This window comes from Acidovorax sp. GW821-FHT09A11 (assembly GCF_059418365.1).
The window spans coordinates 1-54,783 of the sequence record NZ_JBWKPS010000003.1; the positions used below are offsets into that span (position 1 = coordinate 1).

Annotated in this window: 55 protein-coding genes (1 of these 55 only partly in view); 29 read left to right on the top strand and 26 right to left on the bottom strand. The window is 68.8% G+C overall.

Annotated features, from left to right (window positions below; all coding sequences use genetic code 11):
• A partial coding sequence (locus tag AC07PV_RS07640; protein WP_218366913.1) for an ExeA family protein occupies window positions 1-944 on the bottom strand: 944 nt, incomplete at its 3' end.
• A 237-nt stretch (window positions 945-1,181) separates the two neighbouring features.
• Here AC07PV_RS07640 and AC07PV_RS07645 point away from each other — a divergent pair.
• From AC07PV_RS07645 to AC07PV_RS07685, 9 genes are all read left to right on the top strand, one after another.
• The gene (locus AC07PV_RS07645) at window positions 1,182-3,128 is read left to right on the top strand and encodes an AMP-dependent synthetase/ligase (protein WP_494629865.1); all 1,947 of its coding nucleotides are present in this window, start codon (window positions 1,182-1,184) and stop codon (window positions 3,126-3,128) included.
• Between the two features lie 37 nt (window positions 3,129-3,165).
• Window positions 3,166-3,951 (top strand): ABC transporter ATP-binding protein, encoded by a 786-nt coding sequence (locus AC07PV_RS07650; RefSeq protein ID WP_055400027.1) that lies wholly within the window; start codon window positions 3,166-3,168, stop codon window positions 3,949-3,951.
• Between the two features lie 18 nt (window positions 3,952-3,969).
• The gene (locus AC07PV_RS07655) at window positions 3,970-4,899 is read left to right on the top strand and encodes a branched-chain amino acid ABC transporter permease (RefSeq protein ID WP_218297233.1); all 930 of its coding nucleotides are present in this window, start codon (window positions 3,970-3,972) and stop codon (window positions 4,897-4,899) included.
• Between the two features lie 28 nt (window positions 4,900-4,927).
• Window positions 4,928-6,004 carry a branched-chain amino acid ABC transporter permease gene (locus AC07PV_RS07660; protein ID WP_218297234.1) on the top strand — a complete coding sequence of 359 codons (1,077 nt, stop codon included), beginning with the start codon at window positions 4,928-4,930 and terminating at the stop codon, window positions 6,002-6,004.
• Between the two features lie 187 nt (window positions 6,005-6,191).
• Window positions 6,192-7,520 (top strand): ABC transporter substrate-binding protein, encoded by a 1,329-nt coding sequence (locus AC07PV_RS07665; RefSeq protein ID WP_218297235.1) that lies wholly within the window; start codon window positions 6,192-6,194, stop codon window positions 7,518-7,520.
• Between the two features lie 226 nt (window positions 7,521-7,746).
• The gene (locus tag AC07PV_RS07670; RefSeq protein ID WP_218297236.1) at window positions 7,747-8,559 is read left to right on the top strand and encodes an ABC transporter ATP-binding protein; all 813 of its coding nucleotides are present in this window, start codon (window positions 7,747-7,749) and stop codon (window positions 8,557-8,559) included.
• A 207-nt stretch (window positions 8,560-8,766) separates the two neighbouring features.
• Complete coding sequence (locus AC07PV_RS07675) at window positions 8,767-10,014, top strand: phenylacetate--CoA ligase family protein (protein ID WP_218297237.1); 1,248 nt, start codon at window positions 8,767-8,769, stop codon at window positions 10,012-10,014.
• Between the two features lie 389 nt (window positions 10,015-10,403).
• Entirely contained in the window at window positions 10,404-11,393 is a 990-nt protein-coding gene (locus AC07PV_RS07680; protein ID WP_218297238.1) for a tripartite tricarboxylate transporter substrate-binding protein, read from the top strand.
• A gap of 375 nt (window positions 11,394-11,768) precedes the next feature.
• Window positions 11,769-12,761, top strand: a complete 993-nt coding sequence (locus AC07PV_RS07685) for a Bug family tripartite tricarboxylate transporter substrate binding protein (RefSeq protein WP_218297390.1) — start codon at window positions 11,769-11,771, stop codon at window positions 12,759-12,761.
• Window positions 12,762-12,809: 48 nt separating this feature from the next.
• Here AC07PV_RS07685 and AC07PV_RS07690 read toward each other — a convergent pair whose 3' ends face one another.
• The 3 genes from AC07PV_RS07690 to AC07PV_RS07700 form a co-directional block, all read right to left on the bottom strand.
• Entirely contained in the window at window positions 12,810-13,199 is a 390-nt protein-coding gene (locus AC07PV_RS07690; protein ID WP_494629866.1) for a nuclear transport factor 2 family protein, read from the bottom strand.
• A gap of 133 nt (window positions 13,200-13,332) precedes the next feature.
• Entirely contained in the window at window positions 13,333-13,650 is a 318-nt protein-coding gene (locus tag AC07PV_RS07695) for a DUF1840 domain-containing protein (RefSeq protein WP_218297239.1), read from the bottom strand.
• Window positions 13,651-13,736: 86 nt separating this feature from the next.
• Entirely contained in the window at window positions 13,737-15,005 is a 1,269-nt protein-coding gene (locus AC07PV_RS07700) for a class I SAM-dependent methyltransferase (RefSeq protein ID WP_218297240.1), read from the bottom strand.
• A gap of 106 nt (window positions 15,006-15,111) precedes the next feature.
• Between AC07PV_RS07700 and AC07PV_RS07705 the strand changes: the two genes are divergently transcribed.
• From AC07PV_RS07705 to AC07PV_RS07730, 6 genes are read left to right on the top strand one after another with little or no spacing between them, the layout of a single operon-like run.
• Entirely contained in the window at window positions 15,112-17,472 is a 2,361-nt protein-coding gene (locus tag AC07PV_RS07705) for a bifunctional salicylyl-CoA 5-hydroxylase/oxidoreductase (protein WP_494629868.1), read from the top strand.
• A gap of 2 nt (window positions 17,473-17,474) precedes the next feature.
• Window positions 17,475-17,966, top strand: a complete 492-nt coding sequence (locus AC07PV_RS07710; RefSeq protein ID WP_218297242.1) for a MarR family winged helix-turn-helix transcriptional regulator — start codon at window positions 17,475-17,477, stop codon at window positions 17,964-17,966.
• Window positions 17,963-18,817, top strand: coding sequence for an enoyl-CoA hydratase family protein (locus AC07PV_RS07715; protein ID WP_494629869.1), 855 nt, complete (start codon window positions 17,963-17,965; stop codon window positions 18,815-18,817). The genes AC07PV_RS07710 and AC07PV_RS07715 overlap by 4 nt, the downstream gene beginning before the upstream one ends.
• A 4-nt stretch (window positions 18,818-18,821) precedes the next feature.
• The gene (locus AC07PV_RS07720) at window positions 18,822-20,039 is read left to right on the top strand and encodes an acyl-CoA dehydrogenase family protein (RefSeq protein ID WP_494629871.1); all 1,218 of its coding nucleotides are present in this window, start codon (window positions 18,822-18,824) and stop codon (window positions 20,037-20,039) included.
• A 4-nt stretch (window positions 20,040-20,043) separates the two neighbouring features.
• Window positions 20,044-21,708, top strand: coding sequence for an AMP-binding protein (locus tag AC07PV_RS07725; protein WP_218341422.1), 1,665 nt, complete (start codon window positions 20,044-20,046; stop codon window positions 21,706-21,708).
• The gene (locus tag AC07PV_RS07730; protein ID WP_492246287.1) at window positions 21,705-22,109 is read left to right on the top strand and encodes a RidA family protein; all 405 of its coding nucleotides are present in this window, start codon (window positions 21,705-21,707) and stop codon (window positions 22,107-22,109) included. Before AC07PV_RS07725 ends, AC07PV_RS07730 begins: the two co-directional genes overlap by 4 nt.
• An 852-nt stretch (window positions 22,110-22,961) precedes the next feature.
• On the opposite strand, the gene AC07PV_RS07735 is transcribed toward AC07PV_RS07730, so the two are convergent.
• Window positions 22,962-23,909 (bottom strand): EamA family transporter, encoded by a 948-nt coding sequence (locus AC07PV_RS07735; protein ID WP_218341420.1) that lies wholly within the window; start codon window positions 23,907-23,909, stop codon window positions 22,962-22,964.
• Window positions 23,910-24,006: 97 nt separating this feature from the next.
• Between AC07PV_RS07735 and AC07PV_RS07740 the strand changes: the two genes are divergently transcribed.
• A complete protein-coding gene (locus AC07PV_RS07740; RefSeq protein ID WP_218341419.1) occupies window positions 24,007-24,471 on the top strand; it encodes an Lrp/AsnC family transcriptional regulator in 465 nt (154 codons plus the stop codon).
• Window positions 24,472-24,501: 30 nt separating this feature from the next.
• Here the strand turns inward: AC07PV_RS07740 and AC07PV_RS07745 are convergent, their stop codons facing one another.
• The 12 genes from AC07PV_RS07745 to phnG all read right to left on the bottom strand — a co-directional run bounded on the left by AC07PV_RS07745 (window position 24,502) and on the right by phnG (window position 34,271).
• On the bottom strand, window positions 24,502-25,098 hold the full coding sequence (locus AC07PV_RS07745; RefSeq protein ID WP_492805798.1) for a phosphonate degradation HD-domain oxygenase: 597 nt from the start codon (window positions 25,096-25,098) through the stop codon (window positions 24,502-24,504).
• A 14-nt stretch (window positions 25,099-25,112) separates the two neighbouring features.
• Window positions 25,113-25,919 carry a phosphonate ABC transporter, permease protein PhnE gene (phnE, locus tag AC07PV_RS07750; protein ID WP_218341417.1) on the bottom strand — a complete coding sequence of 269 codons (807 nt, stop codon included), beginning with the start codon at window positions 25,917-25,919 and terminating at the stop codon, window positions 25,113-25,115.
• A 37-nt stretch (window positions 25,920-25,956) separates the two neighbouring features.
• A complete protein-coding gene (phnD, locus tag AC07PV_RS07755; protein WP_492245647.1) occupies window positions 25,957-26,907 on the bottom strand; it encodes a phosphonate ABC transporter substrate-binding protein in 951 nt (316 codons plus the stop codon).
• A 79-nt stretch (window positions 26,908-26,986) separates the two neighbouring features.
• Window positions 26,987-27,850 (bottom strand): phosphonate ABC transporter ATP-binding protein, encoded by an 864-nt coding sequence (phnC, locus tag AC07PV_RS07760; RefSeq protein ID WP_494629872.1) that lies wholly within the window; start codon window positions 27,848-27,850, stop codon window positions 26,987-26,989.
• A 92-nt stretch (window positions 27,851-27,942) separates the two neighbouring features.
• Entirely contained in the window at window positions 27,943-29,100 is a 1,158-nt protein-coding gene (locus tag AC07PV_RS07765) for an alpha-D-ribose 1-methylphosphonate 5-triphosphate diphosphatase (RefSeq protein WP_492254512.1), read from the bottom strand.
• The gene (phnL, locus tag AC07PV_RS07770) at window positions 29,097-29,828 is read right to left on the bottom strand and encodes a phosphonate C-P lyase system protein PhnL (protein ID WP_370628527.1); all 732 of its coding nucleotides are present in this window, start codon (window positions 29,826-29,828) and stop codon (window positions 29,097-29,099) included. The genes AC07PV_RS07765 and phnL overlap by 4 nt, the downstream gene beginning before the upstream one ends.
• Entirely contained in the window at window positions 29,825-30,616 is a 792-nt protein-coding gene (phnK, locus tag AC07PV_RS07775; protein ID WP_492254510.1) for a phosphonate C-P lyase system protein PhnK, read from the bottom strand. Before phnK ends, phnL begins: the two co-directional genes overlap by 4 nt.
• A gap of 5 nt (window positions 30,617-30,621) precedes the next feature.
• Window positions 30,622-31,080 (bottom strand): GNAT family N-acetyltransferase, encoded by a 459-nt coding sequence (locus AC07PV_RS07780; RefSeq protein WP_492254509.1) that lies wholly within the window; start codon window positions 31,078-31,080, stop codon window positions 30,622-30,624.
• Window positions 31,077-31,994 (bottom strand): alpha-D-ribose 1-methylphosphonate 5-phosphate C-P-lyase PhnJ, encoded by a 918-nt coding sequence (locus AC07PV_RS07785; RefSeq protein ID WP_494629875.1) that lies wholly within the window; start codon window positions 31,992-31,994, stop codon window positions 31,077-31,079. The genes AC07PV_RS07780 and AC07PV_RS07785 overlap by 4 nt, the downstream gene beginning before the upstream one ends.
• Window positions 31,991-33,106, bottom strand: coding sequence for a carbon-phosphorus lyase complex subunit (locus tag AC07PV_RS07790; RefSeq protein WP_494629876.1), 1,116 nt, complete (start codon window positions 33,104-33,106; stop codon window positions 31,991-31,993). The genes AC07PV_RS07785 and AC07PV_RS07790 overlap by 4 nt, the downstream gene beginning before the upstream one ends.
• Before the next feature lie 5 nt (window positions 33,107-33,111).
• Window positions 33,112-33,753: a phosphonate C-P lyase system protein PhnH gene (gene phnH, locus AC07PV_RS07795; RefSeq protein ID WP_494629877.1), complete on the bottom strand. Its 642-nt coding sequence runs from the start codon at window positions 33,751-33,753 to the stop codon at window positions 33,112-33,114.
• Window positions 33,750-34,271, bottom strand: a complete 522-nt coding sequence (gene phnG, locus AC07PV_RS07800; protein WP_494629879.1) for a phosphonate C-P lyase system protein PhnG — start codon at window positions 34,269-34,271, stop codon at window positions 33,750-33,752. The genes phnH and phnG overlap by 4 nt, the downstream gene beginning before the upstream one ends.
• A gap of 75 nt (window positions 34,272-34,346) precedes the next feature.
• Between phnG and phnF the strand changes: the two genes are divergently transcribed.
• The 5 genes from phnF to AC07PV_RS07825 are packed head-to-tail and all read left to right on the top strand — an operon-like array spanning window position 34,347 to window position 38,095.
• A complete protein-coding gene (gene phnF, locus AC07PV_RS07805) occupies window positions 34,347-35,114 on the top strand; it encodes a phosphonate metabolism transcriptional regulator PhnF (RefSeq protein WP_494629881.1) in 768 nt (255 codons plus the stop codon).
• Window positions 35,104-35,838 (top strand): DUF1045 domain-containing protein, encoded by a 735-nt coding sequence (locus AC07PV_RS07810; protein WP_494629882.1) that lies wholly within the window; start codon window positions 35,104-35,106, stop codon window positions 35,836-35,838. Before phnF ends, AC07PV_RS07810 begins: the two co-directional genes overlap by 11 nt.
• Complete coding sequence (gene phnN / locus AC07PV_RS07815) at window positions 35,835-36,461, top strand: phosphonate metabolism protein/1,5-bisphosphokinase (PRPP-forming) PhnN (protein WP_369641257.1); 627 nt, start codon at window positions 35,835-35,837, stop codon at window positions 36,459-36,461. Before AC07PV_RS07810 ends, phnN begins: the two co-directional genes overlap by 4 nt.
• Entirely contained in the window at window positions 36,458-36,880 is a 423-nt protein-coding gene (arsC, locus tag AC07PV_RS07820) for an arsenate reductase (glutaredoxin) (RefSeq protein ID WP_218297262.1), read from the top strand. Before phnN ends, arsC begins: the two co-directional genes overlap by 4 nt.
• A 21-nt stretch (window positions 36,881-36,901) precedes the next feature.
• A complete protein-coding gene (locus tag AC07PV_RS07825) occupies window positions 36,902-38,095 on the top strand; it encodes an MFS transporter (RefSeq protein ID WP_218341406.1) in 1,194 nt (397 codons plus the stop codon).
• Here AC07PV_RS07825 and AC07PV_RS07830 read toward each other — a convergent pair whose 3' ends face one another.
• Window positions 38,096-38,761 (bottom strand): DNA-3-methyladenine glycosylase I, encoded by a 666-nt coding sequence (locus tag AC07PV_RS07830; protein WP_370627866.1) that lies wholly within the window; start codon window positions 38,759-38,761, stop codon window positions 38,096-38,098.
• Between the two features lie 76 nt (window positions 38,762-38,837).
• Between AC07PV_RS07830 and AC07PV_RS07835 the strand changes: the two genes are divergently transcribed.
• From AC07PV_RS07835 to AC07PV_RS07845, 3 genes are read left to right on the top strand one after another with little or no spacing between them, the layout of a single operon-like run.
• Complete coding sequence (locus AC07PV_RS07835; protein WP_494629883.1) at window positions 38,838-39,992, top strand: aminopeptidase; 1,155 nt, start codon at window positions 38,838-38,840, stop codon at window positions 39,990-39,992.
• An 11-nt stretch (window positions 39,993-40,003) separates the two neighbouring features.
• Complete coding sequence (locus AC07PV_RS07840; protein ID WP_218341403.1) at window positions 40,004-40,411, top strand: polyhydroxyalkanoic acid system family protein; 408 nt, start codon at window positions 40,004-40,006, stop codon at window positions 40,409-40,411.
• Window positions 40,412-40,428: 17 nt separating this feature from the next.
• Window positions 40,429-41,127 (top strand): nitroreductase, encoded by a 699-nt coding sequence (locus tag AC07PV_RS07845; protein WP_218341402.1) that lies wholly within the window; start codon window positions 40,429-40,431, stop codon window positions 41,125-41,127.
• Window positions 41,128-41,143: 16 nt separating this feature from the next.
• Here AC07PV_RS07845 and ocd read toward each other — a convergent pair whose 3' ends face one another.
• Entirely contained in the window at window positions 41,144-42,205 is a 1,062-nt protein-coding gene (ocd, locus tag AC07PV_RS07850) for an ornithine cyclodeaminase (protein ID WP_218297268.1), read from the bottom strand.
• A gap of 159 nt (window positions 42,206-42,364) precedes the next feature.
• Window positions 42,365-43,093 (bottom strand): IclR family transcriptional regulator, encoded by a 729-nt coding sequence (locus AC07PV_RS07855; protein WP_369641251.1) that lies wholly within the window; start codon window positions 43,091-43,093, stop codon window positions 42,365-42,367.
• 159 nt (window positions 43,094-43,252) lie between these two features.
• Here AC07PV_RS07855 and AC07PV_RS07860 point away from each other — a divergent pair, with 159 nt between their 5' ends.
• Together AC07PV_RS07860 and AC07PV_RS07865 are read left to right on the top strand one after the other, a co-directional pair.
• On the top strand, window positions 43,253-44,185 hold the full coding sequence (locus tag AC07PV_RS07860) for a hydroxymethylglutaryl-CoA lyase (RefSeq protein ID WP_494629885.1): 933 nt from the start codon (window positions 43,253-43,255) through the stop codon (window positions 44,183-44,185).
• A complete protein-coding gene (locus AC07PV_RS07865; protein WP_494629887.1) occupies window positions 44,178-45,407 on the top strand; it encodes a CaiB/BaiF CoA transferase family protein in 1,230 nt (409 codons plus the stop codon). Before AC07PV_RS07860 ends, AC07PV_RS07865 begins: the two co-directional genes overlap by 8 nt.
• A gap of 179 nt (window positions 45,408-45,586) precedes the next feature.
• On the opposite strand, the gene AC07PV_RS07870 is transcribed toward AC07PV_RS07865, so the two are convergent.
• Window positions 45,587-45,841 (bottom strand): acyl-CoA-binding protein, encoded by a 255-nt coding sequence (locus AC07PV_RS07870; RefSeq protein WP_494629889.1) that lies wholly within the window; start codon window positions 45,839-45,841, stop codon window positions 45,587-45,589.
• Between the two features lie 163 nt (window positions 45,842-46,004).
• Here AC07PV_RS07870 and AC07PV_RS07875 point away from each other — a divergent pair, with 163 nt between their 5' ends.
• Together AC07PV_RS07875 and AC07PV_RS07880 are read left to right on the top strand one after the other, a co-directional pair.
• Window positions 46,005-47,639: a wax ester/triacylglycerol synthase family O-acyltransferase gene (locus AC07PV_RS07875; RefSeq protein ID WP_494629890.1), complete on the top strand. Its 1,635-nt coding sequence runs from the start codon at window positions 46,005-46,007 to the stop codon at window positions 47,637-47,639.
• A complete protein-coding gene (locus AC07PV_RS07880; protein ID WP_492254498.1) occupies window positions 47,636-48,256 on the top strand; it encodes a DUF922 domain-containing Zn-dependent protease in 621 nt (206 codons plus the stop codon). The genes AC07PV_RS07875 and AC07PV_RS07880 overlap by 4 nt, the downstream gene beginning before the upstream one ends.
• A gap of 27 nt (window positions 48,257-48,283) precedes the next feature.
• Here the strand turns inward: AC07PV_RS07880 and AC07PV_RS07885 are convergent, their stop codons facing one another.
• Window positions 48,284-49,141 (bottom strand): LysR family transcriptional regulator, encoded by an 858-nt coding sequence (locus AC07PV_RS07885; protein WP_494629891.1) that lies wholly within the window; start codon window positions 49,139-49,141, stop codon window positions 48,284-48,286.
• A gap of 95 nt (window positions 49,142-49,236) precedes the next feature.
• Here AC07PV_RS07885 and AC07PV_RS07890 point away from each other — a divergent pair, with 95 nt between their 5' ends.
• Window positions 49,237-49,617: a tautomerase family protein gene (locus AC07PV_RS07890; RefSeq protein ID WP_218341397.1), complete on the top strand. Its 381-nt coding sequence runs from the start codon at window positions 49,237-49,239 to the stop codon at window positions 49,615-49,617.
• A gap of 113 nt (window positions 49,618-49,730) precedes the next feature.
• Here AC07PV_RS07890 and AC07PV_RS07895 read toward each other — a convergent pair whose 3' ends face one another.
• The 4 genes from AC07PV_RS07895 to AC07PV_RS07910 form a co-directional block, all read right to left on the bottom strand.
• The gene (locus AC07PV_RS07895; protein WP_494629893.1) at window positions 49,731-51,365 is read right to left on the bottom strand and encodes a tannase/feruloyl esterase family alpha/beta hydrolase; all 1,635 of its coding nucleotides are present in this window, start codon (window positions 51,363-51,365) and stop codon (window positions 49,731-49,733) included.
• A gap of 167 nt (window positions 51,366-51,532) precedes the next feature.
• Entirely contained in the window at window positions 51,533-52,546 is a 1,014-nt protein-coding gene (locus AC07PV_RS07900; RefSeq protein WP_494629895.1) for a LuxR C-terminal-related transcriptional regulator, read from the bottom strand.
• A 257-nt stretch (window positions 52,547-52,803) separates the two neighbouring features.
• Entirely contained in the window at window positions 52,804-53,901 is a 1,098-nt protein-coding gene (locus AC07PV_RS07905; RefSeq protein ID WP_218341395.1) for a M14 family metallopeptidase, read from the bottom strand.
• A gap of 94 nt (window positions 53,902-53,995) precedes the next feature.
• Window positions 53,996-54,783, bottom strand: partial view of a M20 aminoacylase family protein gene (locus AC07PV_RS07910; protein WP_494629897.1) — the 3' portion only. Its footprint extends 421 nt past the window's final position; only the last 788 of its 1,209 coding nucleotides appear in the window; its start codon lies off the right edge, out of view; its stop codon occupies window positions 53,996-53,998.

Below are 54,783 nucleotides of genomic sequence, written 5' to 3' on the forward strand. Positions count from 1 at the left end.
GGCCACAGGCCCAGCGCCCAGCCCGCGGCCGCCACGGCCACGGCACCCGCCACGGCGCCCAGGCCCGTGGACGCCCAGCGCGGCAGCGGTGGCCGCGCGCTGCGCGCCGCGGCGGCCGATGCCGGTGCGTCGAACACTTCGCGCGCGGCGCGGTTGACGATGGCCCTGGTGACCTGGCGCGCCCCCGCCGCATAGGCGCCGAGCAGCGCCCGGTCGCACAGCAGGTTGATGCGCCGGGGCACGCCGTGGGAGAGCGCATGCACGCGCTGGATGGCGCGCCGCTCGAACGGGATCGGCCCGTTGAGCCCGGCCACGGCGAGGCGGTGCGCGATGTACTGCTGCGTCTCCTGCGGGGTCAGGGCGTCCAGGTGAAAGCGCGCGATCACGCGCTGGGCCAGCTGCTCCATCGAAGGCCGCGCCACCATGGCGCGCAGCTCGGGCTGGCCGATGAGAATGATCTGCAGCAGCTTGCGCTCGCTGGTCTCCAGGTTGGTGAGCAGGCGCAACTGCTCCAGCACGTCGGCCGCGAGGTTCTGTGCCTCGTCGATGATGAGCACGTTGTTGCGCCCCGAGGCGTGCGCGGCCAGCAGCGACGCGTTGAGCGGGTCGATGCAGTCCTTGACCGTCTCCACCCCCGGCACGGCCGGCTTGTGCGGCACGCCGAACTCGTCGCAGATGGAACGCAGCAGCTCGCCCACGGTGAGCTTGGGATTGAAGATGTAGGCCACGTTGCAGTTCGCCGGAATCTGCTCCAGGAAACAGCGGCACACCGTGGTCTTGCCCGTGCCCACCTCGCCGGTGAGCAGCACGAAGCCGCCGCCCGCATCCAGCCCATACAGGAGGTGCGCCAGCGCCTCGCGGTGCCGCTCGCTCATGAACAGGTAGCGCGGGTCCGGTGCTATGGAAAACGGGGGATGCTGAAGACCGAAAAACGGGGCGTACATGCCGTGAGGATACCGCCCCGCCATGAAACGCCCCCCGGCCGTACCCGGGCACAGCGCGGGGCCTGCCCGGACAGGGAGGCAGGGTTTCACCCACCGAGTAGTTTCCCGTAAATTGTCGTCGGCAAGACAAGATGGCGTCAAAGTGGGTCCTAGCATTGGACCCAACGCGCTGCCACAAGGCACCCAGCCGCGCCCCGGCAGCCCCCGGGCCGACACCTCTTACTTTTAGGAACCGGAATGAAGACCACGTTCCCGCAATTGCTGCTCAAGCATGCCGCCGAGCGCCCCGACGCGCCGGCGCTGCGCGAAAAAGAATACGGCATCTGGCAGACCCACAGCTGGGCCGACCTGGTGCGCCTGGTGGAACAGGTGGCGGCCGGCCTGCACCTGGCGGGCCTGCAGCGCCACGAGCACATGGTGGTGATCGGCGCCAACCGCCCCCGCCTGTATGCCACCATGCTCGCGGCGCAATCGCTGGGCGCCATTCCGGTGCCCCTGTACCAGGACGCCGTGGGCGCCGAATGCATCTTCCCCCTGAACAACGCCGAGGTGCGCTTTTGCCTGGTGGAAGACCAGGAACAGGTCGACAAGCTGCTCGAGATCCGCGCGCAGTGCCCGCAGATCTCGAACATCTTCTTTGACGATCCGCGCGGCCTGCGCAACTACGAGGAAGAAGGCCTCGCGTCGCTGGACTCGCTGATCGAGGCGGGCAAGGCGCATGCCGCCAGGAACCCCCAGTGGTTCCGCGCCGAGGTGGCCAAGGCCCAGCCCGACGATGTGGCGGCGATGTTCTTCACCTCGGGCACCACGGGCAACCCCAAGGGCGTGGTGCACACCCACAGCACGCTGCTGGACCGCGCATCCGCGGGCGCCGAGTTCGACAAGCTCACCAGCAGCGAAGAGGTGCTGGCCTACCTGCCCCCGGCCTGGATCGGCCAGAACATCTTCAGCTACGCGCAGTGGCTGGCCTGCGGCTACGTGGTGAACTGCCCCGAGTCGGCCAGCACCGTGACCATCGACCTGAAGGAAGTGGGCCCCACCTACTACTTCGCGCCACCACGCATCTTCGAAGGCCTGCTCACCAGCGTGATGATCCGCATGGAAGACGCGGGCACCCTCAAGCGCAAGATGTTCCAGGCCTGCATGGCCGTGGCCCAGCGCGTGGGCCCCGCGCTCATGGACGGCCTGCCGGTGGGCACGCTCGACCGCATCAAGTACGCCCTGGGCAACCTGCTGGTGTACGGCCCGCTGCGCAACAACCTGGGTTTCAGCCGCGTGCGCGTGGCCTACACGGCGGGCGAGGCCATCGGGCCCGACCTGTTCACCTTCTACCGCTCCATCGGCATCAACTTGAAGCAGCTGTACGGCTCCACCGAGACCGCCGTGTTCGTGTGCCTGCAGCCCGACAACCAGGCGCGCGCCGACACCGTGGGCGTGCCCATCCGCGGCGTGCAGATCAAGGTCGCCGACAACGGCGAGATCCTGGTCAAGTCCGCCGGCCTGCTCAAGGAGTACTACAAGAACCCCAAGGCCACGGCCGAGGTGCTCACGGCCGACGGCTGGTACCACACGAGCGACGCGGGCTTCCTCGACGCGCAAGGCCACTTGAAGATCATCGACCGCGTCAAGGACGTGGGCCGCATCAAGGGCGGCGCCAACGACGGCGCCATGTTCGCGCCCAAGTACGTGGAGAACAAGCTCAAGTTCTTCCCGCACATCAAGGAAGTCGTCGCCCTGGGCGACGGCCGCGAGAAGGTGTGCGTGATGGTCAACATCGACTTCGACGCCGTGGGCAACTGGGCCGAGCGCCGCAACCTGCCCTACGCGGGCTACACCGACCTGGCGCAAAAGCCCGACGTGTATGAGCTGATCCGCGAGTGCATCGAGAAGGTCAACGCCGACCTCGCCACCGATTCCATGCTGGCGGGCAGCCAGGTCAGCCGCTTCCTGGTGCTGCACAAGGAACTCGATGCCGACGACGGCGAGCTCACGCGCACCAACAAGGTCCGCCGCGGCTTCATCGCCGAGAAATACGGCGTGCTCGTGGACGCTCTCTACGCGGGCCGCACCGAGCAGTACATCGAGACCCAGGTCAAGTTCGAGGACGGCCGCACCGGCAGCGTGAGCGCCACCCTGAAGCTGTCGGACACCAAGACCTTCGCGCCGGTGAAAAAGGCCGCATGACCCCGCACCCCACCCATTGAGTCCAGGCATTCAATCCATGACCAAAAAGAAGATCGGTGACGTCATCCTCGACGTCAAGAACATCAGCCTGCGGTTTGGCGGTGTGAAGGCGCTGACGGACATCTCGTTCAACGTCAAGGAGCACGAGATCCGCGCCATCATCGGCCCCAACGGCGCGGGCAAGAGCTCCATGCTCAACTGCATCAACGGCGTGTACACGCCGCAGGACGGCTCCATCACCTTCCGCGGCAAGACCTTCTCGCACATGAACTCGCGCCAGGTGGCCGAGATGGGCGTGGCGCGCACGTTCCAGAACCTGGCGCTGTTCAAGGGCATGAGCGTGATCGACAACATCATGACCGGGCGCAACCTCAAGATCAAAAGCAACCTGCTGATGCAGGCGCTGCGCATCGGCCCGGCCGAGCGCGAGGAGATCCGCCACCGCGAATACGTCGAGCACATCATCGACTTCCTGGAAATCCAGGCCTTCCGCAAGACCCCCGTGGGCCAGCTGCCCTACGGCCTGCAAAAGCGCGTGGACCTGGGCCGGGCCCTGGCCATGGAGCCCCAGGTGCTGCTGCTCGACGAGCCCATGGCCGGCATGAACGTGGAAGAGAAGCAGGACATGTGCCGCTTCATCCTCGACGTGAACGACGAGTTCGGCACCACCATCGTGCTCATCGAGCACGACATGGGCGTGGTGATGGACATCAGCGACCGGGTGGTGGTGCTCGACTACGGCAAGAAGATCGGCGACGGCAGCCCCGACGAAGTGCGCAACAACGAAGACGTGATCAGTGCCTATCTGGGCACGAGCCACTAAGGGCGGGAGAAAAAAACAATGGCATTCTTTCTCGAAACACTGATCGGCGGCCTCATGGCCGGCATGCTGTATTCGCTGGTGGCGCTGGGCTTCGTGCTGATCTACAAGGCATCGGGCGTCTTCAACTTCGCGCAGGGCGCGATGGTGCTGTTCGCCGCGCTGGCCATGGCCCGCTTTGCCGAGTGGATTCCCAAGTGGACGGGCATCAGCAGCCCCATCGTGGCCAACCTCGCGGCCTTCGTGATCGCGGGCGCCATCATGTTCGTGGTGGCCTGGCTGATCGAGAAGCTGGTGCTGCGCCACCTGGTGAACCAGGAAGGCGCCACGCTGCTCATGGCCACGCTGGGCATCACCTACTTCATGGAAGGCCTGGGCCAGACGCTGTTTGGCAGCGACATCTACAAGATCGACGTGGGCATGCCCAAGGACCCGATCTTCATGCTGGACAGCCTCTTCCAGGGCGGCATCCTGGTGAACAAGGAAGACGTGATCGCCGCCGCCATCGCCGCCGCACTGGTGGCGCTGCTGTCGGTGTTCTTCCAGAAGACGTCCACCGGCCGCGCCCTGCGCGCCGTGGCGGACGACCACCAGGCCGCGCAATCCATCGGCATTCCGCTCAACCGCATCTGGGTGATCGTATGGTGCGTGGCCGGCGTCGTGGCCCTGGTGGCCGGGATGATCTGGGGCAGCAAGCTCGGGGTGCAGTTCTCGCTGACCACGGTGGCGCTGCGCGCGCTGCCGGTGGTGATCCTGGGGGGCCTCACGTCCGTGCCCGGCGCCATCATCGGTGGGCTGATCATCGGCGTGGGCGAGAAGCTGTCCGAGGTGTACCTGGGCCCGTTCGTGGGCGGGGGCATCGAGATCTGGTTCGCGTATGTGCTGGCGCTGGTGTTCCTTCTGTTCAGACCGCAAGGTTTGTTCGGGGAGAAGATCATCGACCGCGTGTAACCCATAACAACAAGAACAGGAGACTTCCATGCTCTACCGCGAAAACGGCCAGTTCAAGACCAGCTACCGCGCCGACCAGCAGATCTTCCCCATCGCGCAGGACCGCATCGCCATCGCGCTGCTGCTGGCCGTCGCCTTCCTGGTCGTGCCCATGCTGGCCAGCGACTACATCTTCCGCGCCATCCTGATTCCCTTCGTCATCATGGCGCTGGCGGCCCTGGGGGTGAACATCCTCGTGGGCTACTGCGGCCAGATCTCGCTGGGCTCGGGCGCGTTCATGGCGGTGGGGGCCTATGGCGCCTACAACTTCTTCGTGCGCTTTCCGGGCATGCCGCTGATTCCGGCGCTGATCCTGGGCGGCCTGTGCGCCACGTTCTTCGGCATCCTGTTCGGGCTGCCCAGCCTGCGCGTCAAGGGCCTGTACCTGGCGGTGGCCACCCTGGCCGCGCAGTTCTTCTCCGACTGGATGTTCCTGCGCATCAAGTGGTTCACCAACAACTCGGACTCGGGCTCGGTCTCGGTGAACAACCTGCAGGTCTTCGGCCTGCCCATCGAGAGCGCCACCAGCAAGTACCTGTTCTGCCTGGCCCTGCTGGTCGTCGTGGCCCTGCTGGCCAAGAACCTGGTGCGCGGCGCCATCGGCCGCGAATGGATGGCCATCCGCGACATGGACGTGGCGGCGGCCGTGATCGGCATCCGCCCCATGTACGCCAAGCTCAGCGCCTTCGCCGTGAGTTCCTTCATCGTGGGCATGGCCGGCGCGCTGTGGGCCTTCGTGCACCTGGGCGCGTGGGAGCCCGCGGCCTTCTCGGTGGAAATCTCGTTCCGCCTCCTGTTCATGGTGATCATCGGCGGCCTGGGCTCCATCTCCGGGGGGTTCTTTGGCGCCGCCTTCATCGTGGTGCTGCCCATCGTGCTCAACCAGTTCCTGCCAGCCTTCATGGGCCTGTTCGGCATCGAGGTGTCCACCGCCGGTGTCTCGCACGCCGAGCTGATGATCTTCGGCGCGCTGATCGTTTGGTTCCTGATCGTGGAGCCGCATGGCCTGGCCAAGCTGTGGTCCACCGCCAAGCAGAAGCTGCGCCTGTGGCCCTTCCCGCATTGATTGATATGCACCCCCCGAGTCGCTTCGCGCCTTCCCCCTCTCCTTCGGGAGGGGGACGCCACCGGTGGCCTGGCAAAGCCAGTTCCACGGTGGCGCTGGCCTCGTGCATGCCAGTGCAAAGCTCGCAGCCCTTGAATCCGTCGGTTTCTTCCCCGTGCTTCAACACATTCATCCAAAGGAGACATCCATGAAGCTTTCGAAACTCGTGATCGCCGCTGCCGTGGTCGCCGCCGGTGCGTCGACCATCACCACCAGTGCCTTCGCACAAGCCAAGGAGCAGTTCTTCCCGCTGCTGTCGTACCGCACCGGCCCCTACGCGCCCAACGGCGTGCCATGGGCCAACGGCAAGCAGGACTACATCAAGATGATCAACGCCCGCGACGGCGGCATCAACGGCGTGAAGCTCACCTTTGAAGAATGCGAAACCGGCTACGCCACCGACCGTGGCGTGGAGTGCTACGAGCGCCTGAAGGGGCGCCCCGGCGTGTCGCTGTTCGACCCGCAGGCCACCGGCATCACCTTCGCGCTGACCGAGAAGGCCCCCGTGGACAAGATCCCGCTGATGACGCTGGGCTACGGCCTGTCGGTGGCGCAGGACGGCCAGGCGTTCAAATGGAACTTCCCCTTCATGGGCAGCTACTGGACCGGCGCCGACATCCTGATCCAGCACATCGGCAAGGCCGCGGGCGGCATGGACAAGCTCAAGGGCAAGAAGATCGCCCTGGTGTACCACGACAGCCCGTTCGGCAAGGAGCCGATCCCGCTGCTGCAGGAACGCTCCAAGATGCATGGCTTCGAGCTGCAGATGCTGCCCGTGACCGCGCCCGGCGTGGAGCAGAAAGCCACCTGGCTGCAGGTGCGCCAGAGCCGCCCCGACTACGTGCTGCTGTGGGGCTGGGGCGTGATGAACTCCACCGCCCTCAAGGAGGCCCAGGCCACCGGCTATCCGCGCGACAAGATGTATGGCGTGTGGTGGGCTGGCGCCGAGCCGGACGTGCGTGACGTGGGCGAAGGCGCCAAGGGCTACAACGCGCTGGCCTTGAACACCTCGGGCCAGCAGCCCAAGGTGATCCAGGACATCCTGAAGAACGTGCACGACAAGGGCCAGGGCACGGGACCCAAGGACGAAGTGGGCTCGGTGCTGTACACCCGCGGCGTGATCATCCAGATGCTGGCCGTGGAATCGGTGCGCCGCGCGCAGGAGCGTTTCGGCAAGGGCAAGGTCATGACCGGCGAGCAGGTGCGCTGGGGCATGGAGAACCTGGCCCTGGACCAGAAGAAGCTCGACGCCATGGGCTTTGGCGGCGTGATGCGCCCCCTGTCCACGAGCTGCGCCGACCACATGGGCTCCACCTGGGCCCGCGTGCACACCTGGGATGGCGCCAAGTGGAACTTCTCGTCCGACTGGTACCAGGCCGATGAGCAGATCCTCAAGCCCATGATCAAGGCGGGCGCCGACAAGTACCTGGCCGACAAGAAGATGACGCGCCGGGATGCGGCGGACTGCCAGTCTTGATTCGGACCATCACCCTGAGGCGCTGACGCGCCTTCCCCCTTCTCTCTTGGCGCTTCGCGCTGCGGGAAGGGGGACGCCACCAGCGCGGCGGGGCGGCCCTTGCGCGGTGGCCCTGGCCTGGGCAGCGACCGTTTCAAGGGCCAGTGAACAGCGGTTGCCTCTTTGGCAGCCGCCAATCCAAAGGGTTGTGCAGCAGCTTTTTGGATTGGCACAGGAAGGCAAGACCATGGACTCCAACAGCAACATCGTTCTCAACGTCAACGGCATCGAGGTCATCTACAACCACGTGATCCTCGTGCTCAAGGGCGTCTCGCTGCAGGTGCGCGAAGGCAGCATCGTGGCCATCCTGGGGGGCAACGGGGCGGGCAAGACAACCACGCTGCGCGCCATCTCCAATTTGCTCAAGGGCGAACGCGGCGAGGTCACCAAGGGCAGCATCGAGCTGCGTGGCGAGCGCATCGAGAACCTCTCGCCCGCCGACCTGGTGCAGCGCGGCGTGGTGCAGGTGATGGAGGGGCGCCACTGCTTCGCCCACCTGACGATCGAAGAGAACCTGATGACGGGCAGCTACACCCGTACCAGCAAGGCCGAGATCGCGGCCAACCTGGAGAAGGTCTACAACTACTTTCCGCGCCTGAAGACGCGCCGCACCTCGCAGGCGGCGTACACGTCGGGCGGCGAGCAGCAGATGTGCGCCATCGGCCGCGCGCTCATGGCCAACCCCAGCATGGTGCTGCTCGACGAGCCCTCCATGGGCCTGGCACCGCAGATCGTGGAAGAGGTGTTCAACATCGTCAAGGACCTGAACACCAAGGAAAAGGTCACCTTCCTGCTGGCCGAGCAGAACACCAACATGGCGCTCAAGTACTCGGACTACGGCTACATCATGGAAAGCGGCCGCGTGGTGATGGACGGCGCCGCCAGCGACCTGGCCAGCAACGAGGACGTCAAGGAGTTCTACCTGGGCGTGGGCGGCGGCGAGCGCAAGAGCTTCAAGGATGTGAAGAGCTACAAGCGGCGCAAGCGCTGGCTGGCTTGACGTGCCCCCTGAGGCGCTGCGCGCCTTCCCCTCAAGGGGGACGCACCCGGCGGCCTGGCGAAGCCAGTTCCGCGGGTGCGTTGGCGGGAGCCGCGCACTTTCTGAGACCACGGACGAATCCACTCCCAAATTCATAGCTGATTGCGATTGATGGACAAGCGCTAGAGGCCAATTTCACTTCAAACCACTTCACAAGGAACACCAGGCATGAGCACGTTCTATGACGCCCTGGAAACCCGCAGCCCCGCAGAGCGCGAAGCGGCCCTGATGGCCGCGCTGCCGCGGCAGATCGCCCATGCCCAGCAGGCATCGCCCGCGTTTGCCGGCATCCTGGCGGGCGTGGATGCCGCCGCCGTCACCAGCCGCGCTGCGCTGGCGCAGCTGCCCGTCACGCGCAAGTACGAGCTGCTGGAGCGCCAGCAGGCGGGCCGCGCCGCCAACGTGTTCGGCGGGTTCAGCGCGCTGGGCTTTGGCCCCGGCATGACCCGCGTATTCGCCAGCCCCGGCACCATCTACGAGCCCGAGGGCACGCGCCGCGACTACTGGCGCATGGCGCGGGCCATCCATGCCGTGGGTTTTCGCAGCGGCGAGCTGATCCACAACAGCTTCAGCTACCACTTCGTGCCCGCGGGCTCGATGATGGAAACCGGCGCCCATGCGCTGGGCTGCACCGTGTTTCCGGGCGGCACGGGGCAGACCGAGCAGCAGGTGCAGGCCATGGCCGAATTGCGGCCAGCGGGCTACATCGGCACCCCCAGCTTCCTCAAGATCATTGTCGAGAAGGCCGCGGAGATGGGCATCGCGCTGCCCAGCGTGACCAAGGCGCTGGTCTCGGGCGAGGCGTTCCCCCCCTCGCTGCGCGACTGGTTCGCCGAGCGCGGCATCAGCGGCTACCAGTGCTACGCCACGGCCGACCTGGGGCTGATCGCCTACGAGACCAGCGCGCGCGAGGGCCTGGTGCTCGATGAAGGCGTGATCGTGGAGATCGTGCGCCCCGGCACCGGCGACCCCGTGCCCGAGGGCGAGGTGGGCGAGCTGGTCGTCACCACGCTCAACCCCGACTACCCGCTGATCCGCTTTGGCACCGGCGACCTGTCGGCCGTGCTGCCCGGCGACTGCCCCACGGGCCGGACCAACACCCGCATCAAGGGCTGGATGGGCCGCGCCGACCAGACCACCAAGGTGCGCGGCATGTTCGTGCACCCCGGCCAGGTGGCCACCATCGCGCGGCGCTTTCCGCAGGTGCTGCGCGCGCGGCTGGTGGTCAGCGGCGAGATGGCCAACGACCAGATGGTGCTGCAGGTGGAGACCAGCGAAACCGCCGAGGGCCTGGCGCGCCAGCTGGGCGACGCCATCCGCGAGGTGACCAAGCTGCGCGGCGATGTGCAGATGGTGGCCCCGGGCACCCTGCCCAACGACGGCAAGGTGATCGAGGACGCGCGAAGTTACAAGTAGCCCCCTGCGTCGCCTTCGGCGCCTTCCCCCGAGGGGACGGCCCCCTCGCTGCGGGGCGGCCCTTGCTCGGCGCCTCCCGCCTGGCCTGCGCCGGTATCGAGCGCAGAGGACTGAAGCGGTGCGGTGCAAGCGTGCAGGCAGACAGACAGGCACCCGGTCACTGGACCACCGGCAGTTTGCGGCAACGCAAGAAATGCCCACTTGGCACGGCGGGGCACCGCAGTGTTTACCCTAATCAATACTCCTTTTTTTATAGCATTTAGCGCTTTATTGACGGGCGCTGCAGGCCTTTTTCACTTAAAGCCCCTGCCCCGGGCGGGCTACGTAATATCCGCAATGTTCCCGTAAACCCCCCTCGCTATCATGGCCCGTCATTCACAGGAGAGACCATGAAAAAGATGCTGAAACTCGCACTGATCGCTGCCGCCGCAGCCACCGCTTTCGGCGCCAGCGCCCAGGAGTTCCCCGCCAAGGACAAGACGATCACGATCGTGGTCCCCTACGCCGCGGGCGGCCCCACCGACCGCGTGGCGCGCGACCTGGCCGAAGCCATCCGCAAGCCCCTGGGCGGCATCAGCGTGGTGGTGGACAACTCCGCCGGCGCGGGCAGCACCATCGGCTCCGCCAAGGTGGCGCGGGCCGCACCCGATGGCTACACCCTGCTGCTGAACCACGTGAGCATGGCCACCATGCCCACCATGTACCGCAAGCTGGCCTTCAACGTGGCCAATGACTTCGAGTACCTGGGCATCATCAACGACGTGCCCATGACGCTCATCGCGCGTCCCTCGATGCCCGCGAACAACTACAAGGAACTGGCTGGCTGGCTGCAGCAGAACAAGGGCAAGATCAACCTGGGCAATGCAGGCCAGGGCTCGGCCTCGCACCTGTGCGGCCTGATCTTCCAGAGCGCCGTGCAGGTCGACATGACGGCTGTGCCCTACAAGGGCACCGCGCCCGCCATCACCGACCTGATCGGCGGCCAGATCGACCTGCTGTGCGACCAGACGACCAACACCACCTCGCAGATCGAGGCCAAGAAGGTCAAGGCCTACGCCGTGACCACCTCCAAGCGCCTGACGACGCCCGCCCTCAAGGACCTGCCCACGCTGGCCGAATCCGGCGTGAAGGACTTCAACGTGACCATCTGGCACGGCCTGTACGCGCCCAAGGGCACGCCCGCACCGGTGCTGACCAAGATCAACGAAGCCCTCAAGGTGGCCCTGAAGGACCCTGAGTTCATCAAGAAGCAGGAAGGCCTGGGCGCCGTGGTGGCCACCGACAAGCGCGTCGAACCCGCCGAGCACAAGAAGTTCGTGCTGTCCGAAACCGAGAAATTCGGCGCCGCCATCAAGGCCGCGGGCTCCTACGCGGACTGATCGGCACCTGCGCCCCCAGCCCGCGACCCTGCGGGCTGCGGTGCTCAGGATTGCTTGAAGGATTGAAGGAAGCAGGCAAGCCACCACGCCCCCCGGGGCCTGGTGGCTTTTTTCCTGCCCGCGCCGCCACGGGCCGCCGCACGCCGCCGCGCTCCGGGTAATCCATGTGAACCCCGGCATGCCGGCCCGCGTAAAAAGGGGACCACCGTGGCATTCTCTTGCCGGCAGATCCTCCCTCACAACGAAAGCCCGCCCATGGCGCAACATCGACAAGCCCACCACCACCTTGCGCGCAGCACCTCCCAGCCCCGCGCCCCGGCGCGCAGCCGCCGCGAGGCCCTGGCGTTCGCATTCACCCTGAGCGCGCTGGGCGCCATGGCCATCGCGGCGGCCGCCACCCTGCTCGCGCCGGGCTCCGCCCACGCCCAGGCCACGCCCGCCGCGGGGGGCTGGCCCACCAAGCCCGTGCGCATCGTCGTGCCCTTCGCGCCCGGCGGCACCACCGACATCCTGGCCCGCGCAATGGCCCCCGAACTCTCGCGCGCGTTCGGCCAGCAGTTCATCGTGGACAACCGCGCGGGCGCGGGCGGCAACGTGGGCGCCGAGATCGTGGCGAAATCCCCCGGCGACGGCTACACCCTGCTCATGGGCACCGTGGGCACGCACGGCATCAACCGCGCGCTGTACGCCAAGCTGCCGTACGACCCCATCAAGGACTTCGTGCCCATCACCCTGGTGGCCGCCGTGCCCAACGTGATGGTGATGAATGCCGACAAGGCCAAGGCCCAGGGCATCCACAACGTGCAGGACTTCATCCGCGTGGCCAAGGCCAGCCCCGGTAAGATGAACATGGCCTCCAGCGGCAACGGCACGTCCATCCACCTGGCGGGCGAGCTGTTCAAGAGCATGACGGGCACCTTCATGCTGCACCTGCCCTACCGCGGCTCGGGCCCGGCCCTCATGGACATGGTGGCGGGCAATGCGGACGTGATGTTCGACAACCTGCCCTCGTCCATGGCGCAGATCAAGGCGGGCAAGCTCACGGCGCTGGCCGTGACAAGCTCGGAGCGCTCCAGCGCGCTGCCCGACGTGCCCACGGTGGAGCAGGCGGGCGGCCCCGCGCTCAAGGGCTACGAGGCCAGTTCCTGGTTCGGCCTGCTGGCTCCCGCGGGCACGCCCCCCGACATCGTCCACCGCATCCAGCAGGAAGTCGCCAGGTCGCTGGCCACGCCCGCGATGAAGGAACGGCTCGTGGCGCAGGGCGCGATCCCGGGCGGCAATACGCCGGCGGACTTCGCCAGGCACATCGACAGCGAGCACAAGAAGTGGGCGCAGGTGGTGAAGACCTCGGGAGCGAAGGTCGACTGACCCACCACGCCGGCGGCAGGCCCCCGGCGCAGCCGCCTGCCGGTCAAGTCACGGTGGCGCCGAGGGGGGCGCGGCCAGCAAGCGCTTCTCGCCCTGGGCGAACGAGGCCCGCTGGATCCGCCCCTGGGCCACCTCGTAGACGCAGAGCATCTCCAGGGTGCCCAGCCCCTCCGGGAAATTGCGCGTGATCAGTTCGAGGTCCACCACCACGCCGCCCATCACCGTGCGCGACACCAGCCGCGCATGCAGGTCGGGCTCGGCAAAACGCGCCAGAAAGCGCGGCCGCATTTCAGCATGCCCGTGCGCGAGCCGTTCTCCATGGAGCACATGCTGCTGCGCATCGGCGGCGTAAGTGGCCAGCAGGGCCTCGATGTCCCTGGCGTTGTAGGCATCGAGTTGCGCCTGCACGACGGCCAGCGGCGAAGGGTCGTGGATCATGATGGATGGTGAAACAAGGAAAGCGCAGGAGGGCATGGCACCCGGCCCGCACAGGGGCCCGGCAGGGCGGACAGCGGGAGCCCGCTCTGGCGCGCCGCCACTCCCGCGCGGCCACGCCGCCATTCATGCGGTGCTACACGCCCCAGACCACGTCCACGTCCGCCGCCGCGCTGCGCTTGAGCATCTCGATGAACGGCGCCACCCGCTGGCGCAGGCGCACCGTGTCGGCGCGCTCCTCGGCCACGGCATCGTCGCTGGCGTCCTCGGGCGGGGGCAGCGTTTCCTCCGCCGCCACGGCGGCCTCGAGCGCCGCGATGGCACCCGGGATCTGCGCCGCCGTCACGATGCCGCTCGCACCGGGTGTCTTGCCCATGATGGTCACGATCTGCCGCCCTTGCGGCTCCAGCATGATCAGATCGGCGGCAGCGCGGGACTTGAATTTGTAGAGCATGGTGAAACGTATTCCTCGGTAGGGCTTGAAGCGGCCGGCAAACCCGGCACGGCGATGGTGGACAGGCGTTTGCGGGCCGCTCCGGTTCAGCGGTTGTACATGTAGTCGCGCGTGAACGGATAGTCCGATTGTGCGCCGGCCAGGGCCCCGGCCGCCATCTGGCCGTCGGGCTTCGTGGCCAGCATCTGGTGCAGCGCCATCCAGCCGCGCTCGAACCCCAGCGCGCTGCCCGCCAGGTAGAGGCGGTAGGCACGCAGCACCTTGTCGCCCTGCTCGGCGCCGGACTGCGCGGCCAGCACCTCGCGCGCCGCGGGCAGGCGGGCCTCCAGCCCGTCGGACCACGCCCACAGGGTGCGCGCGTAGTGGGGGCGCAGGTTCTCGGTGTCCACCATTTCCAGGCCCGCCCGGGCCATGTCGTGCAGCACGGCGCTCACGTGGATCAGCTCCCCCCCGGGGAAGATGTACTGCTCGATGAAGTCGCCCATGCCCGCGCCGAGCTGCGCGTTGTCCACCGCGCCCGCCGTGATGCCGTGGTTCATCAGCAGGCCCCCCGGGCGCAGCAGCCGGGCCACGGTGGCGAAGTAGCGTTCCATCTGCGCGCGGCCCACATGCTCGAACATGCCCACGGACGCCACCTTGTCGAAGGGCCGGTCCGCCTGCAGCTCGCGGTAGTCGCACAGCTGCATCCGCACACGGCCCTGCAGCCCCCGCGCCTCGATGAGCTGCTGCACATGCGCGTGCTGGTTGCGCGACAGCGTGATGCCCGTGGCATCCACGCCGTAGTGCTCCGCGGCCCACAGCAGCAGGCCGCCCCAGCCGGCGCCGATGTCCAGGAACCGCTCGCCGGGCGCCAGGCGCAGCTTGCGGCAGATGTGGTCCAGCTTGGCCTCCTGGGCCTGGGCCAGCGACATGCCCGCATCCCGGAAATAGGCGCACGAATAGACGCGCCGCGGGTCGAGCCAGAGCGCGTAGAAGTCGTCCGAGAGGTCATAGTGGAACTGCACCTGGCGGGCATCGCGGGCCACCGTGTGCGCCGCCATGGACCGTGCCCGCGCCAGCACCCGGCGCCACCAGCCGCTGTGCTGCTCGCGGGCCGGGTCGCGGGTGAGCAGGCCCGCCGCGGCGGCCATCAGGTCGCGCATGCCGCCCTCCAGCGCCACGCGGCCCTCGACGATGGCCGCGCCCACGTTGCCGATCTCGCCCATCGCCAGGGCCACCAGCGCCATGCGGTCGCGAAACCGCAGCGTGACGGCGGGCTCGGACGCGCCCAGCTGCTGCCCGGCGGGCAGCTGGACGGCCATGGGCACTGGCAACGCAGCCAGCCGCCCCTCCAGGGTGTGCAGCAAGTGCTTCATGCCGCCTATTTTTGAATGGGTGCTGCACTGCGTCAACACCTCCCCCGCAAGCCCCGCCGGGAAGGCCCCATTGACAGTATTTTGTTTAGGTCTAAACTATTTTCACATGAACATCCTCTGCATTGGCGGCGGGCCCGCAGGCCTCTATTTCGCACTGCTCATGAAGCAGCAAAACCCTGCCCACCGGGTCACGGTGGTGGAACGCAACCGGCCATTCGACACCTTTGGCTGGGGCGTGGTGCTGTCGGACCAGACGCTCGAGAACCTGCGCGCGGCCGACGGGCCGACGGCCGCGCTGATCGGCGATGCGTTCAACCACTGGGACGACATCGAGGTGTTTTTCAAGGGCCGCAGCGTGCGCTCTTCGGGCCACGGTTTTTGCGGCATCGGGCGCAAGCGCCTGCTCAACATCCTGCAGGACCGGTGCCTGGCCGTGGGCGTGGAGCTGGTGTTCGAGACCGACGTGGCCGACGACCAGGCCTTGGCCGCGCAGCACGACGCCGACCTGGTCATCGCCAGCGACGGTCTCAACAGCCGCATCCGCACCCGCTACGCCGCCACCTACCAGCCCGACATCGACCTGCGTGAGTGCCGATTTGTCTGGCTTGGCACTCACAAAAAACTCGATGCTTTTACGTTTGCTTTCGAGCAGACCGAGCACGGCTGGTTCCAGGCGCACGCCTACCAGTTCGACGCCGACACCTCCACCTTCATCATCGAGACACCCGAGGCCGTGTGGAAGGCGCACGGTCTCGACCAGATGGAGCAGCCCGAGGCGATTGCATTCTGCGAAAAGCTGTTTGCCAAATACCTGGACGGCAACGCGCTCATCAGCAATGCCACGCACCTGCGCGGCTCGGCCAACTGGATCCGCTTTCCGCGCGTGATCTGCAACACCTGGGTGCACCGCGAGACCATCGGCGGCAAGCGCGTGCCCATCGTGCTGATGGGCGACGCGGCGCACACCGCGCATTTCTCCATCGGCAGCGGCACCAAGCTCGCGCTGGAAGACGCGATTGACCTGGCGAACGAATTTTCGACGGGCCTGCCTATCGATGAGGTGCTCACCCACTACGAGGCGCGCCGCAGCGTCGAGGTGCTCAAGATCCAGAACGCCGCGCGCAACTCCACCGAGTGGTTCGAGAACGTGGGCCGCTACACCGGCATGGAGGTGGAGCAGTTCGCGTATTCGCTGCTCACGCGCAGCCAGCGCATCAGCCACGAGAACCTGCGGCTGCGCGATGCAGCATGGCTGGAGGGCTACGAGGCGTGGTTGGCAGGCGGCAAAGCTGCTATTCCCCCCATGCTCACACCGTTCACGCTCAACGGCCTCACGCTCAAGAACCGCATCGTCGTCTCGCCCATGGCCACCTACAGCGCGGTCGATGGCGTGCCGCAGGACTTCCACCTGGTGCACCTGGGCGCGCGCGCACTCGGCGGCGCGGCGCTGGTGATGGTGGAGATGACCAGCCCCACGCCCGAGGGCCGCATCACCCCCGCCTGCACCGGGCTGTGGAACGACGCGCAGCAGGCCGCGTTCACGCGCATCGTGCACTTCGTGCACGGCAGCAGCACCGCCAAGATCGGCCTGCAGCTGGGCCACAGTGGCCCCAAGGGCTCCACGCGCGTGGGCTGGGAGGGCACGGACGAGCCGCTGCCCCACGGCAACTGGCCGCTGCTGGCGGCCAGCGCGCTGGCCTACGGCGAGCAGAACCAGGCGCCCGCTGCCATGACCCGCGCCGACATGGACCGGATGACCGCCGCCTTCGTGGACAGCGCCCGCCGCGCCGTGGCCTGCGGCTTCGACTGGCTGGAGCTGCACTGCGCGCACGGCTACCTGCTGGCGAGCTTCATCAGCCCCATCACCAACCAGCGCACGGATGAGTACGGCGGTAGCCTGCAGGGCCGCTGCCGCTACCCGCTCGAAGTGTTCGCCGCCGTGCGCGCCGTGTGGCCGGCCGACAAACCCATGAGCGTGCGCATCTCGGCCCACGACTGGGCGCCGGGCGGCACCACGCCGGACGACGCGGTGGAGATCGCGCGCCTGTTCCAGGCGGCCGGCGCCGACCTGATCGACGTGTCGTCCGGCCAGACCACACGCGCCGCCAGGCCGGTGTACGGCCGCATGTACCAGACCCCGTTCGCCGACCGCATCCGCAACGAGGTGGGCATCGCCACCATGGCCGTGGGCGCGATCACCGAGGCCGACCACGCCAACAGCATCATTGCCGCAGGCCGTGCGGACCTGTGCGCCATTGCCCGCCCGCACCTGGCCGACCCGGCCTGGACGCTGCACGCGGCCGCGCAGCTGAGCCCCGTGGCGGCCGCGCACACCGACTGGCCCGTGCAGTACGCCAGCGGCCGCGACCAGATGCTGCGCGAGATTTCCAAGCAAAAACAGCTTGCAGCGCTTGCCAATCAAGCGCAGGCAGCTACCAAAAGCAGAGCACCCGAGGAAGAAGGCTAGCCATGGACCTTGAAGCCCGCCTGCACGACGCCGCCCCCAGCGAGCACCCCGAGGCCCTGCGCCTGTGGCTGCGCATGCTCACCTGCACCCAGCTCATCGAAAAACAGGTGCGCAGCCACCTGCGCGCGCAGTTCGACACCACGCTGCCGCGCTTCGACCTGATGGCGCAGCTGGAACGCGCGCCCGAGGGCATGAAGATGAAGGACCTCTCGCGCCGCATGATGGTGACCAGCGGCAACATCACCGGCATCACCGACCAGCTCGTGGCCGAAGGGCTGGTGGAGCGCATGGACGTGGAAGGCGACCGCCGCGCGTACCTCGTGCGCCTCACGCCGCAGGGCCGCCAGCAGTTCATCGACATGGCGCGCCAGCACGAGCAATGGATCGTGGAGGCCTTCGCCACGCTGGGCGAGCGCGACATCAGCACCCTGCACCGCCTGCTGGGCAAGGTCAAGGAACACACCCAGAACAACTCTTTGGAGACCACGGAATGAAGCATTTCATCGGCGCGAGCAACCCCATGCGCGAGCAGTTCAATCCCCAGGCCAGCTATGTGGCCGAGCATTTCGCGTGGAGCTTCGATGCTGGCGTGGGCACTGTCACGCTCAACCGGCCGGACCGCAAGAACCCGCTCACCTTTCAAAGCTATTCGGAGCTGCGCGATTTTTTCTACGCGCTGCGGTTTGCCACCGACGTGAAGGCCATCGTCGTCACCGGCGCGGGTGGCAACTTCTGCTCGGGCGGCGACGTGCACGAGATCATCGGCCCACTGACCACCATGACCATGCCCGAGATGCTGGAGTTCACGCGCATGACGGGCGACCTGGTCAAGGCCCTGCGCGCCTGCCCGCAGCCCATCCTGGGCGCCATCGACGGCATCTGCGCCGGTGCGGGCGCGATGATGGCGCTGGCCTGCGACATGCGCTACGGCACCGAGGCCACGAAGACCGCCTTTTTGTTTACCCGCGTGGGTCTGGCCGGGGCCGACATGGGCGCCTGCGCCCTGCTGCCCCGCATGATCGGCCAGGGCCGCGCCAGCGAGCTGCTGTTCACCGGCCGCGCGATGACGGCGCACGAGGGCCTGGCCTGGGGCTTCTTCAACGACCTGTATGAAAGCGCCGACCTGCTGGCCAACGTGCAGGCCACCGCGCGCACGCTGGCCGACGGTCCCACCTTTGCCCACGGCATGACCAAGACCATGCTCAGCCAGGAGTGGAGCATGACCATCGAGCAGGCCATCGAGGCCGAGGCGCAGGCGCAGGCGATCTGCATGCAGACCGAAGACTTCCGACGCGCGTACGAGGCCTTTGCCGCCAAGCAAAAGCCCGTGTTCCAGGGGGATTAAGAGCATGCACGTCGCCACTCCACCCGCCCCCCGCCCGCCCTCGACGGCGCATCTGGCCCTGCCCTTCTTCGACGACGCCCACCGCGCGCTCGCCGAGGGCCTGGTGCCCTGGGCCGCCGCCCAGCAGGTCGATGAGACCGACGACCGCGCCGCCTGCCGCGACTGGGTGCGGCGCCTGGGCGCGGACGGCTGGCTGCGCTACTGCGTGCCCGCCGCACAGGGCGGCGCGCTGCCCGCGCTCGACTCGCGCGCGCTGGTGCTGCTGCGCGAGACACTGGCCTACCACTCGCCGCTGGCGGACTTTGCCTTTGCGATGCAGGGCCTGGGCAGCGGCGCCATCACCCTGGCCGGCAGCCCGGCGCAGCAGGCGCACTACCTGCAGGGCGTGGCGCGCGGCGAGCTGATCGCGGCGTTCGCGCTCAGCGAGCCCGAGGCAGGGTCCGACGTGGGCGCTATGCAAACAGTAGCTACCAGCGCTTATCCACCAAGCGCTAGCGGCCAAAAAGACTCATATTCCCTCACCGGCACCAAGACCTGGATCAGCAACGGCGGCATTGCAGACTTCTACTGCGTGTTCGCCAAGACCGACCCCGCCGGCGGCACGCGCGGCATCAGCGCCTTCATCGTGGACGCCGACACGCCCGGGCTCGACGCCTCGCGCCACATCCACGTGATGGCGCCGCACCCGCTGGCCACGCTGCAGTTCAGCAACTGCACCGTGCCCGCCACTGCCCTGCTCGGCGAACTGCACGGCGGCTTCAAGCTGGCCATGCGCACGCTCGACATCTTTCGCGCGTCGGTGGCCGCCGCCGCGCTGGGCATGGCGCGCCGCGCGCTGGCCGAGGCCGTGCACCACGCGCGCCAGCGCCGCATGTTCGGCCAGACGCTGGCGGACTTCCAGCTCACACAGGCGAAGATCGGCGAAATGGCCGCGCTGGTGGACAGCGCCGCGCTGCTGACCTACCGCGCGGCCTGGCTGCGCGACGAGGGCGAAAAACGCGGAGGCACCCGCGTCACTGCCGAAGCCGCGATGGCAAAAATGACCGCCACCGAAAACGCCCAGCGCGTGATCGACATGGCGCTGCAACTGCACGGCGGGCGCGGCGTGGAAGTGGGCAGCAAGGTCGAGTCGCTGTACCGCGACATCCGCTCGCTGCGCATTTATGAAGGCGCCACCGAAGTGCAGCAACTCATCATCGGCAAGGCCGTCCTGCAGGAGTGATCCCATGAAAGCCGCATCCGCCCAGCCCGACCATTTCGTGCACGACCGCCTGCCCCCGCCCGGGGCCTGGCCCACGCTGCGCTACGACCTGCCGGAGCAGCAGATCCCCGAGCAGGTCAATCTCGTGCACGCCCTGTTCGATCAGGCCGAGCGCGCGGGCCACATCGACCGGCCCCTGCTGCGCGGCCCGCACCGCACGTACACCTACCGCGACGCCTGGACCGAGGCCGCGCGCATCGCCGAGGTGCTCACGCAGGACCACGGCCTCGTGCCCGGCAACCGCGTGCTGCTGCGCGGCGGCAACACGGTGGAGATGGCGCTGGCCTGGCTGGGCACCGTCTACGCCGGGCTGGTGGCGGTGGCCACCATGCCGCTGCTGCGCGCGGGCGAACTGGCCAGCATCATCGAGCGCGCCCAGCCCACGCTGGCGCTGTGCGATGGCCGCCTGCTGGCCGAGCTGCAGGCGGCGCAGGCGCAGCACCCGGTGCTCGCCGCCATCGTGCCCTTCCACACCGCGCCCGACGCGGCCGACCTCATCCAGCGCGCCCAGGACAAACCCGGCACCACACCGCACTGCCCCACGGCGGCGGACGACATCGCTCTCATGGCCTTCACCTCCGGCACCACGGGCGCGCCCAAGGCCGCCGTGCACACCCACCGCGATGTGCTGGCCGCCTGCGAGGCCTGGCCGCGCCACGTGCTGCGCGCCACGCCCGACGACATCGTGGCCGGATCGCCGCCGCTGGCCTTCACCTTCGGCCTGGGCGGCCTGCTCGTGTTCCCGATGTGGGCCGGGGCCAGCGTGTACTTCCCGGACCAGCCCTACACGCCCCAGACCATGGTGACGCTGATGCGCGACGCGGGCGTCACCATCTGCTACACCGCGCCCACCTTCTACCGGCAGATGGCGCCGTTCGCCCAACAGATCGGCCTGCCCCAGCTGCGCATCTGCGTGAGCGCCGGCGAGGGCCTGCCCGACGCCACGCGCCAGCTGTGGAAGGGCGCCACTGGCATCGACATGACGGACGGCATCGGCGCCACCGAGATGTTCCACATCTTTGTATCGTCGGCGGGCGGCGAAACGCGCCCCGGCGCCATTGGCAAGGTCGTGCCCGGCTACACCGCCAAGGTGGTGGACGACGATGGCCATGAGGTGCCACGGGGCACCGTGGGCAAGCTCGCCGTCATCGGCCCCACGGGCTGCAAGTACCTCGACGACCCGCGCCAGGCCAAGTACGTGAAGGATGGCTGGAACTATCCCGGCGACGCGTTCACGCAGGACGCCGACGGCTACTTCTTCTACCAGGCGCGCGACGACGACATGATCATCACCGCCGGCTACAACGTGGGCGGCCCCGAGGTGGAAGACGCCCTGCTGCGCCACCCCGCCGTGGCCGAGTGCGGCGTGATCGGCGTGCCCGACGAGGAGCGCGGCATGGTGGTCAAGGCCATCTGCGTGCTCAAACCCGGCCACACGGGCGACGCGGCCATGGTCAAGACGCTGCAGGACCATGTGAAAGCGACCATCGCCCCGTTCAAGTACCCGCGCGTGGTGGAGTTCGTCACGGCCCTGCCCCGCACCGAGACCGGCAAGCTGCAGCGCTTCAAGCTGCGCCAGGGCGCCGTCGCCGCCACGACCACCACACCCTCCTCGACCAAGACACCATGAAGAACACCCTTTTGCAACCCGAAGGCTGGGTGACCCCCAAGGGCTACGCCAACGGCGTGGCCGCGCGCGGCACGATGGTCTTCACCGGCGGCCAGATCGGCTGGAATGCGCAGCAGCAGTTCGAGAGCGATGATTTCATCGACCAGACCCGGCAGACGCTGCTGAACGTGCGTGCGGTGCTGGAGGCCGGCGGCGCGGGGCCCGAGCACCTGGTGCGGCTGACCTGGTACGTGGTGGACCGCACGGAATACAACGCGCGGCTGAAGGAGCTGGGCGCGGTGTACCGCGAGGTGCTGGGAAAAAATTTTCCGGCGATGGCGTGTGTGCAGGTGGCGGGGTTGATGGAGGAGCGGGCGAAGGTGGAGATCGAGGCGACGGCGGTGGTGCCGGATGCCGGGTGAGCGATATCTTTGCAACGGGATTGGAAGGCAAATCATCGGTTTGCGCCTGTCCTTCAATCGCTGTTAGCTATTGTTCTTATAGTTCACGCCGTGCCTGAGTGAAGGGCGGAGGCCGGGATGTCGCCCCGGCGGGCGAGGTACTTGTTCTTTGCTTCGCCAAAGAAAAGTACCCAAAAGAAAGGCGACCCACAGTCTGCGACCCCTGCGCTGCGCTGCGGGGCAAACCTGCGTCGGTGCGGTTGCGGGGTGCGCCGTGGAACTCGCTTTGCGCCTGCGGCGCGCCGCTCGGACAACCACGGCGAGTCAGAGCACGAGGCATGGGCGCTGCGACGCCCATGCTCACCCCGCAACCGCCCCGCCGCAGGCGCAGCCAGATGGGGGTGGGGAGCGAACAGCCAAACAGCCATACGGGCCATCGCTGCGCTTGGCCACGCCTGCGCAGCGCGTGGCGCTTGCGCCCGCGAGATGGGGCCGAGCGCAGCGATGGCCCGAAGGGATGTCCGATTTGTGGGTTCCCTTCTGGATGCGCCTGGGGCGCGCAGGGCGCGGGGTGGCATGTGTGCCGAAGGACACACATGCTTCGTGAACTGACTCACCGCAGTTGTCCGAGCGGAGCGCCAACGGCGCGCAGCGAGTTCTGCGGTGCACCCCGTGACCGAGCACCCCAGGTTGCCCCGCAGCGAAGCGAAGGGGTCGCAGACAGCAGGGTCGCCTTTTCTTTGGTGACTTTCTTTTGGCGAAGCAAAAGAAAGTCACTGCGCCGCCGGGCGCACACCCCGGCCTCCGCGCTCAACCGAGGCACACCACCAACTACAAACCAACAGGCAACAACCAACCCCACTACCCAGCCAACTATCCAGCCCGATACCCCACCCACGACGCCCTCCGCGCCACCCACCACCCCTGCAACGCCTTGCCATACAAAATCAACACCAGCGCCGCCCCAATCAAAGGCAACGCCGCAAACACCCACCCCGTCAGCAACTCCCCCCCCAGCGCCACCCCCACCAGCAACGCCACCGCCGGATTCACGAACGAATAGCTCCCCGCCAGCGCGGCCGACGTGTTCTGCAGCAGCCACAGGTACGCATTGAGCGCCACCAGCGTGCCAAAGACCAGCAGGTACACCCACGCCGCCCACGACCGGGCGCTCACCTGCCCCAGCGCGCTCACGGGCTCGAAGCACAACGCGGCCACCAGTCCCATCGCGCCGCCCACCAGCCACTGCGCTGCAGCCGCCATGGCCGGCGCGGGCAGCGACAGCTTGCGCGATGCGTACGAGCCCACGCTCCAGCACAGCGGCGCGCCAAAGGCCAGCACGGCCCCCAGCCAGGTGGCGGAAAAGTCGCCCTCCATCGCCAGCAGCAATGCGCCCACCACGCCCAGCGCCAGGCCGATCCAGCTGGTGGCCGGCACGCGTTCGCCGCCCCAGTGCGTCCACAGCGCCAGCCACATGGGCATGGTGGTGACCACGGTGGCCATGAGGCCGGAGCCGATGCCCAGCTTCTGCGCAAAGCCCACGAGGTTCATCGCGAGGAAGACCATGAGGGCGCCGACGATGGCCGAATTGCGCCACTGCGCGGCCGTGGGCAGCGCATGCCCTTGCCACAGGGCCACCAGCAGCATCACGCCGCCCGCGCACAGAAAACGGATGGCGCTCATGAACAGCGGCGGCATGGTCTGCAGCGCGATGCCGATGGCGAAATAGGTGGTGCCCCACACCACATAGACCAGCAGCAGGGCCACGGCCACCGCCCAGGTGCGCTGTGGGCGGGCTTGCGCATTGAAAATCGCCGGCATATTCTTCACCTTACCGAATAATTTATGGAAACCGCGAGGTTTTCGGAATTTTTACCAAAATCAGGCGGCTATGCAAGCAAATATTCAGACAGATGACATGGACGCCAGAATTATTTCGGCATTGGGTGCGGATGGCCGACGTTCCTATGCCGATGTGGGCGCCGAGGTGGGGCTGTCCACCGCCGCGGTGCACGAACGGGTGAAGAAGCTGCTGGACAAGGGCGTGATCCGCCGTTTTTCGATCAGCGTGGACCCCGAGCGCGTGGGCCTGAACTTCACGGCGTTCGTGGCCATCCGCAACGATGGCGGCATCCACTGCCGCGACGTGGCGCCGCGCCTGCGCGCGATGCCGCAGGTGGAAGAACTGCACAGCGTGGCGGGCGAGTACGACTTTCTGGCCAAGGTGCGCACCACCCACGCGCGCGCGCTGGAAGACGTGATCTACGAAATCAAGGCCATCGCGGGGGTGGCGCGCACCACCAGCACCGTGGTGCTCAACACCGAGTTCGAGGACCGGCCGCTGGACCTGGGGTGGATGGGCAGCGGCAAGGCCCCGCCCTGACGCGGGACACAGCCCGGCCCACCCGCCAGGTCAGCGCACCCACGCGGCCGAGCAGCGGTACGGGTAGGCCACAGGCTTTGCCTGGGCAGGCGCATGGGCCACACGGCCCATCAGCGCCACATAGTGCTCCAGGGCCGGCGTCGGCAGGCCAGGCACCTTGGCATGGTCGTCGTAGCGGCGCAGGCGAATGGCCTCCTGGGCAAAAGGCAGGGCTTCGAAGCGCATCGCCTCCTGCGCCGTGAAAGGCCCCCCCTGCAGGGCCAGGCTGTGCCGCGACGCGGGCGAGAGCGTCTCCCGGTAGCCCGGCTCCAGGGTGCACAGGTAGCGCTTGGCGTCCACGTGCAGGCGGATGGGCTCCAGCACCGCATCGGGCAGCAGGCCGCGCAGGAACGGGAGGGCCATGTACTGGTGCAGGTCGTCCTGTGCGGTCGCATCGCCACCGGGCGCCAGCAGATGCCCCAGGTCATGCAGCAGGGCGGCCACCACCGTGGCGGGGGTCTCGCCGGATTTCTCTGCCCATTGCGCGCACTGCAGCGCGTGCTCCAGCTGGCTGACGGCCTCGCGGCCGTACTGATGGATGCCCCGGGTGGCCAGCAGGTGGGCGATGTCTTCAAGGCTCAATGCCACGGTGCGCCCCTGTGTCAGACCAGGGCCTTGCGGATGCGCGCCGACACCACGTCGATCGCGCTCACGGTGACCACGATGATGAGCATCACCGCGCAGGTCTCGGCGTACTGGAAGCCGCGGATGATCTCCCACAGCACCACGCCAATGCCGCCGGCCCCCACCATGCCCACCACCGAGGCAGAACGCACGTTGGCCTCGAAGCGGTAGAGCGTGTAGGAAATCCACAGCGGGGTCACCTGGGGGATCACGCCGTAGATGATCTCGTGCAGCGCGCTCGCGCCGGTCGAGCGGATGCCCTCCACGGGCTGCGGGTCGATGGCCTCGACCGCCTCGGAGAACAGCTTGGCCAGCGTGCCGGTGGTGTGGATCCACAGCGCCAGCACCCCCGCGAACGGGCCCAGGCCCACGGCCACCACGAAGAGCATGGCGAACACCATCTCGTTGATGGCACGGAAGGCGTCGAGCACGCGGCGCACCGGCTGGTTCACCCACCACGGCGCGATGTTGGACGAGGCCAGCAGCGCCAGCGGCACGGCAGTGACCACCGCGAGCGCCGTGCCCCACAGCGCGATCTGCAGGGTGACCAGCATCTCCTGCACGTAGATCTGCCACTGCGAGAAATTGGGCGGAAAGAACTCGGCCGCGTACTGGGCCATGTTGCCCGAGTCCTTGACGAGGTCGAGCGGGCGCATGTCGGCGCCCTTCCAGGATGCGGCCAGCACCACCAGCAGGATGCCCCAGGAGAGGTACCAGGCGAGGCTGCGCTTGGGCGCGGCGGTGCTCGCCAGGGTCGCGAGCGAAGGGGTCAATGCGGAAGACATGGTGGGGGCTGGCCGGATGCGTTGCGTGCTTGCGTGTTTACTTCAGGGACGCCAGCTGCTGGTCGATCTCGGCCAGGCGGGTCTTCTTGTCGGCGTCGGCCAGCGTGGCATCGGCCTCGATCTTGTTGCGCTTGCCGAACAGGTCGAGCTGGCGAATGGGCGTGAGCTGCGCATTGGTGGATGGCTTGAAGCCCGAGAGCTTGGAGATCTTCATGACGATCTCCTTCTCGCGCGCATCGGTCTTGGCGTAGTTGTAGAAGAAGTCCTTGATCTTGGCCTTGAGCGGCTCGGGCAGGTCCTTGCGGATCACCATGGGGTCGAGCGGAATCAGGGGCGAGGTCCAGATGACCTTGATGTCCTTGAACTTCTCGGGCTGGCGCTCCTTGAGCTTCTCGAGGTTTTCGCTGTTGTTGGTGGCCACGTCGACCTGCTTGTTGGCCACGGCCAGGGCGTTGGTCTCATGGTTGGCGCTGCGCGCGATCTTGAAGTGCGTCTTGGCGTCGACCTTGTTCTGCGCGAAGGCGTAGTAGCCGGGCACCAGGAAACCCGAGGTGGAGTTGGGGTCGCCGTTGCCGAAGCTCAGCGACTTGCCGTTCTTGAGCACGTCGTCCAGCGAAGCCAGGGGGCTGTCCTTGTGCACGATCAGGTGCGAGTAGTAGCCCTGCGTGCCATCGGCGTTGACCATCTGCGCGAACACTTCACCATTGGCGCGGTCCACCGCCTCCATGGCCGACTTGTTGCCCAGCCATGCCACCTGCATCTTGTTGAAACGCATGGCTTCGATGAGGCCCGCATAGTCAGACGCGAAGAAGGCGTTGATCTTCAGGCCCGTCTGCTTGGCCATGTCGTCCAGCAGGGGCTGCCAGTCGGCCTTGAGGTTCTGCGAGGCTTCGGTCGAGATCATGCCGAAGTTGATGGCGTCCTGGGCGAGGACGCCCGTGGTCAGGCCCAGGCCAAGGGCCAGGGTTGCGCAGAATTTCTTGATCATGGAAGGCTCCGGAAGGTGAAAGCGGGAGGGGAGAAAGGAAAAAACGAAGGGCGAAGAGACAGGGGACGGCGGGCAGGCCTCAGGCAGCCTGCGCCAGCGGCTGTGCGGCCCAGCCGGGGGTCGGCGCCTGCGCCGGTGCGGGCACCACGGCCAGGGGCAAGGTGGCGCCCAGGATCTCGTCGGCCTGCACGCCATACAGCTCGCGCAGCAGGGCGGGTGTGAGGGCGGCCGAGGGGCCGTCGTAGACCACACGGCCCTGGTGCAGCGCGACCACGCGGGAGCAGTACTTGATGGCCACGTCCACCTGGTGCAGCGAGACGATGACGGTGCTGCCGTCCTCGCGGTTGATGCGCGCCAGGATGTCCATGACCTTGCGCGAGGATTCGGGGTCCAGCGAAGCGATGGGCTCGTCGGCCAGCACCACCCTTGCGCCCTGCACCAGGGTGCGCGCAATGGCCGCACGCTGCTGCTGCCCACCCGAGAGAGTGGACGCACGCTGCGCATGGCAGTCGGCGATCCCCACGCGGGCCAGGGCCTCGAGAGCCAGGGCGCGCTCATGCGGGCGGAATACGCGCAGCCAGCCGCGCCATTGGGGCGTGCGGTGCAGCAGGCCCACCAGCACGTTCATCATCACCGGCAGGCGGTCCACCAGGTTGAACTGCTGGAACACGAAGCCCACCTGCGAACGCACCTTGCGGATATCGCGGTGGATGCGCCCGCCCTGCTGCACGCAGCGGCCATCGACCTCGATCAGCGAGCGGCTGTCGCCATCGGCCACCACCAGGCCGGCCACATGGCGCAGCAGCGTGGACTTGCCCGAGCCCGAGGCGCCGATCAGCGCCACCATCTCGCCGGCATGCACCGTGAGGTCGATGTCGCGCAGCGCGTGCTTGCCGTTGGCGAAATGCTTGTTCAGTTGTTCGATGCGCAGGGCAATGGGCATGGCGGATTCCAAGTCGTCTATACAAATGCAGTGTGGAAGGCGGCTGTGACAGTGCCTTGACAGTTGCGGGAAATTTGCATGTCAGGCTACGTTCAGAGCACGCGCTGCCCCTCGCGCCAGACACCGCGCACCACGGCCTGCTGTGAGCCATCGGGCAGCTCGGCCATGTGCACCTGGACCAGGTCGGCGCGCAGGCCCGCAGCCAGCTCGCCCCGGTCCTGCATGCCCGATGCGCGTGCCGGGTTGCGCGTGACGGTGGCCACGGCCTCGGGCAGCGTGAGGATGCCGTCGTGGACGAGGCGCATCACCGCGCTCAGCAGGCTGCCGGGCACGTAGTCCGACGAGAGGATGTCCAGCAGGCCCTGGCGTGCCAGGTCGGCCGCCGCCACGTTGCCCGAATGCGAGCCGCCGCGCACCACGTTGGGCCCGCCCATCACGGTGAGCAGGCCGCGCTCGCGCGCTGCCCTTGCCGCCGCCAGCGTGGTCGGGAACTCGGACATGCCCGCGCCTTCGGCATGGGCCTGCTCGACGTGCGCCACCGTGGTGTCGTCGTGACTGGCCAAGGCGATGCCATGGGTGCGGCAGTAGTCCACGAAGTAGGCACGGTGCGGCTCGGCGTACTGCGCCTGCAGGGTGGCCGCATGCTGCACCTGGCGCTCGAACTTCTCGCTGCTCCAGCCCTTCTTGCCGGTGTAGTAGGTGCGCGCCTGCTCGATGTTCTCCCACTGGCGCTGGCCGGGGGTGTGGTCCATCAGCGAGATCAGCGACAGGCGCGGATGGCCCTGGAAGGGGCCGAACAGGTCGATGGTGTTGGGCGCGGGCAGCTCGCAGCGCACGTGCAGGTGGTGGTCTGCGCGCAGCAGATTGCGCTCGGTGCAGGTGTCGATGGTGTCGAGCACGCGGTTCCAGGCGCTGCCGCGCAGGCTGTCCACGTCGGCCTCTCCCACGCCCAGCGCGTCGAGCACGGTGGTGATGCCGGCGGCGGCGATCTCGGCATCGTGCGCCAGCAACGCAGGCATCTCGGCCCACTGCACCTTCGGGCGCGGCATCAGGTGGCGCTCGAAGTTGTCGGTGTGCACCTCCACCAGACCGGGCAGCAGGTAGTCGCCCCCGAGGTCCATGCCCTGCAGCGCGGCGGTGCCGCCCGAGGCCAGGGCGGCTATGCGCCCGTCCTGCACCGAGAGCGAGCCCTGCACCACCTCGCCGGGCAGCACCATGCGAGCGTTGTGAAAGACCGCAGCAGCGCTCATGCGGCCACCCCGCGGAAGTCAGCCACGTTCACGCGGCGCGTGGCGACGGCGGCACCCACGTGCGCGTCGTGGAAGATGCCGACCAGGGCGGCGCCGCGCGCCACCGCCTCGCCGATCAGGGCTATCACCGTGTCGGTGTTGGCGGCGTCGAGCGATGCCGTGGGCTCGTCGAGCAGCAAGAGGGGCTTGGGCTTGATCATGTTGCGCGCGATGTTGATGCGCTGCTGCTCGCCGCCCGAGAAGGTGGCGGGCGGCAGGTGCCACAGCCGCTCGGGGATGCGCAGGCGGGTGAGCCACTGGCGCGCGGTCTCGCGCGCGGCTTCCAGTGCGTGGATGTCGTCGCCCGCGTCTTCGGCCAGGGGCTCGGCCACCACGTCGAGCGCGCTCACGCGAGGGATCACGCGCAGGAACTGGCTCACGTAGCCCACGGTGTCGCGGCGCAGTTGCACCAGCGCGCGCGGGCTGGCCTGGGTCACGTCCACCGCCGGGCCGCTGGCGGGCTGCACGGTGATGCTGCCTGCGTTGGCGCGGTAGTTGGCGTAGATCATTTTCAGCAGCGTGCTCTTGCCCATGCCCGAGGGGCCGTCGAGCACCACGCATTCGCCCGCGCCAACGGTGAGGTCCACGTTGCCGAGCACGGGCAGCTCGATGCCGTTCTGGTGGTGCAGGGTGAAGCGCTTGGCCACGCCCTTGAGCTCCAGGATGGGTGGTTGGGTGTTCATCATCATGGTTGCAGTACCGAGGAAACGAGGAGCTGGGTGTAGGGGTGCTGCGGGTCGTCGAGCACCTGGTCGGTCAGGCCCGACTCGACCACCCGGCCGCGCTGCATCACCACCATGCGGTGCGCCAGCAGGCGGGCCACGGCCAGGTCATGCGTGACCACGATGGCGGCCAGCTGCATCTGCCGCGTGAGCTGGCGCAACAGGTCCAGCAGGCGCGCCTGCACCGAGACATCGAGGCCCGAGGTGGGTTCGTCCATGAACACCAGGCGCGGCTGGGTGACCAGGTTGCGCGCGATCTGCAGGCGCTGGCGCATGCCGCCGGAGAAGGCGCGCGGCGCGTCGTCGATGCGGCTGGCATCGATCTCCACGCGCTGCAGCCATTCGGTGGCGGTGGCGCGCAGGCGGCCGTAGTGGCGCTCGCCCAGGCCCATGAGGCGCTCGCCCACGTTGGCCCCGGCCGACACGTCCATGCGCAGGCCGTCGGCCGCGTTCTGGTGCACGAAGCCCCAGTCCGTGCGGGCCAGCAGGCGCTGCTGCGCCTCGCTCATGCCGAGCACGTCCTGCAGGCTGCCGTCACGCGCCTGGAACTGCACGCTGCCCGCATCGGGCCGGCTGCGCGCGGCCACGGCGTTGAGCAGGGTGGACTTGCCCGAGCCTGACTCGCCGACCACGGCCAGCACCTCGCCGGGCCACAGGTCGAACGAGGCATCCTGCAGCGCGACGCGCTGGCCGTAGCGCTTGCCGATGCCGCGCACGCTGAGCAGGGGGATGGGGGATGAAAGGGTGGCGTCCATGGCGATCAGGGTTCGATGGAAAAGCTCAGGCCGTGCTGCGCAAAGCCCAGGGATTCATAGAAGGCATGCGCATCGGTGCGCTTGCGGTGGGACGACAGGGCCAGCTTGTAGCAACCGGCCTCGCGCGCCTGCTGCACGGCGTGGGCCATCATCTGGCGGCCGATGCCCTGGCCCTTGCGGTCGGCGGCCACCACCACGTCCTCGACCACGGCCGAGGGCGCGCCCCGGTGGGCCAGGTTGTGCATGACCAGCAGGGCGTAGGTGCCGACCACGTCGGCATCTTGCTCGGCGCTCTCGCAGGCCACCCAGAGGCGGTAGCTCGGATAGGCGCGGAACTGCGCAAGCATGGCCTTCGCCTCGGCGAGGCTGAGCACCCGCTCGGGGCTGTCCTCGATGCCCTGGTACAGGGCCAGCACCTCATCCAGATCGGCCTCGGTGGCCTCGCGCAGGGTCACCGTGCTCATGCGGTCGCCCCTTCGGACACAGTTGCCGCTGCGGCGGCCTGGCGCTCCTGGCAATAGTCCGAGTCGGAACACACGTGCATGCGCGTGCCCTGGTCGTCGGTGATGACCTCGTCGAGGAAGCTGTCGGTGGCGCCGCACAGGGCGCAGGCGCAGTCCCAGCGCTGCACCTCGAAGGGGTGATCCTCGAAGCCCAGGCTCTCCACCGGCGTGTAGGGCGGCACGGCGTAGATGCGCTTTTCGCGGCCTGCGCCGAAGAGCTGCAGCGCCGGGTTCATGTGCATCTTGGGGTTGTCGAACTTGGGGATGGGCGACGGCGCCATCGCGTAGCGGCCGTTGACCAGCACCGGGTAGTCGTAGGTGGTGGCGATGTGGCCGTAGCGCGCGATGTCCTCGTAGAGCTTGACGTGCATGAGCCCGTACTCGGCCAGGCCGTGCAGGGTGCGCGTCTCGGTCTCGCGCGGTTCCAGGCGCTGCATGGGCTCGGGCACGGGCACCTGGTAGACGAGCACCTGGCCCTCGGCCAGCGGCGTCTCGGGGATGCGGTGGCGCGTCTGGATCAGCGTGGCGTCGGTGGTGCGCGTGGTGGTGGCCACGCCCGTGGTGCGCTCGAAGAAGCGGCGGATGTTGACCGCGTTGACCGTGTCGTCCGAACCCTGGTCGATGACCTTGAGGCAATCGTCCGGCCCGATGATGGCGGCCGTGACCTGGATGCCGCCCGTGCCCCAGCCATAGGGCAGCGGCATCTCGCGCGAGCCGAAGGGCACCTGGTAGCCCGGGATGGCCACGGCCTTGAGGATGGCCCGGCGGATCATGCGCTTGGTGCGCTCATCGAGGTAGGCGAAGTTGAAGTGGCCGTCGGTGGGCGCGGCATCGGCGGGCAGGCCCATCAGCGCGGGCTCGTGGGGCGCGTTCATGCGTCGTCTCCCAGGGTGGTTTCTTCGGAGGGGTGGGACGCCGCAGTGGCGCGCATGCGGCGCACCAGCTCCAGCTCGGACTGGAAGTCCACGTAGTGCGGCAGCTTCAGGTGCTGCACGAAGCCCGAGGCTTCCAGGCTGTCGCTGTGCGAGAGCACGAACTCCTGCATCTGCGCGGGCGACTCCACCGGCTCGCCCAGCTCGTCGGCGCGCAGGGCGCGGTCCACCAGACTCATGGCCATGGCCTTGCGCTCGCTGTGGCCGAAGGCCAGGCCGTAGCCGCGCGTGAACTGCGGCGGCTGCTGCTTGCTGCCCGCGAACTGGTTGACCATCTCGCATTCGGTGATCTCCATGTCGCCGATGGAGATGGCAAAGCCCAGTTCCTCGGGCACGATCTCCACGGCCACCGTGCCCAGGCGCAGCTCCCCCACGAAGGGGTGCGAGTGCGCGTAGCCGCGCTGCGTGGAATACGCCATGGCCAGCAGAAAGCCCTCGTCGCCGCGCGCCAGGTTCTGCAGGCGTGTCGCTCGATTGGCCGGAAAGCGCAGCGGCTCGCGCGTCAGGTCGGCGGGGGCCGGATCGCCTTCGGGGATGGGGCGGGTCTCGATCAGCCCTTCCTGGTTGAGCAGGTCCACCACGCGCGGCGTGGTGGCAGGCGCATCGGCCAGCGGCGCAGTGGTTGGCGCTGCGACCGATGCGTCGCCCCGGGCCAGCAGCGTGAAGTCGAGCAGGCGCTGGGTGTAGTCGTAGGTGGGGCCCAGCACCTGGCCGCCGGGCAGGTCCTTGAAGGTGGCCGAGATGCGCCGGGTGAGCGCCATGCGCGCCGTGTCCAGCGGCACCGTGGTGCCCAGGCGCGGCAGCGTGGCACGGTAGGCACGCAGCAAAAAGATGGCTTCCACCAGGTCGCCCGCGGCCTGCTTGATGGCCAGGGCCGCGAGCTCGGGGTCGTAGACCGAGCCTTCGGTCATCACGCGGTCCACGGCCAGCTTGAGCTGCGCACGGATCTGCGCCACCGAGAGTTCCGGCTCGGCCGTGTCGCCCCGGCGCTGCTCGGCCAGCAGGCGGTAGCTGTTGAGGATGGCGGTTTCCCCGCCCTTGACGGCAACGTACATGCGGCTCAGGCCTCCACGGTGGATGGTGATTCGATGCGGGTGGTGCGCGGCAGGCCGGCGATGTGCGTGGCCGTGGCCAGCACCACGTCCACCCCGCGCGGGAAGGCACCGTGGTTGTCGGCCCACTGCGGCACAAAGTCCTCGGGCAGGCCGGCCACGCGCAGGTGCTGCGCTGCCTGGATGCCGGGGCCCGTCAGGCGCCAGCTGTCCGTGCCGGCCAGCGCGGGCGCCAGCACCGCGACGTCGATCACGCAGGTGGCGGACTGGTCGGGGTACTCGTCGCTGCCGCGCTGCAGGCTGGCCAGCGCAGGCAGGGCGTCCCCTGCGGCCACCCAGGCAAAACGGGCCTCCCCAGGGGCGTCCACCAGCACGCAGCCGGTGTGAAAGCGCAGCCAGGTGCCGGCCTGGCTGGCAGCGAGCCTGGGCGAGAGCCACAGCGTGCATTCGCTGTCGAGCAGGGCCAACAGCACGGCGGCCGATGCGGCGTGGCCCGTGGCGGGCACCTCGGCATCGTGCTCCAGCGCCACCGGGTCGCCAGGCTGGGACAGCGCCTTGAGCACCGAGCGGAACACGCCCTGGCTGCCCAGGGCCTCGCTGGAGAAGCCCTCACCCAGGGCGGACAGGGAAGTGGTAGGGGTCGCGCTCATTCCTGGTCCTCGTCGCTGTCGTCATTGCCACCGCTTTCGCGGGCCACCGTGAAGAAGTCCACCCGCGTGCTGGCCGTGCGGGCCTGGCGCTCGGACTGCACCTGGGCCAGGTGGCGGCGGATGGGGTCGAGCAGGCTGGTGTCGAGCCCGGCCTGGCGCGCGGGGTCCTGCAGCAGCGCATCGGCCAGGGCCGCCAGTTGCACCTGGCGGTGCGAGCGGCCGAGCACGTAGGCCACGCCCACGGTGGGCTCGCCGCCATCGGCGCCGTCCACGTCCACGCGCAGTGCGCAGCGGGTGACCGTGACCTCGCCCAGGTTGAAACGCTCGCCGGTGCCGCCGGCGCGGCCCTGCACCATCATCAGACCGGTTTCGGGGGCGCGCAGCCAGCGGGCGGGCAGTGCGGCGTGGTCGTGCAGCGCGGGCTCCAGAAGGTCGATGGGCGCGCGGGCCAGCAGCGCCATCCAGTGCGCCCGCGAGAGCGGGCGGCCCGGGCCCGGGTTGTCAAAGGCTTGAAACATGGAGGTGGTACTCTTGAAGTTGTATAGACAAATTGAACAACTGGCGCCAGCTTAGACAGCGCGCATGTAGGTTTCATGACAGCCACCACCAGCACACAAGTTCTTGCCCACCCCGCCCCTGCCGCACGCCCGGCACGCGACAGCTTCTGGACCCGCATCGCCGCCGAACTGGCCGAGGCCATCGGCAGCGGCATCTACCCCCCGGGCCAGCGCCTGCCCTCGGAGCACGCACTGGCCGAGCAGTTCGGGGTGAACCGCCACACCATCCGCCGCTCGCTGGCCAGCCTGTGCAGCCAGGGGCTGGTGCGCATCACCCAGGGCAGCGGCACCTACGTGGAGGACTTCGCGGTGGACCTGGCGCTGGGCAAGCGCGTGCGCCACCAGCAGGGCCTGGCGCACGCCGGCCTGCGCGGCAGCCTGGTGGTGCTGCAGGAACAGACGGTGCGCGCCACGGCCGCGCTGGCCAAGGCCCTGCAGGTGCCGACGCGCAGCCCGCTGCTGCAATTGCGCGTGATCGGCCAGGCCGAGGGCCAGCCGCTGCACGTGAGCGAGCGCTACTTTCCCCTGCCCCGCTTCGCGGGCCTGGCGGCCGTGGTGCGCGAGACCGGCTCCATCACCGCCGGCTTCACCGCGCATGGCGTGGCCGACTACACGCGGCGCGAGAGCCGCATCACCGCCGAGCTGCCCGATGCCGCCGTGGCCGCCGAGCTGCGCCAGCCCGCCGCGCGCCCGGTGCTGCTGGTCGAGAGCCTGAATGTGGACCTGGCCGGCACGCCCATTGAATGGGCGCGCGCCTGGTTTGCGGGCGACCGCGTCAAACTCACCATCACCCATGACGAATAACCACGCCACGGCCTCCACGGCGGCCCACCGCTATGCGGTGTACTTCGCTCCCCACCCCGGCACCCTGGCCTGGCTGGCCGGCAGCCACTGGCTGGGCCGCTGCGCGGCGCTGCTGCGGCCCCTGCCACAACTGGACATCCACGGCGTGGCCAAGGAAGAACTGGAGCGCCTGACCGCCGCGCCGCGCCGCTATGGCTGGCACGCCACGCTCAAGGCGCCGTTCGCGCTGGCGCCGGGGGTGGACTGGCTCACGCTGCAGCATGCCGTGCAGACGCTGGCCGACAGCCTGCGCCCCTTCAGCATGCCGCCCCTGCAGGTCCAGCGCATCGACGACTTCCTCGCGCTGGTGCCCATGCCCTCGCACCCGGCCAACGCCGAGATCCAGGCCGCAGCCGCCGCCTGCGTGACGCAGCTGCAGCCGCTGGCGGCGCCCCTGTCCGCCAGCGACCTGGCGCGCCGCCGCGCGGCCGGGCTCACGCCCCGGCAGGATGCGCTGTTGCAGCAGTGGGGCTATCCCTTCGTGCTGGAGGAGTTCCGCTTCCACCTGTCACTGACCGGATCCCTCGCGGGCGAGCGTGAAGACACCGTGGAACTGGTGCTCGATGCGGCCGAGCAGTTCTTCGCCGACCTGCCCCCGCTGCGCTTCAACAGCCTGGCACTGTTCGCCGAGCCCGCGCCGGGCGCCGACTTCGTGCTGCTGGACCACCTGGAGCTGGGCGCATGACGGCCCGGCTGGTGTACTTCATGGGCCCTTCCGGCGCGGGCAAGGACAGCCTTCTCGGCTGGCTGCACGCGCACCTGCCCGCCCCCTGCCCCGTGCACTGGGCACGGCGCACCATCAGCCGCCCCGCTGCTCCCGGCGGCGAGGCGCACGAGAGCGTGCCGCCCGAGGCCTTCGCGGCGCTGCGCGGTGAGCAGGCGTTTGCCCTGCACTGGGAGGCCAACGGCCTGGGCTATGGCATCCGGGCCGCGCAGCTCGCGCCACTGGCCCACGGCCAATGGGTGCTGCTCAACGGTTCGCGCGCCTACCTGGCCGATGCACTGGCGCGGTTCCCCGACCTGGTGGCCGTGCACATCACCGCCAGCCCGCACGTACTGCGCGAGCGGCTGCTTTCGCGCGGCCGCGAGACCCCCGGGGAGGTGGAGGCCCGCGTGCAGCGTGCGGCGGCGTTCATGCCGCCCCCGGGCGCGGCCAGCCTGGAAGTGCGCAACGACGGAGCGCTGAACGACGCCGGCCAGCAACTGCTGCACGCGCTGAAGCGGTTGCCGGGCTGGCCCGCGCACGGTGGCAAACTTTCAGGTCTTCACACCGCCCCTTCGTCAGCAAACCACCACGCCCCACCATGACCGCCATCACCATCTATCACAACCCAAAATGCGGCACGTCCCGCAACACGCTGGCCATGATCCGCAACAGCGGCGCCGAACCGGAAGTCATCGAATACCTCAAGACCCCGCCCGACCGCGCCACGCTGCTGGCGCTGATCGCCGCCACGGGCGAGCCCGTGATCAACGCCGTGCGCACCAAGGAAGCGGTTTTCACCGAACTGCAACTGGATGCGCCCGGCGTCACCGATGACCAGCTGATCGACGCGATGCTGGCCCACCCCATCCTCATCAACCGCCCCCTCGTCGCAACGCCGCTGGGCACGCGGCTGTGCCGTCCCTCGGAAAAGGTGCTGGACATCCTGCCCTCGCCCCAGCAAGGCGCCTTCACCAAGGAAGATGGCGAGGTCGTCGTCAACGCCCAGGGCCAGCGTGTCTGAGACCGTGGCGCCTCGCACGGCATGAGCGCCGCGCCACAGCGCTGGACCGTGGCGCGCCTGGGCACGGCCCAGACCCTGGCCTGGGCCTCGTCCTACTACCTGCCCGCCATGCTGGCCGTGCCCATGGCGCGCGACCTGGGCGTGGCCACGCCCACCGTGTTCGCCGCGTTCTCGCTGGCGCTCATCGTGTCCGCCCTGCTGGGGCCGCTGGCGGGCCGGACCATCGACCGCCATGGCGGCCGGCCGGTGCTGGTGGGCACCAACCTGCTGTTTGCCACCAGCCTGGCGGGCATGGCACTGGCACAGGGCCCGGTGGGCCTGTTTGCCGCCTGGGTGCTGATGGGCGTGGCCATGGGATCGGGCCTGTACGAAGCGGCCTTTGCCACGCTGGTGCGCCTGTATGGGCAGGGCGCGCGCGGCGCCATCACCGGCATCACGCTGATCGCGGGCTTTGCCAGCACGGTGGGCTGGCCGCTGTCGGCCTGGATGGAGGTGCACTGGGGCTGGCGCGGCGCGTGCGCGGGCTGGGCCGCGCTGCACCTGCTGGTGGGCGTGCCGCTGAATGGCTGGCTGCCCCGCACCGCGCCCGGCGAGCATGCCCCGGCCGCACCAGCGGGCGCCGCCCCCGCCGCCACGCCGGTGGCGCCCGCAGTGCCTGCGCCAGGCCACGCTGTGCGCACCACCGTGCTGCTGTCCTTCGTTTTCGCCGTCACCTGGTTCACCAGCACGGCCATGGCCGCCCACCTGCCGCGCCTGCTGCAGGCCAGCGGCACCTCGCTGCAGGCGGCGGTGGCCCTGGCCGCGCTGGTCGGCCCGGCCCAGGTGGCGGCGCGGTTGCTGGAGTTCGGCTTCCTGCGCCGCCTGCACCCCTTGCTGTCTGCGCAGCTGGCGGCCGCGGCCCACCCGGTGGGCGCGGCCTTGCTCATGGTGGTGGGCGGCCCGGCCGCGCTGGTGTTCACCGTGCTGCACGGGGCCGGCAACGGCATCCTGACCATCGCCAAGGGCACGCTGCCGCTGGTGTTGTTCGGGCCCGCCGGCTACGGCGCGCGCCAGGGCCTGATGATGGTGCCCGCCCGCGTGGCGCAGGCCTTCGCGCCGGTGCTGTTCGGCATGCTGCTCGATGGCGTGGGCGCAGCCGCCCTGTGGGCCACCACGCTGCTAGGCCTCGCGGCGCTGGCGGCGCTGTGGGTTCTGCGGCCGGTGGCGCGGCCCTGATCAGCCGCGCGGCGGCACAAACTCCGCGCGCGCCCGCAGCGCCGTGGCGCGCGAATGGCAGCCTTCCAGGTGGTCGTTCACGAGCCCCATGGCCTGCATGAAGGCGTACACCGTGGTGGGGCCCACGAAACTCCAGCCGCGTTTTTTCAGGTCCTTGGACAGGGCGATGGACGCGGGCGAAGTGGACAGGGTGCGCGCCACCTCGCGCGTGAGGCGCCCGGGCCGGTCGGCGGAGGAAGGCTCATAGCGCCAGGCGTAGTGCGCCAGCGATCCGAACTCGCGCCGCAGCTCCAGCACGCGCCGCGCGTTGTTGATGGTGGACTCGATCTTGCCCCGGTGGCGCACGATGGCCGCGTCCTGCACCAGGCGCTCGACGTCGGCCGGGCCGAAGGCGGCGACCTGCTCCGCGTCGAAGTGGGCAAACGCCGCGCGAAAGCCCTCGCGCTTGTTCAGGATGGTGAGCCAGCTCAGGCCCGACTGAAAACCCTCCAGGCAGATCTTCTCGAACAGCCGCCGGTCGTCCGCCACGGGAAAGCCCCATTCGTGGTCGTGGTAGTGGCGGTAGAAGGGCGTGGCCTGGCACCAGGCGCAGCGCGGGCAACCGGCCTCGTCGGCGAACAGGCCGGCAGGCAGGTCGGGGGTGGGTTCGGCGGTCATGCGCCGCATTCTAGAAACTGCACCGGCCACGCTGCTGACAACCATTCGGACGCCCGGCGCGATCTTCTGCCCATAAACTGCCCCCATGCGCCAGTTTCTCCCCCGCCTGCGGGCCGTGTCCGCCCCGTTGCTTTGCCTTGCACTGTCCGGGTGTGCCAGCACGACCGGTTCGCTGGGCTACTACTGGCAGTCCATGGTGGGGCACCTGGAACTCATGCAGTCGGCCGAGCCCATCGACCGCTGGGTGGCACGCACCGACATCGCGCCCGCGCTGCGCGAGCGCCTGCAGCTGGCGCAGCGCGCCCGGGCCTTCGCCGTGGCCGAGCTGGGCCTGCCCGACAACGCAAGCTACCGCCGCTACGCCGACCTGAAACGCCCCGCCGCCGTGTGGAACGTGGTGGCCGCGCCGCCGCACGCGCTCACGCTGCACACCTGGTGCTTTCCGGTCACGGGCTGCATCGGCTACCGCGGCTACTTCGCCCAGGCCGACGCCCAGGCCGAGGCCGACCAGCTCGCCGCGCAGGGGCTGGAGGTGGAGGTGTACGGCGTGCCCGCGTACTCCACGCTGGGCTACATGAACTGGGCGGGGGGCGACCCGCTGCTTTCCACCTTCATCTCCTGGCCCGAGGGCGACTTCGTGCGCCTGCTGTTCCACGAACTGGCGCACCAGGTGGTGTATGCCGAAGGGGACACGCTGTTCAACGAGTCCTTTGCCACGGCGGTCGAACGCATTGGCGTGGCGCGGTGGCTGGCCACCCATTCCACCCCCCAGGCGCGCGAGGCCTACGCCACCAGCGAGGCGCGGCGCGGCGCGTTCCGCGCGCTCACGCGCGCCACGCGCGAGCAGCTGGCCGCCATCTATGCACAAAAAGATGCCCTGGCGCTGGACGATCAAGCGCTGAATGCTATTAAAAATGAAGCAATGCAGGCATTCCGCGGGCGCTACGCCCAACTGCGCGCGCAGTGGCTGGGCACGGCTTCGGGCACCCAGCCTTCGGTCACCACGGCCCAGGTGGCAGGCTACGACCGCTGGGTGGCCAAGGCCAACAACGCGAGCTTTGCCGCCCAGGCGGCCTACGACGAACTCGTGCCCGCGTTCGAGGCCCTGTTCGAACAGCAGGGCCGCGACTGGCCCCGGTTTTATGATGCCGTACGGCAGCTGGCGCAGCAGCCCCAGCCGCAGCGCCGCGAGGCCTTGCGTGCCCTGCTGCCCGCGCAGCCCCCACAAAAATCCTCTTAAGGAGACACCCTGTGCCTGACATCCACATCCATCGCGAACACCACCTGGGCCTGAAAGAGGCCCGCAAGATCGCCTTCTCCTGGGCCGAGAAGGCCGAGGAAAAATTCGACATGGAATGTGTCTATGAAGAGGGCGACACCGAAGACACGCTCACCTTCACGCGCTCGGGCGTCAAGGGCACGCTGCTCGTGGACGCGCGGCAGTTCGAGATGAAGGCCCAGCTGGGTTTTCTGTTCGGCGCGTTCAAGGACCGCATCGAGGCCGAAATTGGCGAACAGCTCGATGCCCTGCTCAATGCGCCCCACCCCGGCACCAAGAAGCCCGCCACCGACAAGAAGAAACACGCGGCAGAGGCGGGCGCCGGCAAGCCGGGTACCAAGGCGGCGGCCAAACCTGCGGCCAAGGCCAAGAAGGCGTAGCCGCCAGGGCCCGGACCATGACATCCACCGCCACCGCCGCCCACAGCCCGGCGTTCGACACCCTGTCCGCGCTGCTTCACACCCGCTACAGCTGCCGCGCCTTTCTGCCCGAACCCCTGCCGCGCACCACCATGCAAGCCATCCTGGCCACCGCGCAACGCACGGCCTCGTGGTGCAACGCGCAGCCCTGGCAGCTCACCATTGCCAGCGGCGCCACGCTCGAGCGCCTGCGCGGCGCACTGCAGTCGCACATGTCCGCGGCAGCCCCTGCGCCCGACCTGCCCTGGCCCCGCGAATACCGGGGCGTGTACCAGGAGCGGCGGCGTGAATGCGGCTGGGGACTGTACGAGGCCCTGGGCATCGCCAAGGGCGACCGCGAGGCCTCGGCGCAACAGGCGGCGCAGAACTTCACGATGTTCGGCGCGCCGCATGTGGCCATCGTCAGCAGCGATGAGGCGCTGGGCGTCTATGGCGCGGTGGACTGCGGCGCGTACGTGTCAAGCTTCATGCTGGCCGCGCACAGCCTGGGCGTGGGCTCCATCGCGCAGGCCGCGCTGGCCTCGTACCCCGGCGTGCTGCGCGAGGTGCTGGGCATCGGCGCGGACCGCACCATCGTCTGCGGCATCTCGTTCGGCCTGGCCGACCCCGCGCACCCCGCCAACCACTTTCGCACCACGCGGGCAGACCCTGCCGACAGCGTGGTGTGGCGCGACTGACGGGGCGGGCACGTCCTCAGGCCGCCGCGCGCAGCAAGGGGCCGCGCGCGTGCAGCACGCCAAACAGGTTCTTGGGGTCGGACAGTTCGGGGATGAGTTCGATGGGCTGGCCCACCCCCAGTTCGGCCGCGGCATGGCGCATGAACCGCAGCGCGGAAAAATCCTCCAGCGCGAAGCCCACCGAGTCGAACACGGTCACCTGCGCATCGCTGCCGCGGCCCGGCAGGCGGCCCGCCAGCACCTCCCACAACTCGGTCACCGCGAAGTCGGACGGCAGTTGCTGGATATCGCCCTCGATGCGCGTCTGCGGCGCATATTCGACGAACACCTGCGCCTGGCGCAACACGTCGGCATGCAGCTCCGTCTTGCCGGGGCAGTCGCCGCCCACCGCATTGATGTGCATGCCGGGCGCCAGCATGTCCGGCGTGAGGATGGTGGCGTTGGTCTTGTCGGCCGTCACCGTGGTCACGATGTCGGCGCCGCGCACGGCCTCGGCCGCGCTGGCGCAGGCCACGGTGCGCAGGCCGCCGCCCTGCAGGTTGGCCTGCAGCTTGGCGGTGGCGGCCGGGTCGGTGTCGAACAGCCGCAGCGTGTCGACGCCCAGCAGGTGGTGGAACGCCAGCGCCTGGAACTCGCTTTGCGCACCGTTGCCGATGAGCGCCATGGTGCGCGCGCCGGGGCGTGCCAGGGCACGTGCGGCCACCGCCGACATGGCGGCCGTGCGCAGCGCCGTGGTGAGCGTGAGCTCGCTCAGCAGCAGGGGCGCCCCCGTGGCCACGTCGGCCAGCACGCCGAACGCCATCACGGTCGACAGGCCCAGCCGGGTGTTGCGCGGGTGGCCGTTGACGTACTTGAAGGCATACGTCTCCCCGTCGGCGATGGGCATGAGCTCGATCACGCCGTCCCGCGAATGGCTGGCCACGCGCGCCGACTTGTCGAACGCCTGCCAGCGCAGGAAATCGGCATGGATGTTGTCGGCGATGCCGCGCAGGCAGGCCTCGATGCCCTTGCGGCGCACCAGGTCGATGACATCGGGCGCGCTGAGGTACAGGGTGGTGAAGGTGTTCTGGGAACGCATGGTGCTTGTCTCCGTAAGGGATGGGACAAGTTTCCCGGAGCTCCGCAGCAATGTGAATCGCCAGAACTGCCGCATATTGCAGGCCGGGTTGGCGAAACGGCAGCGCAAACTGCCCTTCTGCCCAATCCCGCGCACCACCTCTGTCTCAGCCTCTTCTGGCTACACCTGCCCGTTCAGGCGGCGTGCCGCCTCCAGCACCGGCTTCACGTAGCGCTCGTCATAGCGGTGCGCGGGCATGGTCAGCGTGACCGCCGCCGCCAGGCTGCCATCGGCATGGAACACCGGTGCCGAGATTCCGGCGACCTCGTCGAGCCGGTCGCCCACGCTGGCGGCATAGCCATCGGCCCGGATGCGCGCATGCAGCGCGCGGTCCCGCGCGCCCAGCACGCGCCCGGGCGCCGGATCGAACGCCACCAGCACCCGCCCGCCCGTGCCGCGCTCGAGCGGCAGCAGATCGCCCGCGCGGATGTGGTCGCGCACGGGGTGTGGCGAATCCACCCGGAACTGGCACAGGCGCACGTCCCCCTGGCGCACGTGGTAGGCCGCGCTTTCGCCCGTCGCGGCCACCAGATCGCGCAGCACCGGCAGCACCACCCGGTCGAGGGAGAACGCGGCGGCGTACAGCGCATACAGCCGCGCCACCTCGGGGCCCAGGGCGTAGCGGCCGTCCGCGAGCCGCTGCACCCACCGTGCATGCTCCAGCGATGCGAGCAGGCGCAGCGCCGTGCTCTTGTGCAGCTGCGTGCGCGCGGCCAGTTCCGCGAGCGGCAGGGCACCGTCGCCCTGCCGGAACGCACCCAGCAGCGTGAGCGCGCGGTCCACGGCCGCCACGCCGCCCGGGGCGGCATCGGCATCGGCCAGGGATTCATGGGCGGATTTGCGGGGCATGCGGGCGCGGGGTGGAAACAGGACGCAGGGGCGGGGGCTTGACGCGAAAGCGCAAACCGTCAATCATTTCAATAGAAAGAACTTCGTTCCATCTATTAGAACGACAACCCTCCGCAGCGTCAAGCCCCGGCGCTCGGCCAGCCCCGCAGGAATCCGCCCATGCCCGTCCCCGACATCCTCATCAGCGAAGTAGGCCCGCGCGACGGCCTGCAGTCCGTGAAAGCCACCATGCCCACGCAGTACAAGCTGCGCTGGATCGACGCGCTCGTGGCGGCGGGCCTGCGCGAAATTGAAGTCGGCTCCTTCGTGCCCGCGCGGCTGCTGCCGCAGATGGCCGACGTGGCCGAGGTGGTGCGCCACGCGCTCACCCACCCCGGCATCACCGTGATGGCCCTGGTGCCCAACCTGCGCGGCGCGGAGGCCGCGCTGGCCAGCGGCGTGCACAAGATCACGCTGCCCGTGTCGGCCAGCGCGGCGCATTCACTGGCCAACGTGCGCAAGAGCCCGGACGCCATGGTGGACGAGCTGCACGCCATCACCCGCCTGCGCGCCGAGACCGCGCCACAGGTGCTGGTGGAAGTGGGCATTTCCACCGCGTTCGGCTGCACGCTGCAGGGCGAGGTGCCCGAGGACGACGTGATCCGCCTGGCCGCCAGTTGCGTGGCGGCGGGCGTGGACGAGGTCGGCCTGTCGGACACCACCGGCATGGCCAACCCCGCGCAGGTGCGCCGCCTGTTCACGCGGCTGCGCAGCGAGATCGGCCCGCGCGCGGGCGCGGCCCACATGCACAACACGCGCGGCCTGGGCCTGGCCAACTGCCTGGCCGCATACGACGTGGGCGTGCGCACCTTCGACGCATCGCTGGGCGGCCTGGGCGGCTGCCCCTATGCGCCCGGAGCCTCCGGCAACGTGGTCACCGAAGACCTGGTGTTCATGTTCGAGGCCATGGGCGTGACCACCGGCGTGGACCTGGCACGGCTGTTCGCCGCGCGCATCCCCCTGCAGGCCGGGCTGCCCGGCGAACCGGTGTACGGCATGACGCCCGAAGCGGGCCTGCCCAAGGGCTGGACCCAGGAGACACCACATGCCTGAAAACAACGAGAGCGCCCCAGGCGGCTGCCGGACCGCCCTGCCCTACACCGGCATCCGCGTGGTGGAGTTCACCCACATGGTCATGGGCCCCACCTGCGGCCTGGTGCTGGCCGACCTGGGGGCCGAGGTCATCAAGGTCGAGCCCATCGGCCATGGCCGCGAGGGCGATGCCACGCGCAAGCTGCGCGGGTCGGGGGCGGGCTTCTTCCCGCTGTTCAACCGCAACAAGAAGAGCCTGGCGCTGGACCTGGAAACCCCCGAGGGCAAGGAGGCCGTGCTGCGCCTGATCGCCACGGCCGACATCGTGAGCGAGAACTTCAAGCCCGGCACCATGCAGAAGCTGGGACTGGACTACGCGAGCCTGAAGGCCCTGAACCCGCGCCTCATCTACGTGAGCCACAAGGGCTTTCTGCCCGGCCCGTACGACCACCGCACCGCCCTGGATGAAGTGGTGCAGATGATGGGCGGCCTGGCCTACATGACCGGCCGGCCCGGCGACCCGCTGCGCGCGGGCACCAGCGTGAACGACATCATGGGCGGCATGTTCGGCGCGATCGGCGCCATGGCCGCGCTCGCACAGCGCGAGAAGACCGGGCGCGGCCAGGAGGTGCAGAGCGCGCTGTTCGAGAACAACGTGTTCCTCGTCGCGCAGCACATCATGCAGTTCGCCGTCACCGGCCAGCCGGCCGCCCCCATGCCCGCGCGCATCTCGGCCTGGGCGATCTACGACGTGTTCCAGGTGAAGGACGGCGAGCAGATCTTCCTGGCCGTGGTGAGCGATGGCGCCTGGGCGGTGTTCTGCGATGCCTTCGGCTTTGCCGACCTGAAGGCCGACCCGCGCCTGGCCAGCAACAACGACCGCGTGCGCGAACGCGCCTGGATGATGCCGCTGCTGCGCGAGCGGCTCGCGCCCTACAGCGCCGCGCACCTGGCCGACGTGTTCGAGCGCCACGCCCTGCCCTTTGCGCCCATCACGCGGCCAGAGGACCTGCTCACCGACCCGCACCTGAACGCCACCGGCGCCCTCGCCCCCATGACCCTGCCCGACGGCCGCGCCACCCAGACGGTGCTGCTGCCGCTGGCCATGGACGGCCAGCGCCCCGGCGTGCGCCTCTCGCCGCCCCGGGTGGGTGAGCACAATGCGGAGCTGCTGGCCGAGCTGGGTTACGACGCTATAAAAATTGAAGCGCTTGGCGCTTACCCAGCAAGCGGTAGCGCCTGATTTTTCTCTGGTTGCTGAGGGCCTGCCAACAAACAAGCGGCCGAGGCCGCTTGTTTTTGACTCCGCCAGCCCGCCCACCAAGGGGCAGGGCCCAGACCAGTGTCACCGTGGAACCGGCTTTGCCGGGCCACCGGTGGCGTGTCCCCCCTGAGGGGGAAGGCGCGCAGCGCCTCAGGGGGCTACTGGAGTGACATGATCAGGTCGACATATTGCTGCTTGGCGGCATCCGCTTCAGTGCCCTTGAGCTTTTCCCACGCGTCCCATTTGGCACGGCCCACCATGTCGGAGAAGCTGGGCTTCTTCTCGGTGTTGTCGCCCGCGGTGGCCTGCTTGTAAAGCGCGTAGATCTTGAGCAGCGTGGCGTTGTCGGGGCGCTCGCTGAGGTTCTTGGAATTGGCTACGGCGGCTTCGAAGGTGGCGTTCAGGTCGGCCATGTCGGTTGCTCCTTGGATGGAAAACAAAAGAAGGGGAAGGGGGAGGGAAAGAACGGTGTCGGCAAGGGTTTGCTGCGTTGTATCTTACGGGCTGCGCACCGCGCCAAGCGGTGCCATCCATAGAGGCAAGCCCCCAAAAACAACCACAACAGGTGTACATCTGATGGTGACCCGCATCCCAGCCCCCCGCGCCCCGGCCACCGAAGGCGCCGCCAGCCCCCTGCGCAAGGTGCGCGCCCAGGCCCCCGACGTGGCCCGCCGCGCGGCCCAGGCCCTTCCGCCCGCCGCGCGCAAGGCCGCCGGCGTGGTGCAAAAGAACGTGCGCCGTGCCGCCACCGGCATGCTGGGCCTCTCGGGCGAACGCATGAGCAAGGTCGACACGGCCTGGCTGCGCATGGACTCGGCCAGCAACCTGATGATGATCAACGGCGTGTGGACGCTCTCTCCCGGCATCGGCTGGGACGCGCTGTGCGAGCGCGTGCAGCAGCGCCTGCTGCAGTACCCGCGCTTTCGCCAGCGCGTGGTGGAGGACGCGGCCGGGGCCACCTGGGTGGAAGACCGCCAGTTCGACATCGCCGCCCATGTGCTGCGCGAGACGCTGCCCCGCACCCCCGGGCAGAGCATGCAGCGCGCCTTGCAGGACCGCGTGGGCGAGCTGGCCATGCAGCCGCTGGACGCGCGCCGCCCGCTGTGGCAGATGCACCTGATCGAGGATTTCGTGGGCGACGACGGCCAGCCCGGCAGCGCCCTCGTGGTGCGCATCCACCACTGCATCGCGGACGGCATCGCGCTGATCTCGGTGACCATGTCGCTGGTCGATGGCGGTGCCGAGCCCCCCAGGCGCAAGTCCCGTGCGGACAAGGACGCCGCCACGGCGGAGGACTGGATCGCCGACACGCTCATCAAGCCTTTCACCGGCATGACCGTGAAAGCGCTCGATATGGCCGGCGACAGCGCGGCCAGGTCGCTGCAGATGCTGGGCGACCCCGAGAAGGCGATGCAGAACGGCCTGTCGGGCACCCTGGACATGGCGCGCGTGGCCTACCAGCTGGTGAGCGACGCGGCCGCCCTGGCGCTGATGCCCGACGATTCACCCACGCGCCTGAAGGGCCAGCCCGGCCAGGCCAAGCGCGTGGCGTGGTGCCCGCCCATCCCGCTGGAGGAGGTCAAGGCCATCGGCAAGGCGCTCAACTGCTCGATCAACGACGTGCTGCTGTCCTGCGTGGCCGGCGCCATCGGCGGCTACCTGCGCAGCCAGGGCGACGACCCCACGGGGCAGGAGATCCGCGCCATGATCCCCGTGAACCTGCGCCCCATGGAAGAGGCCTGGAAGCTGGGAAACCGCTTCGGCCTGGTGCCGCTGGTGCTGCCCATCGGCATGGCCAACCCGGTGGAGCGCGTGTACGAGGTGCGCAAGCGCATGAATGCGCTCAAGGGCAGCACCCAGCCCATCCTCGCGTTCGCGATGCTCGCCGTGGCGGGCCTGATGATCAAGCCCGCGCAGGACGCGCTGCTCAACCTGTTCGGCCGCAAGACCACGGCGGTCATGACCAATGTGCCGGGGCCCAAGGAGCAGCTCACGCTGTGCGGCGCGCGCGTCACGCAGTGCATGTTCTGGGTGCCGCAGTCGGGGGACATCGGCCTGGGGGTTTCCATCCTGAGCTATGGCGGCGGCGTGCAGTTCGGCGTGATCACCGACACCACGCTGTGCCCCGAGCCGCAGCGCATCATCGACGCGTTCGCGCCCGAGTTCGACCAGCTGTCGCTGCTCACGCTGATGCTGCCCTGGGGCGAATGAAGCGGCACCCTGTGACGCTGCGCGGCCTGGCGGCCCTGGCACGGCGGCCGCGGATGAAGGCCGCCGCACTGCTGGCGGCGCTGTGGGCCGCTGTGCCCCTGGCGCAGGCCGCCGTGCGCGAGGAGCATGCCGAGCGCCCGTACGCCGTGCATGCGGAGCCTGGCGACACGCTGCGCCAGGCGCTGAACGCGGCCACGCCCATCGTCACGGACGGCCAGCGCTTTCACGGCCACACCCGCTGGAGCGTGCGCTGGACCTTCCGCTGGGGGCGCGAGGCCTCGTCGGGCGAATGCCGCATCACCGAGGTCACCACACGGCTGCGCACCGAGGTGCAGCTGCCCGAGCTTCGGCGCGCCACGCCGGCGCAGCGGGCGCTGTTCGACCGCTACCTGCCGGCCCTGTCACGCCACGAGCAAGGCCATGTGCAGTTCGGGCGCGACGCCGCCCGCGCCATCGACCAGGGCATTGCGCAGCTGCCCGCCGCGCCGGACTGCGCCACGCTGGAGCGCCAGGCCAACGCGCTGGGCCACCGCCTGCTGCGCGAACACGCCGAGCGCGAGAAGCAATACGACCACGACACGCGCCACGGCGCATCGCAAGGCGCCAGGCTGGAGTGAGCGGATCATCGCCCGCCCTCGGCCAGGCTAGCCCCGCACCGCGCTGCGGAAAGCCGCGGACAGCGCCGCCAGGGCGTCGCGCGGGCGGCCGTCCCTGATGCGGGTGTGCAGCAGCACGGGCAGGCGGGGCAGTGCGGGCAGCGCAAGGCGCGTGCCGACGTCCACCGCGCCCAGGGGCAGCATGCGCGGGGCCAGCGCCGCCACCCCCAGCCCGGCCATCACGGCCGCGGCCACCGCCGCCACGCCGCCGCCCACAAACACCTCGGCCCAGGCCATGCCGGCGGCATCCAGCGACCGCCCCGCCATCGCGCGCACGCCACAGGGCTCGGCCAGCGTGGCCAGGGGCAGGGGTTCGCCCACGCGGTGCTGCCAGCCGGGGGCCGCGAGCCAGCCGAACTGCTCTTCGGCCAGCAGCTCGCCGTCGCTGCGGCCCACGTGCATGCGGGCCAGCACCGCATCCAGCTCGCGCCGGTCGTAGGCTTGCAGCAGGTCGCCGGACGAGCCGATGCGGATCTCGATCAGGAGCTGCGGGTCCTGCGCGTTCATGCGGGCGATCAGCGCGGGCAGCTCGGGCCCGGCCACGTGGTCGCTGATGCCGATGGTCAGGCGGTGGCGCGCCTGGGCGAACGTGGCGAGCGCGCGGTCGTGCACGGCCAGGAGTTCACGGGCGTGTTCCAGAAAGGCGGCGCCCCGCGCGGACAGCTGCACATGCCGGGGCGTGCGCTCGATGAGCCGGCAGCCCAGGCGGGCCTCCAGCCGCTGGAGCTTGAGGCTCATCGCGGCCTGCGCCGTGCCCATGGCCTCGGCGGCGCGCGTGAAGCTGCCCAGCTCGGCAATGCGCACGAAGGCCTCGACGGCATCCAGATCCAGGGATCGCTCAACCATTTGAATTTGATATTTCTGAAATAGATATCCATAGCATATTCATATGGATAGCATTTCGCCAGCTTCTTCTTTTGTTGTTCAAAAAGGATCTTGCGATGCCCCTCATCCACATTGCCATGCGCGCCGGGAAGCCCGCGGCCTACCGCCAGGCGATCTTCGACACGCTGTACCGCGCCCTGCGCGAAACCTTCAACGTGCCCGAGGACGACCAGTTCATGACCATCACCGAGCACGAGGCCGCGAACTTCCGCTACAGCCCCACCTACCTGGGCGTGGTGCGCAGCGACGACGTGGTGTTCATCCAGATCACCGCCAACAACACGCGCACTCTGGAGCAGAAGAAGGCGCTGTTTGCGCGCATCGCGCAGCTGCTCGGGGAAAGCCCGGGCCTCAGGCCCGAGGATGTGTTCGTGAACATCGTGGAGGTCGCCAAGGAGAACTGGTCCTTCGGGCATGGCCTGGCGCAGTACGCGTAGCCATCCCTTCCACGGCGCTGCGTGCCGTGGGCGGCGGTGAAGGCGGGTCGGCACGGCACCTGCGAACCAGCCGCCGGGCGGGGTGAACGGGCCGCCATGGCGGCCCGCCGCGTTCAAGACGCCGAGCAGGTAAAGCTCTCGGCCTTGGCGGGGTCGCCCATGCCGTTGTAGCGCGGGAACTTGGGGTACTCGCACACCGGGCGCTGGGCCAGGGGGGTGCTGGTGCCGGGGGCAAATTTCGTTGCCACCAGCTTGTCGGGGGCCGCGCCTTTTTCCACCCAGGCGTCCATGGCAGCGAGCAGGTCGATGGAACGCGGCTCGGTGCCCGCCCCGTCCAGGTCATGCCCGTTGGAAGGCGAGGTGACCATGCGCGCAAAGCCCTGCACCTTGCTCGCGCCCAGGCGCTGCTTCACCGTGTCGAAGTATTCCGCCGTGCGGTACACCGACACGCAGGTGTCGCCCAGGCCATACCAGATCAGCAGCTTGCCACCGTTGTCGGCAAAGGCGGAGATGTCCGGGTCGGTACCGTCGATCATCTCCGCCAGCCGCAGATATTTCGCCTGGTACTGGGTCGGGTCGTGCGTCAGGATGTTGGCGTTGGGGTTGCCTTCCACCAGGCGCGCGGCTTCCGTCACGGCCATGTGGTTGAACGAGTCGGGGTTCTCAAAACTGGTACCGAACATGTACGACTGCCAGTCCGAGGTGGACGCGCCGCCCCGGCCGTAGCGCGGATAGCCCACGGCACCGCGCGACAGGGTCACGGGCGTCTTGTGGTCGCTGTAGATGAGGCGGATGGATTCGATCTGGCCGGCCGTCAGGCAGCTGTCGTTGTCGGCGCCCTGGCACAGCAGATCGGTGGGCACGTAGTTGCATGCCTCGACGTTGCCGATGATGCCGTCCTTCAGGCCATCGAGACCATCACACGCGGCCGTCTCGGCCTTGGCATACAGCGCGATCTTGGCCGGGCTCATCCAGTTCTCGCGGCTCTTGAAGATGTGGCGCAGCACCGTGGGGCCCAGGTTGACCTGGTGCGCCTGCTGGCTGATGGCGGGCTCCATGGCCACCACGCCGTCGTAGTCCTTGGGGTACTTCTGCGTGGAGATCAGACCCGAGCGACCGCCGTTGGAGTGGCCCATGTGGTAGCGCCGCACGGGGCGCTTGCCGTAGAACTCCGTGGCGATGGTGGTGCCAATCTCCAGCACGAAGTGGTTGGCATCGAACGCATGGTTGCGCAGCGCCACATCGCTGTTGCCCCAGGCAAAGCCGCGCACCTGGTGGCCAGAGTCGGAACTGATCTTCACATAGGGATTGGCCGATGGCCCCACGAGCTGCTGGTACCACGGGTCATCGGTCGGAATGAACCCGTCGAACCCACCGCCGCCAATCGTCAGCGTCTTGCCGTTCCACTGCGCCAGCGTGGGCAGCTCCACCGCCCAGTTGATCGTCGACTCGGGCGAGGACACGATCTGGCCGCGCACGATGCAGGCGTCCGGGAGCGTGCCCTCGGCCTTGCGCAACTCGGTGCGCGTGACCTTGGCGCCATGGGGCAAGGCGGTGGAGGTGTAGGCGGCGCAGGCCTCGGCCAGGGGCCTGCTGGCCAGGGGCGCGGGGGCATCGCCGCCGCCGCAGGCCGTCAGCGCCACGGCGGCAAGGGCAGTCAGGGTGCAGGCGGCCCACCGCCCCGGGGGGGCACGGTGGTGGACGCGGCGATGGGGTGCCACGCCGGCAAGGAATGGAATCGGGAACATGCGGGAGTCTCCAGTGATGGTGGTTTTCAGGAGCCCAGGCACTGGCAGCAGCAGCAGGACGGCCGCCACCGCAGCCCTTGTGGCTCCGGTGGGGACGATAGGAAAAGAAGGCTCCCTTGCAGCCCCTGCAAATGCAGAGGGCCCGGGAAACTACCGAGCAGGCCTGGCTACCCGTTGCGCAGCGCCGCCACCAGCGCCAGCTTGTTGTTCACCCCCAGCACGGCGTAGGCGGTGCGCAGGTAGGTGCGCACGGTGGCGGGTGTGAGCCCCAGGGTGGCGGCGATGTCCTTGTGGGAACGCCCCTGGGCGTAGAGCATGGCGGCGCTCAGCTCGCGCGGGGCCAGTGGGGACTTCTGGTGGCGCGATGCCATGCTGACAGCCACCAGCGGACCGCAGGGTTCGAGCCGCAAGCGGCAGGACTTGCCCACCAACAGGCTGCAGGGAGCACGTGGCAGGGCCTGCAGAACCTCCAGCGGCACGCGGGTTCCCGTCCAGCCGGGGCACGCCTCGCCCAGCGCCATGCTGATGCGCAGGCCCGCAAACAGCAGCTCTCCCGAGGGCTCCGCCAGCGCAAAACTGTCCCAGGGACGGCTGGCGGACTCGCTCTGCAGCCGCTGCAGCACGTGGTGCCAGTGCTGCAGCAGATGCACCACAAATTCGCCAAACAGCACGGTCTCTTCGTCGGTGAATTCCGAACGCGCCTGCGGGCGGTACACCGAGACAAAAAACATCAGCCCGCTGTGGGGCAGCTCGGCGGTGAGGGCCATGCAGTGGTACAGGCCATGGCGCTGGCTGAACGCCACCACCTCGGGGTGTTCCACGATATCGCCCACCACATCGCGCTCGCGGATCACCACGCCCAGCCGGGTCATGGACTGGCGCGCGAACTCGTCCACCGCGGACAGTTCGTTCCATTCCTGCGCAAAGCTCTGGCTCAGGCCGATGCTGCCATGCAGCCAGTTGCGCGGACCGGTGTGCACATCGCCGGCCGACACCTCGCCCCACCAGGCCGCGTCGAAGGGGACCAGCTCCCGCAGCGTCTGCAAGGCCTGGTGCAGCATGTCCTGCGGCGGCGCTTGCTGCGCCCCCCGCGCCAGCGCGAGCAGGCTGCGGCTGAGCGCCCGCAAGGCATCGGTGGGGCCGCGCCCGCCCGTTGGCCCGCCCGTTGCGGAAGGGCGCATGCTCATCGGCATACCGCCGGGGCGTCTTGCGCTGCGCGAAGCGCGTCGTCTGCGTGGGCCATGGCGCCAGTCTCCTGTTTTTCAGGCGATGGTAGCGGCCACGCACGGGCCGCCACCCCAAGCCCCACCCGAGGCGGCGGCAGGTGCGTGCGCAGCCCGCTACGCGGCTGCAGCCCGCGCCGGCGCAAATGCTATCATTTTTATAGCTTTCTGCGCTTATTCACAAAGCGCCAGCGGCCAATTCCATTCCATTCCATTCAGCGGGCCAGTCCATCCACCGCCTGGAACATCGACTGCCGCGCCTGGCTGATGATCTGGCCCTTCCATTCATCGGTGTCGGTGTAGAACGCCGCCAGCATCTGCGCCTTGATCTGCGCGGCCTTGTCGGCGGGGGTGCCGGGGTGCAGGTTGAGCCACTGTTCGGCGCGAATCGCGTTCATCACATCGAGCACGGGCACGGTACCGTATTCCATGGCGATGCCGGTGTACTCGGCATGCGGGCATTCGTCGTAGATCGAGGTCCACATGAGGCCGGTGAGGAAGGCCGAGGTGGACGAGCCGTCATAGATGGAGGTGACCGGCGTGGCGCCGCCGCCATCCCACCAGGCGCGTGCGCGCGCCACGGCCACATCGTCGTCGTTGCCGGCGTAGATGCGCTCACCATGGCCGCTGGGGCCCAGGCCCGTGTGCAGGTCGATCCACGCGATGTGCGACGCACCCGCGCCATGCTGGCGCAGCACCTGGCGCAGCGTGCGGTTGCTCCAGGTGGGCTCGGTGCCGCCAAAGAACAGGCCTTGCGGAAACTCGTGCTGGCCCCGCGAGATGGCGGCCTGCCAGGCCGCCTCGCCCTTGGTGTCGATGTACTGCTGCACGGCGGCGGCATTCTCGGGCAACGGGGGCCACGCCTCGGGCAGCAGCAGCGGCTGGACTTCGCGGTAGGCCTCGTTCACGGGCAGGGGCTTTGAAAAGTCCTGGAAGTTGCGGTTCAGGTCCACGTTCTCGTGGGTGAAGCGGCGCACGTGCGAAAAACCATAGGGGTTGAGCGCGTGGATGTAGAGCGTGGCCACGCCGGCCGCGCGCGCCTTGTCGCGCCACTCCTGGTCGTGCAGCGCAAACACCTGCACGCCACTGCCGCAGTAGCCTTCCACGCCGTGGCAGGCGCTGCTCACGATGAGCAGCCTGGTCGCATCGGCCGGGCCGTCGCGCACCACGTCCATGGCCAGGTCTTCGCCGTCGCGCCCTTTGAGCGGGTGGGCGTGCGATTCGATGGGCAGGCCCGCAGCGGCCGCGGCCTCCAGAAATTTCTTGCGGGCCTGGGCGTAGCTGGGCGAAAAGGCGCGGGCGATGCCGATCATGGGCGGTGGCTTTCGTGGGTGGGTTGGGAACAAGAGAAAAGAAAGCCCGGGCACGCAGGGGGCCCGGGGCGTCAGGACAGCCAAGAAGCCGGCGTCAGGCCGCCGTTGGCTGCGCCAGCCACTCCTCGGCCAGCTTGACCCAGTAGGTGGCGCCCAGCGGGATCAGGTCGTCGTTGAAGTCGTAGCTCGGGTTGTGCAGCGTGCAGGGCCCGCCGCCATGGCCCATCTCGCGGTGCGCGCCGTCGCCATTGGCGATGAAGCAGTAGGCACCGGGCTTGGCCTGCAGCATGAAGGCGAAGTCTTCCGCACCCATGGTGGGCTCCTGCACCAGCACATTGGCCTCGCCCACGATGCCGGCCATCACCTTGCGCGCAAAGTCGGCCTCGGCCGGCGAGTTCACGGTGGGCGGGTAGTTGCGGTGGAAGTGGAATTCGCAGGTGGCGTCGTGCGCGGCGCAGGTGTGCTCGGCGACCTGCTTCATGCGCTTTTCGATCAGGTCCAGCACCTCGATGGAGAACGTGCGCACCGTGCCCTGCAGCTCGCAGCTGTCGGGCACCACGTTGGTGGCCTCGCCCGCGTGCACCATCGTCACCGAGATCACGCCCGCGTCCACGGGCTTCTTGTTGCGGCTGATGATGGTCTGGAAGGCCTGCACCATCTGGCAGGCGATCGGCACCGGGTCGATGCCGTTGTGCGGCAGCGCCGCATGGCTGCCCTTGCCGCGGATGGTGATCTTGAATTCGTTGCTGGACGCCATCACCGGGCCGGGGCTCACCGCGAACTGGCCCACGGGCATGCCAGGCCAATTGTGCATGCCGTATACGGCCTGCATGGGGAACTGCTCGAACAGGCCGTCGGTGATCATCTCGCGCGCACCGCCGC

Excerpts from the sequence above, each read along its gene's own strand:
- AC07PV_RS07645 (WP_494629865.1), top strand. The coding sequence starts at position 1,182 with ATGAAGACCACGTTCCCGCAATTGCTGCTCAAGCATGCCGCCGAGCGC.
- AC07PV_RS07650 (WP_055400027.1), top strand. The coding sequence starts at position 3,166 with ATGACCAAAAAGAAGATCGGTGACGTCATCCTCGACGTCAAGAACATC.
- AC07PV_RS07655 (WP_218297233.1), top strand. The coding sequence starts at position 3,970 with ATGGCATTCTTTCTCGAAACACTGATCGGCGGCCTCATGGCCGGCATG.
- AC07PV_RS07660 (WP_218297234.1), top strand. The coding sequence starts at position 4,928 with ATGCTCTACCGCGAAAACGGCCAGTTCAAGACCAGCTACCGCGCCGAC.
- AC07PV_RS07665 (WP_218297235.1), top strand. The coding sequence starts at position 6,192 with ATGAAGCTTTCGAAACTCGTGATCGCCGCTGCCGTGGTCGCCGCCGGT.
- AC07PV_RS07670 (WP_218297236.1), top strand. The coding sequence starts at position 7,747 with ATGGACTCCAACAGCAACATCGTTCTCAACGTCAACGGCATCGAGGTC.
- AC07PV_RS07675 (WP_218297237.1), top strand. The coding sequence starts at position 8,767 with ATGAGCACGTTCTATGACGCCCTGGAAACCCGCAGCCCCGCAGAGCGC.
- AC07PV_RS07680 (WP_218297238.1), top strand. The coding sequence starts at position 10,404 with ATGAAAAAGATGCTGAAACTCGCACTGATCGCTGCCGCCGCAGCCACC.
- AC07PV_RS07685 (WP_218297390.1), top strand. The coding sequence starts at position 11,769 with ATGGCCATCGCGGCGGCCGCCACCCTGCTCGCGCCGGGCTCCGCCCAC.
- AC07PV_RS07690 (WP_494629866.1), bottom strand. The coding sequence starts at position 13,199 with ATGATCCACGACCCTTCGCCGCTGGCCGTCGTGCAGGCGCAACTCGAT.
- AC07PV_RS07695 (WP_218297239.1), bottom strand. The coding sequence starts at position 13,650 with ATGCTCTACAAATTCAAGTCCCGCGCTGCCGCCGATCTGATCATGCTG.
- AC07PV_RS07700 (WP_218297240.1), bottom strand. The coding sequence starts at position 15,005 with ATGAAGCACTTGCTGCACACCCTGGAGGGGCGGCTGGCTGCGTTGCCA.
- AC07PV_RS07705 (WP_494629868.1), top strand. The coding sequence starts at position 15,112 with ATGAACATCCTCTGCATTGGCGGCGGGCCCGCAGGCCTCTATTTCGCA.
- AC07PV_RS07710 (WP_218297242.1), top strand. The coding sequence starts at position 17,475 with ATGGACCTTGAAGCCCGCCTGCACGACGCCGCCCCCAGCGAGCACCCC.
- AC07PV_RS07715 (WP_494629869.1), top strand. The coding sequence starts at position 17,963 with ATGAAGCATTTCATCGGCGCGAGCAACCCCATGCGCGAGCAGTTCAAT.
- AC07PV_RS07720 (WP_494629871.1), top strand. The coding sequence starts at position 18,822 with ATGCACGTCGCCACTCCACCCGCCCCCCGCCCGCCCTCGACGGCGCAT.
- AC07PV_RS07725 (WP_218341422.1), top strand. The coding sequence starts at position 20,044 with ATGAAAGCCGCATCCGCCCAGCCCGACCATTTCGTGCACGACCGCCTG.
- AC07PV_RS07730 (WP_492246287.1), top strand. The coding sequence starts at position 21,705 with ATGAAGAACACCCTTTTGCAACCCGAAGGCTGGGTGACCCCCAAGGGC.
- AC07PV_RS07735 (WP_218341420.1), bottom strand. The coding sequence starts at position 23,909 with ATGCCGGCGATTTTCAATGCGCAAGCCCGCCCACAGCGCACCTGGGCG.
- AC07PV_RS07740 (WP_218341419.1), top strand. The coding sequence starts at position 24,007 with ATGGACGCCAGAATTATTTCGGCATTGGGTGCGGATGGCCGACGTTCC.
- phnE (WP_218341417.1), bottom strand. The coding sequence starts at position 25,919 with ATGTCTTCCGCATTGACCCCTTCGCTCGCGACCCTGGCGAGCACCGCC.
- phnD (WP_492245647.1), bottom strand. The coding sequence starts at position 26,907 with ATGATCAAGAAATTCTGCGCAACCCTGGCCCTTGGCCTGGGCCTGACC.
- phnC (WP_494629872.1), bottom strand. The coding sequence starts at position 27,850 with ATGCCCATTGCCCTGCGCATCGAACAACTGAACAAGCATTTCGCCAAC.
- AC07PV_RS07765 (WP_492254512.1), bottom strand. The coding sequence starts at position 29,100 with ATGAGCGCTGCTGCGGTCTTTCACAACGCTCGCATGGTGCTGCCCGGC.
- phnL (WP_370628527.1), bottom strand. The coding sequence starts at position 29,828 with ATGATGATGAACACCCAACCACCCATCCTGGAGCTCAAGGGCGTGGCC.
- phnK (WP_492254510.1), bottom strand. The coding sequence starts at position 30,616 with ATGGACGCCACCCTTTCATCCCCCATCCCCCTGCTCAGCGTGCGCGGC.
- AC07PV_RS07780 (WP_492254509.1), bottom strand. The coding sequence starts at position 31,080 with ATGAGCACGGTGACCCTGCGCGAGGCCACCGAGGCCGATCTGGATGAG.
- AC07PV_RS07785 (WP_494629875.1), bottom strand. The coding sequence starts at position 31,994 with ATGAACGCGCCCCACGAGCCCGCGCTGATGGGCCTGCCCGCCGATGCC.
- AC07PV_RS07790 (WP_494629876.1), bottom strand. The coding sequence starts at position 33,106 with ATGTACGTTGCCGTCAAGGGCGGGGAAACCGCCATCCTCAACAGCTAC.
- phnH (WP_494629877.1), bottom strand. The coding sequence starts at position 33,753 with ATGAGCGCGACCCCTACCACTTCCCTGTCCGCCCTGGGTGAGGGCTTC.
- phnG (WP_494629879.1), bottom strand. The coding sequence starts at position 34,271 with ATGTTTCAAGCCTTTGACAACCCGGGCCCGGGCCGCCCGCTCTCGCGG.
- phnF (WP_494629881.1), top strand. The coding sequence starts at position 34,347 with ATGACAGCCACCACCAGCACACAAGTTCTTGCCCACCCCGCCCCTGCC.
- AC07PV_RS07810 (WP_494629882.1), top strand. The coding sequence starts at position 35,104 with ATGACGAATAACCACGCCACGGCCTCCACGGCGGCCCACCGCTATGCG.
- phnN (WP_369641257.1), top strand. The coding sequence starts at position 35,835 with ATGACGGCCCGGCTGGTGTACTTCATGGGCCCTTCCGGCGCGGGCAAG.
- arsC (WP_218297262.1), top strand. The coding sequence starts at position 36,458 with ATGACCGCCATCACCATCTATCACAACCCAAAATGCGGCACGTCCCGC.
- AC07PV_RS07825 (WP_218341406.1), top strand. The coding sequence starts at position 36,902 with ATGAGCGCCGCGCCACAGCGCTGGACCGTGGCGCGCCTGGGCACGGCC.
- AC07PV_RS07830 (WP_370627866.1), bottom strand. The coding sequence starts at position 38,761 with ATGCGGCGCATGACCGCCGAACCCACCCCCGACCTGCCTGCCGGCCTG.
- AC07PV_RS07835 (WP_494629883.1), top strand. The coding sequence starts at position 38,838 with ATGCGCCAGTTTCTCCCCCGCCTGCGGGCCGTGTCCGCCCCGTTGCTT.
- AC07PV_RS07845 (WP_218341402.1), top strand. The coding sequence starts at position 40,429 with ATGACATCCACCGCCACCGCCGCCCACAGCCCGGCGTTCGACACCCTG.
- ocd (WP_218297268.1), bottom strand. The coding sequence starts at position 42,205 with ATGCGTTCCCAGAACACCTTCACCACCCTGTACCTCAGCGCGCCCGAT.
- AC07PV_RS07855 (WP_369641251.1), bottom strand. The coding sequence starts at position 43,093 with ATGCCCCGCAAATCCGCCCATGAATCCCTGGCCGATGCCGATGCCGCC.
- AC07PV_RS07860 (WP_494629885.1), top strand. The coding sequence starts at position 43,253 with ATGCCCGTCCCCGACATCCTCATCAGCGAAGTAGGCCCGCGCGACGGC.
- AC07PV_RS07865 (WP_494629887.1), top strand. The coding sequence starts at position 44,178 with ATGCCTGAAAACAACGAGAGCGCCCCAGGCGGCTGCCGGACCGCCCTG.
- AC07PV_RS07870 (WP_494629889.1), bottom strand. The coding sequence starts at position 45,841 with ATGGCCGACCTGAACGCCACCTTCGAAGCCGCCGTAGCCAATTCCAAG.
- AC07PV_RS07875 (WP_494629890.1), top strand. The coding sequence starts at position 46,005 with ATGGTGACCCGCATCCCAGCCCCCCGCGCCCCGGCCACCGAAGGCGCC.
- AC07PV_RS07880 (WP_492254498.1), top strand. The coding sequence starts at position 47,636 with ATGAAGCGGCACCCTGTGACGCTGCGCGGCCTGGCGGCCCTGGCACGG.
- AC07PV_RS07885 (WP_494629891.1), bottom strand. The coding sequence starts at position 49,141 with ATGGTTGAGCGATCCCTGGATCTGGATGCCGTCGAGGCCTTCGTGCGC.
- AC07PV_RS07890 (WP_218341397.1), top strand. The coding sequence starts at position 49,237 with ATGCCCCTCATCCACATTGCCATGCGCGCCGGGAAGCCCGCGGCCTAC.
- AC07PV_RS07895 (WP_494629893.1), bottom strand. The coding sequence starts at position 51,365 with ATGTTCCCGATTCCATTCCTTGCCGGCGTGGCACCCCATCGCCGCGTC.
- AC07PV_RS07900 (WP_494629895.1), bottom strand. The coding sequence starts at position 52,546 with ATGCGCCCTTCCGCAACGGGCGGGCCAACGGGCGGGCGCGGCCCCACC.
- AC07PV_RS07905 (WP_218341395.1), bottom strand. The coding sequence starts at position 53,901 with ATGATCGGCATCGCCCGCGCCTTTTCGCCCAGCTACGCCCAGGCCCGC.